Here is a 57,131-nt window from a genome sequence, read left to right as displayed (position 1 = left end):
CCGGGCCCGTAACCGGGTCCTGGTCGAGCGCCGGAACCTGACGAACCGCGCCGGTCTGGCGCTGGCGGGCGGTGCTGCATGAACCGCCTCACCTTCTGGAGCCTGATGCTCGCGTGCGCTGCTGTGGAGGTCCTCGGCCTGGTCTTCGACCGTCGCGACGTCCACTACGCCGGCGCCCTAGCGGCTTTCGGGGTCATCGCGGTCGCCCGGCTGCTCTACGTGGCCCGCAAGGATCGGGGCGAGTCGTGAACACCGCAGGAAAGCCGCTGAGCCGCGTACAGCGGGTGGTGTTGGGTCTCGCGTTCGTGCCGATGCTCGCCACCGGCGGCGCCGGCGCGTTCGGCACCTTCACCAACATTCGGGCCGCTTACGGTTCCGGCACGGCGGTGGGTGCGGTCGCGGCCGGTGAGGGCGCGACGGCGGTTCTGGCGATCGTGCTGCTCGGGCTGACGCTGCTGGGGCAGTCCGCCCCGGGGGTGATCCGGGCGGGGCTGTGGGCTCTTCCCGCCGCCGCGTCGGCGATGTCGGCGATGGCCGCCAAGACCCCGGGTGAGATGGTCATCTACGCCCTGACCCCGCTCGGCATGACCGCGTCCGCCGAGGGCGCTGCGTTCCTCGCTCGGCGGATCGTGGTCTACCGCGAGGGCCGCGATGCCGAGGCCGAGCGCCGCTCGGCCGAGGTCGTTCAGTCCCTCGCCTATCACCGGGCGCGGGCCGCCAATCACCCCAGCAAGAAGGTGCAGTGGTGGTCTGAGCGGGTCTCTTGGCGGCTCGCACGGAAGGTGGGCGCCGGTGACCTCGCGCTGGGCGAGCGGCTGCTCGACGTCCAGCGCGCCCAGCTCACCGACGGCGCGAACGCCGCCCTCGCCGCCATGTTCACCATCACCCCGACCTCGACCGCGCCGGAGCTTCCCGCCGGACCGGTCGAGCAGCCGGACGGCATGACGGTAGAGCTGGAGGTGGACCGGTCCACCCTACCGATCCACCCCGCAAATGCGGAGGAATCGACCCAGACCAGCATGGAACGGTCTACCTCTGAGCAGCCCGTTCCGGCCCTGGACTCCGCCCCGGCCGCGCCGTGGTCGTATGACTTGTTCGAGCCGGAAGAGTCCATCCCGCCGCCTGCTGTGGTGGCGCCGGTGGAGTCGACCGGTTCAGCCGTGGTCCGTGCGGTCGCCGCCGAGCAGTCGACCCCGCGCCGGGTGACCCGCCGAGTGCCCGAGGCGGCCAAGACCGCGATGCCGCGTCGCTCGAAGGACGAGTTGCTGGCCGAGGCGCGGCAGTTCACCGAGTCGTGGCCGGTTGAGCATCTGACGGCGGACCGGATCCGCAAGGCGCTTCGTACGTCTCCAGAGAAGGGGCGGTGGCTGCGCGACACCCTGAAGGCTGAGAGGACGGCGGCGTGAGCGCGATCCCGGTCTACCGGTGGCGTCTCGCCCCGGAGGGGTTGGCGACGTACCGGCAGCTCCGGGCACAAGGTCTGCGCCCGGGCGGTCAGGATGTCGCCGCTCAGCTCGAACGGCCCCGCCGCCGGCGCGGCCCGCTCGTTGCCTACCTCTACCGGGTCGACCTGGCCTTGCCGGTCCGCCCGATGACCGCCGCCAAGCGGGCCGCCCTGGAACGCGCGAACGCCGCGCGACGGGTGTGCCCGGAGTGCGGGCGCGACGCCGGGTATCGCATCCCGCCGTCGCTCGGCATGTGCACGCCCTGCGCCTACCCCGACACCGCCACCGCCGCCTGAGCGGCACCGAGGAGAACGCCATGTTCGCCACGCTGTTTGTGCTGCTCTACCTCGGTCACCTGCTGGCCGACTACCCGTTCCAGACCGACCACCAGGCCGCCCACAAGGCCGACCACGGCCCGGCCGGATGGCGCGCCAACCTCACCCACGCCGCCACCCACGTCGCCGCCTGCGGGCTCGCCCTCGCGGCCGGCGCCGCGCTGCTCGACGGCGTGACCGTGAGCGTCCCGGCCGCTGTGGTGGCACTGGCCTGGATCGGTGGCACGCACGCGTTCATCGACCGCCGCTGGCCCGTCCGCTGGTGGATGGAGCACAGCGGTCAGGGCGCGTGGGCCGCCAACGGTGGTGCCGCGCACGTCGACCAGACCGCCCACATCCTCGCCCTCGCCCTCGCGGCCCTCGCGCTGGCCGCCTGACCCGCCAGAAAGGACACGGCCATGACGAACCTGCCCGAGCCGGTCCGGGTGGTACAGCTCCCGGACGGCACCTACACCTACGCCGACCACCTCCCCGCCGTCTCGCAGTCGGCGGCGCCGCAGGTGATCCACCAGCACATCCACCAGGCCCCGCCCGACCGCACCGTCCAGCGCATCGCGCTCGGCTCCGGGGTCGGCGCCGGCGCGGTCGCGGCCGGGGTCTACTTCGGCCCACTGCTCGTCGGTGCACTGACCGCGATCGCCGCGAACCTGGCCCTGCTCGCTTTCCTCGCCGTCGCCCTCGCCTGGGGCGTCCACACCGTCGTGAAGTCCATCGGCGGGCCGGACGGCAAGGCGGCGGCCAAGACCCTCAGCCGCGCCCGCCGAAAGGGCAAGTGACATGTTCCGGGCCGGAGACAAGGTGCTGATCGTCGCGTGCGAGGACGACCCCCGCGCGGTCGGCAAGACCGGCCGGGTCCTGGACGAGGTCCCGCCCGGCCCGCTCACCAACGGCCGCTGGACGGTCGACCGGATCAGCATCTGGATCGCCCCGGTCCTGGTCCACAGCCACGAGATCCGCAAGGTCGACTGACGCCTGCCTGTCCACCCCCGAGGCCATCGCACCCGGGGGTGGGCGGGGAGCCGGGACAGTCCCGCGCCCACCCACACCCACCAGGAGAACCCGATGTTCGGCACCAACCGCACCCCCAACCCGTTCGGCACCGCCCGCACGTCCATGGAGTGGTCGCACTGCCCGGGCTGCCGCAAGCCGGTCCCGCGTCCCAACCCGCGCACGTGCCCCCGCTGCAAGTTCACCCTGCGCCGATGACCCAACCCACCCGACGCATCGTCTGGAGGCATCCGATGGCCCGCAAGAACACCGAGCCGGACCCGAACTACCCCAAGCTCACCGCCGGCGAGCACGCCCGCATCGCGTTCAACGTCGCCCGCATGTGCAAGCGCTCCCTCGCCGGCGAGAACGCCGACCGATCCGACCTGGAGCGCAAGGTCGACCGCATCATCGACCGCGCCCGCGACCGCGCAGAGAAGAACGCCAAGAACGGCCGCAAGTAGCTGTGCCCCGGGGCGGCCGCCAAGCCGCCAAGCATCACCGGCCGCCCCGGGCCCTTGTTCCCTCCCCGCAGAGAGGAAGCACTTCAGTGAAGCACTCCGACGACGACAACGAACTGTTCGCCCGCCTGGAAGCCGAGATGGACGCCGACCGGTCCGGTGACGACGGCGCCGAGGTGGTCGACCTGGACAAGGCCCGCGCCGCCCGCGACACCACCGCGACCACCGTGCCGGTCGAGCCGATCGAGCCGGAGGGCGAGCGCGTCATGGTCGACCAGCCGGTGCCGGTTACGGCCGGGCCGGGCTACCTCGGTCGACTGGCCGGGGCCAAGCGGCGCGACGTGATCCCCATCTGGCTGCGGTCTACCTCCGAGCTGCGTACCGCCGCCGGGTGGGTGGCGCGTCACTACACCCACACCGTCGGCTACCACGCGCTTCGTGCCCCGATCTACGCCGCGCGTCTTGCGCTGCAGTCGCCTGTCGGTGCGGCTCGGTTCGTCGGGGGTGTGATGCGGTGGGTGGCCGACCGGGAGGGTGAACCGGTCCGCGCCGCCGCGGTGCGCCGTGAGGACGCGGAGGAGTACCTGAGGCTGTCCTCGCAGCGCGACAGTCGGGTGAAGCTGCGGATGATGGTCGCCGCGCTCGCCATGTTCGTCGGACTGCTCGCCGCGCTCGCCATCTACATCCTCGCCCCCGGATGGATCCAGGCCCTCTCGGTCGGCACCGTCCTGCTCGCCCTCGGCGCCGCCGGCCGCAAGGCCGACAACCCCGTCATCCATCGCGCGGTCGAACTGCCGAAGGCGACCAAGCTCACCAGCGACATCGTGCTGCGCGCTCTCGGCGCCCTCGGTATCCCCGCGATCAACCAGGCTCAGGGCAAGGGCCGGGACGGGTTCGAGTTCACCGCCCCGATCACCCGCGACGGCCCCGGCTGGCGCGCCGAGGGCAACCTCCCCTTCGGCGTCACGGTCACCGACATCATCGAGCGCCGCGAGCGCCTCGCCTCCGGCCTCAGGCGTCCGCTCGGCTGTGTGTGGCCCGAGGCGGTGCCGAACGAGCACACCGGCCGGCTGGTGCTGTGGGTGGGCGACCAGGACATGAACCAGGCGAAGAAGCCCGCGTGGCCGCTGGCCAAGTCCGGGTCGGTGGACCTGTTCAAGCCCGTCGCCTACGGCACCGACCAGCGCGGACGCTGGGTCGACGTCACCCTGATGTACATCGCCGGAGTGATCGGCGCGATCCCCCGCATGGGCAAGACGTTCCTCCTGCGCCTGCTGCTGCTCATCGCCGCGCTCGACCCGCGGACCGAGCTGCACACCTACGACATGAAGGGCACCGGCGACCTGGACCCGGTCGGCAACGCCGTCTCCCACCGGCACGCCGCCGGCGACGACGACGAATCCATCGCCTACGCGCTGGCCGACTTCCGTGCGCTGCGCGAGGAACTGCGGCGCCGCACGAAGGTGATCCGCTCGCTGCCCCGGGACATCTGCCCCGAGTCCAAGGTGACCTCCCAACTCGCGGACATGAAGTCGCTCGGGCTGCACCCGATCGTGGTCGGGGTGGACGAGTGCCAGGTTCTCTTCGAGCACCCCGAGCACGGCAAGGAGTTCGAGGAGATCGCGACCGACCTGGTCAAGCGCGGCCCCGCCACCGGGATCGTCCTGCTGCTCGCCACCCAGCGCCCGGACGCCAAGTCCCTGCCGACGGGCATTTCGGCGAATGCCGGTGCCCGCTGGTGCCTGAAGGTCATGGGCCAGACCGAGAACGACATGGTGCTGGGCACCTCCGCCTACAAGCGCGGCGTGCGGGCCACGATGTTCGCGTGGGGCGACAAGGGCATCCACTACTTCGTCGGTGAGGGGGCGGACGCCCGGATCGTCTCCTCCGTCTACGTCGACGCCCCCGGCGCCGAGGCCATCGGCGCCCGCGCCCGCGCCGCCCGCGAAAAGGCCGGACTGCTCACCGGCTATGCCATGGGCGAGACCCCTGAGGTCGTGACCGGCCCAGCCTACGACCTGCTCGGCGACATCCTTGCTGTCGTCCCCGCCGCCGAGGAGCGCGTCTGGAACGAGCGGATCGCCGCCCGGCTCGCCGAGCTGCGACCCGACGTCTACGGCGGCTGGAAGGGCGAGAACGTCACCAGCGCGCTCAAGCCTCACGGCATCAAGACCCGCGACGTGGCCGGCACCACCGACGAGGGAAACCGCACAACCCGCCGCGGCATCGTCCGCTCCGACCTCACCAAGGTGACTGCGGAGCGTGACAAGAAGCCTGGTGCTGCATAGCCCGAACCGGTGCTACCGGTAGCACCCACACCTGCTACCGGTAGCACCCCCGCTAGCACACAAAAGACACTCTCACCAGGGATCTAGCGCATAGCACCCCACCTGCGAAAACCCCTGGAAACCGCCCGGGAGGGCCCTTCATGACCCCCGCCCTGCTCGCTATCGCCTGCCTGCTCGTCGTCACCTTCGGTTACGCCGCGAAGTGCGCGGCCTCGCCGTTCGGGGACTGCCGCAAGTGCCGCGGACTCGGCTACGCGCTCAAGACCGACCGCAAGGGACAGCTCAAGCGCGGCAAGGACTGCCGCCGCTGCCACACCACCGGCAAGCGCATACGCATCGGCCGCTGGCTCTACAACCGCGCCACCGCCACCTACCGCGCCGGCACCCGCTGAAGCGTCGTCGGACCGGCGGCCGCCCCCTACCGGGGACTCGCCTACAGCAAGGGCTCGCCAGCACAACCACCGGTCCATACCCCGAACTTGCGAGCACCCGGGGCCCGCGCAGCCTACCCAGCCACCCCGACCAGCCGCCAAGGAGTAACCAGCATGGCCGTGACCATATCCCTGGTCTTCCTCTTCGGACTCGTCCTGTTCTTCCTGCTCCGCTCCCGCACCCTCGGCTACGGCTCCGCGTTCATCGCCGCCGGGTTCGGCTTCTTCCTCGCCTCCACCGGCGCCGCCGGACCCGTCAACAACCTGACCGCCGCCGTCCTCGCCGCCATCCCCCACCTGTGAGCATGGACGCCGTCCCGTACCTGGACTGGGGCGAGGCCCGGCACTTCGACCGCTTCCAGGACCGGCCCTGCTGCTTGTGCGGCAAGCCGACCCCCATGCGGTCCCACGCCGACGAGGCCGTCCACAAGGTGTGTGCGGAGGAGTGGAACGCGACTCACCCGAACGAGTCCCGCCTCTACACCCCGCCCGACAAGAACCGCCCGGAGCGCCCGCAGCACGACGTCGGCACCTGGCGCTTCCACAACGACGGCCCCACCACGCCCGTCCTGCTCCGCCCGGCCCCCGCTGCGGCCCCGCAGACCCGCGACGCGAACAGCGGTGGCGACTTCACCCTGTTCGCCGCCTGAAACGCCGAGAGCGGCCCCCGTCTCGACAAAGCCGGGGCCGCCCTCGTCTGCCAGCACTTCTCACAGAACTGGAGACACCCAGCATGACCCATCCGACCTTGATCCGGCGAGACGGCGACCGCCCGTCGGTGTTGGATTTGTACTCCTGCGCCGGCGGCGCCGGTGCGGGCTACGGCTGGGCAGGGTTCGACGTCGTCGGCGTCGACATCCGCCCCCGCCCCAACTACCCCTTCACCTTCGTCCAGGCCGACGCGCTGGAGTACCTGGCCGCGCTGATCGAGTCCGGCGAGATCGAGCGGTACACGCTCATCCACTCCTCTCCGCCGTGCCAAGCCGAGTGCACGCTCACGGTCGGCACGAACCGGTCTCGCGGCTGGGGGCGCGAGCACTTGGACCTCGTCCCGCCGACCAGGGCCCTGTTGGAGGCATCCGGCCTCCCGTACGTTATCGAGCAGCCCAACGGCCGCGCCGAGATCCGCAAGGACCTGACCCTATGCGGCGAGATGTTCAGGCTCGGTGTCCTGCGGCACCGGAACTTCGAACTGGGCCGCTGGACCGTCACTCGGCCCGCCCACAAGCCGCACCGGGGGCGGGTGCGCGGGTGGCGGCACGGCGAGTTCTTCGACGGCCCGTACGTCGCCGCCTACGGCAACGGCGGTGGCAAGCCCACCGTGGCCGAGCTGCAGGCGGCGATGGGCATCACGTGGACGGACGTCCGCGAGGAACTGACCGAGGCCATCCCCCCGGCCTACTCCCAGTGGATCGGTACCCAGTTCCTCACCCAGGTCCGGGCGGAGGTGGCCGCATGACTCCCGTCCTCGACACCCTCGACGCCGCGCTCACGCTCGCCGCCAGCGGCCTGCCGGTGCTGCCGCTGAGCGCTGACAAGCGCCCGTTCGGTAACTGCCCCGACTGCCGGGACAACCGGTGCGGCGGGCGGCCGAACATGAAGACCCCCGGCCCGTGCCAGTGCCCGCGGCCGTGCCACGCCTGGGCCGCCGCCACCACCGACCCCGCCGTGCTGTCCTCCGGCCCCTGGGCCGCCACCTGGCGCCGCGCTGGGGGCGTCGCCTACCACCCCGGCGGCGCCGGGGTCACCGTCGTCGACCTGGACGACCCCGAGGCCGTCGCGTGGGCCCGCGCCACGCTGCCGCCGACCCGTACAGTGCCGACCACGCGGGGCGAGCACTGGATTTACTCCGGCACCGTGCGCTCGGTGAACGGCGTACGCGAGGGTGTCGACGTCAAGTCCCTGATGTCCTACGCCCGCTGGCTCGGCCCCGGCACTGGCACCATGACCGCCGTCCCGCCCGCCGTGACCGCGCTCGCCGCGAAGGCACCCGCCACGGTCCGGCCGGCGTCGCCGCGCACGGTCGTCGTGCCCGCGCCCGCCGGGGGCGGGGAGTGCCGGCACCGCTCGCCCGCCTACCTGGAGCGCGGCATCGCCATGGCCGAGCAGCGCATCACCGACGCCGCCACCGCGATCCACAACACGGTGTACCGAACGTTTCTCGCGGTGCTCTCGGCCCATGGCCGGTGCGGGTGCCTGACCGAGGCGCACATCGAGCGGCTCTTCATGGCCGCGCAGGCCAAGGGGGAGTCGCCGCGGCACTGCACGGACGCGTGGGCCAACGCCCGTGCCGCTTTGGGGGTGTGACCGTGGCCGAGGACGAGAAGAACCCGGCCCGCGAGATCATCACCAACTACGCGCAGGAGCACTTCCGCTACTTCCGCACGGTCGACGGCACCGTCTACGCCCAGCGCAACGGCCACCCCGTCGCCCGCCCCATCCGTTCCCAGGGCACCACGGGAAGCCACCGCCAGGAACTCATGGTCGGCCTGTTCCGCGACGGGCTCGGCGTCTTCAACGGAACCGCCTTGAAGGAGGCACTCGACTTGATCGAAGCACTCGCGCTCACCGAGGACGTCCAGCCCGTCCACATCCGCGTCGCCCCCGGATTCGACGGCGCCACCTGGCTCGACCTTGGCCGCGACGACGGCAAGTCCGTCCGCATCCACCCCACCGGCTGGGACATCCTCACCCCCGACCCGCGCGAGGTCTGCTGGCGCCGCACCCAGCTCACCGGGGAACTGCCCCTGCCGGTCAAGGACACCGACGGCAAGGGCATCGATCTGCTCATGCGGCTGTGCAACTTCAGCGACGCCCGCGCCGAGAGCCTCGCCCTCGCGTGGCTGGTGGGCTGCCTCGGCCCCGACGTTCCGGTCCCCGCCCCGTTCCTCACCGGCCCCCAGGGCGCGGGCAAGTCCACCGCCGGCAAGATGCTGGTGCGGATCATCGAGGGCATGAGCGGCGACCTGCGCCGCGCCCCGAAGGACGAAGAGAACCTCATCACCGCCGTCGCCGCCGGATGGGTCACCGGCCTGGACAACCTCTCCCACCTCGGCCCGGACCTCTCGGACCTGATGTGCTGCATCGTCACTGGCGCCGAGAACATCAAGCGAGCCCTGTTCACCGACGGCGACGTCGTCCGCGCTCGCTACCGCCGGCCGATGCTGCTGACCGGCATCGACGTCGGCGTCATCCGCCCCGACCTCGCCGAACGCCTCCTCCCTCTCCGCCTGGAGCGGCCGAGGGTGCGGCGGACCGAGGCGGAGCTGTGGGCCGAGTTCGCCCAGGCGCTGCCCGTCATCCTCGGGTCCATCCTCGACCTGGCCGTCGAGGTCCGCGCCGCTCAGGCCGACATCCCGACCGACCTGCGGATGGCGGACTTCGCCCACCTGTGCGCCCAGCTCGACACCGCCCGGAACTTCGGCGCGCTCGACGCCTACCGGACCAGCCTGGACGACCTCAACGACGATGTCATCGAGGGCGATCTCCTCGCCCAGACCGTCCTCAAGCGCGCCGCCGACATCGTGCCCGGCACTGCGGTTCGGATGACGTCTGCCGAGTGGCTGCACGGCCTGACTCAGCTCTACAACGGCGAGGGAGAGTTCCGGCCCCTGCCCAAGGGCTGGCCCACCACCGGCAAGGTCCTCTCCGACCGCCTCAAGCGTCTCCAGCCCGTCCTCGCCGCGCGCGGCGTCCTCGTCGACTGGGGCCGCAAGAACAGCGCCCGCTACATCGAGATCGCCCGCCCCAAGCCCGCGCAGGACGAGCAGCAGGAGTTCTGACCCGCGCCGCGCGGGCCCAGCCGCACAGGCAAGAGGAGCACCCCCGGCCCAGCGCGCCCGGGTGCTCCTCTTGCTCTTCGGCGGCTTGCCGCCGCCCAAGGGGCGTGCCGCTCTGCGGCTCCCCATTCACGCCTGAAGGCGCGCGCAACAACAGACCCCGGCCCCACTTTTTCCTAAGTAGGAAGACGCTGCGTCACCTGCGTCACCGGGGCCCCGAAAACCGCTCCTCACCTGCATCAACGAGGGTGACGCAGAGGCCAAATCTCTGCGTCACCCTTCGTCACCCGCGTCACCCCATGACGGACGGCTCCGTCACCAGTGACGCAGGCCGCTGCCCGCTGCGTCACCGAAAAACCACAGGTCAGAAACCCTGAGTGACGCTGATGACGCAGTGACGCAGAAATCCCCACCTCGGACACACGCGGGCGTCCGAGAAGCCCTGCTCCCAGCCGCGCGATGCCTGGAGTCGGCAGCGCGCCGCCTACAGCGACCCACAGCAAGCCCACCTCCATGCCCTTAGGAGGGACACCTATGGCCGCGCCCAAGACGCGCGCGATGCTCACCGTTCCCGAGCTGTGCGACGAGCTCGGCATCACCCGCTCCACCTTCTATGACTGGCGCCAGAAGCAGCGGGCCCCCCGCTGCATCAAGCTGCCGAACGGCGCCCTCCGCGTGCGTCGGCTCGACCTTGAGATCTGGCTGGACGAGCACGAGGACGCTGCTTGATGGACACGACTTACGACGTGAAGTTCTGGAAGACCTCCGTGTACGTGGGCAAGACGAAGACCACGTACACGGTCCGCTGGATCCTGGAGGGAGAGGAGTGGCGGAAGCCGTTCAACAACGTCGCCCTCGCGGACTCCTTCCGCTCCGGACTGGTGTCCGCCGCCCGCAAGGGGGAGGCGTTCAGCCTCTCCACCGGCTTGCCGGTCTCGTACCAGTCCCGAGCGGCCGGCGTGAAGTGGTACGACTTCGCGATCCAGTTCGTCGACCAGCTCTGGGAGCGGACGTCCGCGAACAATCGCAGGAACGTGGCGAAGGCGCTCACGCCCGTCACGATCGCGCTGCTCCGCTCTCAGCCGACCGCGTTCAAGGGAGTCGACGTCCGTCGGGCCCTCCGCGAGTACGCCTTCAACACCCTCCGGCGAGACGAGGCCCCGCCGGAGGTCGCCGTGGTCCTGCGCTGGGTGCAGCGCAACTCGCTCGCCATGTCTGCATGGGAAGACGAGGACACCGTGGAGACGGCACTGCGCGCAGCCGGGACGAAGCTGGACGGCACGCCCGTGGCCGCCAGCTCGGCCCGGCGGACCAAGCGCGTCCTGAACGTCCTCTTCGAGTACGCGGTCAAGAAGAAGGTGCTCAAGGCGAACCCGCTCCCGAAGGGCAAGGCCACCAACACCACAGCTGCCAAGACGTCCTCCGCCGTCGACAAGCGGGCGCTGCTCAACAGCGAGCAGGCCGCCGACCTGCTCGGGTGGGTCTACGCGCGGCCGCGGGGCGGCCGGCGGCTGCACACCTTCTTCGCCACGATGTACTACGCCGGGGCCCGGCCCGAGGAGGTCGTGGCCATCGACGTCGGGGACGTGCGTCTGCCCGCCCCGGACGCGGAGGACCAGTGGGGCGAGCTGCTGCTTCACACCGCCCACCCCGAGGTGGGCAAGCGGTGGACGGATACGGGAGAGGTGCGCGAGAAGCGCGGGCTGAAGGCGCGGGCCGCGGACGACACGCGCACGGTTCCGTGCCGTCCGGCCTTGACCCGGATCCTCCGGGCCCACATCGAGAAGGAGGGGCTGAAGCCTGGTGATCTCCTGATGCAGGGGGAGAAGGGCGGAGACCTCGCCGGGTCCGTGATCAGGCGGGCGTGGCGGCGAGCGCGGAAGGAAGTGCTTACGCCCTACGAGTTCGGCACGCCCCTGGGCCGCCGCGTGTACGACCTCCGGCACACCTGCCTGACCAACTGGCTCAACGCTGGCGTGCCCGCCGCCACCGTGGCCGAGTGGGCAGGGAACAGCGTTCCGGTGCTGCTCACGACGTACGCCCGGTGCATCGACGGGCAGCTCGATGACCTGAAGAAGCGCATCGAGCAGGCGGGTGAGCTAAGGGATCCGGCCAGGGCGGGGGCCGCCTGAGATCTTCACCGCGTATTCTCCGCAGCCACCCGCAGAAACCCAGTGACAGCCGGACACCGCCGGACACCCCCCGTGCCCGCCGGGGGCGTGTCCTGCGGGTCAGGACGATCACAGAAATGCCACTTGACCAGCAAAAAGACCCTCCCGAAGGAGGGTCCTGGCTTTGCGCCCCCGGCAGGACTCGAACCTGCGGCCAAGTGCTTAGAAGGCACCTGCTCTATCCGCTGAGCTACGGGGGCCCGTGATGGTGGGGTCAAGGATAGGGGTCCGATCACCCTGGCCCGGTTGCTTCACCTGCGTGGCACGATGTGGAGGTTCGGTGAAGCGGTCCGATAATCGCAGGCAGGTGCGATTCGTGCAGCGCTTTTCGCGCCACTCGGGCCGGGTGTTGTGCAGTCGTTATGCCCGGGGGTGCGGGCGAGGTCCCCGGCTACATCCGTTCGGTCGGCGCGCAGGGCCGCAATACGCTTCAAAAAGGCTCCAAAATTGGGCATTCTTCGCATGTGGTGACCTTGGACGAACGGCCTCAGCTGATCGACGCACTCTCCGCCCTGCGCGACCGTGTCGCCGCCGTGCGTCTCCCCCTCCCGCTTCCCGGCGCGCCGCGGGCCCGGCAGACCCGGGCCGAGTTGCTCGCACAGCTCGACGACTATCTGGTGCCCCGTCTGAAAGACCCCGACGCACCGCTGCTCGCGGTCGTCGGCGGCTCCACCGGGGCCGGGAAGTCGACGCTCGTCAACTCGCTGGTGGGGCGCCGGGTCAGCGAGGCCGGGGTGCTCAGGCCGACCACGCGGACGCCCGTGCTCGTGTGCCACCCGGAAGACCACCACTGGTTCGCCGGGATGCGGGTGCTGCCGCAGCTCACCCGGGTCTGGCTGCCGGCTCAGGACGACGACCACCCGCCCGAGGAGCCGCCCGAGGACAACGCCCTGCGCCTGGAGACCGCCGCCACCCTGCCGCGCGGGCTGGCGCTGCTCGACGCGCCCGACATCGACTCGCTCGTCGTGGAGAACCGGCTCCTGGCCGCCGAACTGATCTGCGCCGCCGACATCTGGGTCATGGTCACCACCGCGTCCCGGTACGCCGACGCCGTGCCCTGGCATCTGCTCCGTACCGCCAAGGAGTACGACGCCACCCTGGTCACCGTCCTCGACCGGGTCCCGCACCAGGTCATCGGCGAGGTGTCCCGGCAGTACGAGGCGCTGCTCGACAAGGCCGGCTTCGGCGACCTGCCCCGGTTCACCATCCCCGAACTGCCCGAGTCCACCGGCGGCGGCAGCGGACTGCTGCCCGACAACGCCGTGGCCCCGCTGCGCGGCTGGCTCGCCCACTGCGCCCAGGACCCGGCCGCCCGCCAGCAGGCCGTCGGCCGGACCGCCGCCGGCGTCATCGACTCCCTCGACACCCGGATGCCGGAGCTGGCCGGGGCGGTCGCGGCCCAGTACGCGGCGGCCGTACGGCTCGGCGGCGCCGTCGAGGCCGCGTACGAGGAGCAGGGGCGGCGGGTCCGCGAGCAGGTCCGCCGGGGCGCCGTGCTCGCCGGGGACGCCCGGACCCGCTGGCGCGGCTACCCCCGCGACAGCTCCGCCGACGAGCTCGTCGACGCCCTCGTCGAGTCCCTCGCCGCGCTCGTGCAGTGCGCCGTCGCCGCCGCCGACGAGCGGGTCCGGGACGCCTGGCGCCGCGAACCGGCCGCCGGCGCCCTCGCACCCGGGGCTCCGGCCGCCGGCGCCCTCGTACACAGCTCGCCCGTACATGCCTCGCCCGTACACGGCGCCCTCGTGCACGGATCCCTCGCGCCCGGTGAACGGCCCGGGGAACGCAAGGACTTCGGCAAGGACAAGGACGCGGGCAGGGACTCCGGCGAGCGGATCGCCATCACCGTACGGCGCTGGCGGCGCGTCCTGGAGGAGATGGTCGAGGAGGAGGTACGGGAGATGGAACGCCCGGCCGCCTCGCGGGGCCCGGGGCGGGGCCCGGTCAGGGCCGGGAAGCGCGCGGCCGCCGCCGCGGCCCCCGACACCGAGACCCTCACCGCCCTCCTCGCCGCCGTCCTGCTCGGCGGGCGCCGCACCCGCGCCGCCGGTGACCGGCTCGCCGAACTCCTCGGCGCCCAGGGCGCACTGCGCCTGCGCGACAAGGGCGGCGAGCTGCTCGCCACGTACCTCGACCGCGCCCTGCACGCCGAACGCGACCGGCTTCTCGCGCCCCTCGACGCCCTCGACGTGACCCCCGAGCCGCAGGCCGAACTGATCGCCGCGCTCTCCGTACTGCAGAAGGAGAAGTGACGCCGTGGACGACGAGAAGTGCCAGGAGCCGGCCGCCCGCTGGGACGACGGGCTCATCGCCCGGCGCGCCTCCGAACGGCCCGCCGCGGCCGCCGGCGACGCCCCCGGGCCCGACGACGGCTCCCCGGACGACTCCCTTCCTGTCCTCGGCGGCGTCTACGGCGGCGCCCTGCGCACCCGCCTCGACGCCCTCCACGAACTCGTCGGCCTGTCCCGCACCCGCGTCGAGAGCGAGGTCCTGGCCGAGGCCGGCCGGGTCCTCGACGAGGCCGCGGCCCGGCAGCGGCTGTCCGCCCGGCACACCGTCGTCGCCATCGCCGGCGCCACCGGCAGCGGCAAGTCGACCCTCTTCAACGCCCTCGCCGGCGTCCCCGTCTCCGAGACCGGGCTGCGCCGCCCCACCACCGCCGCGCCGCTCGCCCTCTCCTGGTCCGAGGGGGCCGCGGGGCTGCTCGACCGGCTCGGCATCCCCGGCCGGCTGCGCCGCAGACCGCTCGCGGGCGGCGCGGGCGACAGCGACCTCCAGGGGCTCGTCCTCATCGACCTGCCCGACCACGACTCCGCCGTCACCGCCCACCGCGACCAGGTGGACCGGCTGCTCGGCCTGGTGGACGCGGTGATCTGGGTGGTGGACCCGGAGAAGTACGCGGACGCGGCGCTCCACGAGCGCTACCTGCGGCCGCTCGCCGGACACGCCGAGGTCACCTTCGTCGTCCTCAACCAGATCGACCGGCTCGGCACCGAGGCCGCCGACCTCGTCCTCGACGACCTGCGCCGCCTCCTCGACGAGGACGGCGTGGCGCTCGGCGAGCACGGCGAACCGGGCGCGACCGTGCTCGCGCTCTCCGCCCTCACCGGGGACGGCGTCCCGGAACTCCGCGAGATGCTCGGCCGGTTCGTGCAGGAACGCACCGCGCCCGAGCGCCGGCTCGCCGCCGACGTCGACGCCGCCGCGGCCAGGCTGCGGCCGGTGTACGTTGCCGACGGCCGGCCCGGGCTCGGCGAGCGGGCCCGGGAGGACTTCGCCGACCGGCTCGCGCTCGCGGTCGGCGCGCACGCGGCCGGCGAGGCCGCCGAACGCGTCTGGCGGCGGGGTGCCATCAAGGCCTGCGGGACGCCCTGGCTGCGGCTCTACCGCTGGTACGAGCGGATCCGCGCGCACGGCACCGGCACCGACCCGCGCCTCGAAGCCCCGGCCGAGGACGAGCTGACCGCACGTCAACGGGTCGAGCAGGCCGTCCGGATCGTGTCCGACGAGGCATCGCGGGGCCTGCCCGGGCCCTGGGCGCAGGCCGTGCGCGAGGCGGCGGCACGCGGCGCGGACGGGCTGCCGGAAGCGCTCGACGAGCTGACGGCGACCATGGGCGACCCGGCGGCCCGGCCGCCCCGGCCCGCGTGGTGGCCGGCCGCCGTCCTCGCGCAGGTGGTGATGACCCTGCTGCAGTTCCTCGGCGCGCTGTGGCTGGTCGGGCAGATCGTGGGCGTCCTGCAGCCGGGGCTGCTCGCGCCCGTCCTCGTCATGGTCGCGGGCATCGTCGGCGGTCCGCTGGTGGAGTGGGCCTGCGCGGCGGCGGTACGGGGGCCGGCGCTGCGGTACGGGCAGGAGGCCGAGCGCAAGCTGCGCGAGGCGGTCGCGGCCTGCGGACGGGCCCGGGTCCTCGACCCGATCGCGGCGGAGCTGATGCGGTACCGGGAGGTGCGCGAGCAGTTCGTGACGGCCTCCGGCGCCACCCGGGTGGCGAGCCGGATCGCGGGCGCCGGGCGCCTCGGGCCGAGGCGGGCGGGCGCCGGCCGCAGGTGAACCCCGGGCCGCCCAGGGGCTTGTCCCTCGACCCCGTCACCCGGAAGGGTGGCGGGGTTTTCCACAACTCCCCGCCTGTCCACAGCTTCCAGCGGGTCTTCCGGTCCGGCGCCAGCATGGAATCCAGGCAACGGAAGCCCGGTGGGAAACCGGTGGGAAAGAGGTGCGGGACATGAACGAGACGACGGTGACCCTGGTCGGCAACGTGGCGACGAACGTGGAGTACCGCGAGACGGTCACGGGCGGGGTGGCCCGGTTCCGCTTCGCGGTGTCCGCCCGGCGCTGGGACCGCGAGCGCGCGGTGTGGACGGACGGGCCGACCAGCTTCTACACGGTCTGTGCCTGGCGCTCGCTGGGGGTGAACCTGGCGGCCTCGGTGTCGGTGGGCGAACCACTGGTGGTGCACGGGAGGCTGAGGGTCCGTGAGGAGGAGCTGGAAGGCAAGCGCAAGACCTTCGTGGACGTCGACGCGACGGCCGTCGGGCACGACCTGACGCGCGGGACGGCGGCCTTCCGGCGGACGGTGCGGCAGGGGGCCGTGGCGGAAACACCCGTACCGGAAGGGCAAGTTCCGAAACCTTCCGAAGCTGAACCCGACCCCTGGCAGACCCCCGCCGTAACCGTCCCCTGACCGACCGTTGTGGGGATTTGTCGATACCTTGACCTGCTGTTTCGCCTCAACTGGTGGTGCCTGATAACGATTTCGAGTCGGAATGGTTATCAGACCGTACGACGGGATACAGCGCGCTTCCCCGTCCTTAGGATTCCGGTTACTCATGAGGCACTTGCTTCCTGTGGGTCAGTGAGTTGCAGACAGGCGCTCCCCCCACGCGTCTCGATCGAAGGCGCGGAGCAGCCTGTCCGGAGGGGAAATCCATGTTTTCTGTACGGAGGCGCGGCGTTGCCCGCCTTGCCGCCGCGACCGTGGTCTCGGGCCTCGTCGCGGCCGGCGCGATAGCTGTCGCGGGACCGGCGGCGGCGGACGAGGGCGGCCAGGGCACCGGCGGTGCCACGGCGACGCTCGGCGGCCTGAAGATCTACGACAGGGTGACCATCGAGGCGACCGGCAAGACGTACGCCGCCGGCCTCTTCAGCATGGACGTGAAGTCCGGTGGGTCCATCCAGACCTACTGCATCGACTTCCACACCAACGCCATCAACGGCGAGGACTACGACGAGGTCGGCTGGGACCAGTCGTCGCTCCACAACAACCCGGACGCCGGCAAGATCCGCTGGATCCTGCAGAACTCCTACCCGCAGGTGAACGACCTCGGTGACCTGGCCAAGAAGGCCGGCGCCGGGAAGCTCACCCCGCGCACCGCCGCCGCCGCCACCCAGGCCGCGATCTGGCACTTCTCCGACAAGGTCGAGGCCACCCCCGTCAACCCTGACGCGGCGAAGCTGACCGACTACCTGGAGGAGAAGGCGGTCGAGCTGTCCGAGCCGTCGGCCTCGCTCAGCCTGTCGCCGTCCTCGGTGGCCGGCAAGGCCGGCCAGCGCCTCGGCCCGATCACGGTCGACACCAACGCCGACAGCGCCACGGTCTCCCTCGCGCCCGGCGCCCCCGCCGGCGTGAAGATCGTCGACAAGGACGGCAAGGCCGTCAGCGGCGTCAACAAGGGCGACAGCAAGTTCTGGCTCGACGTCCCGGCCGGCACCGCCGACGGCGCCGCCGAGGTGAACGTGCAGGCGAACACCACCGTCCCGATCGGGCGTGCCTTCGTCAGCAAGCGGGTCAAGAGCCAGACGCTGATCCTGGCCGGCACCAGCACCTCGACCGTCACCGCCAAGGCGACCGCGACCTGGGCGAAGCAGGGCGCCGTCCCCGCCGTCACGGCCGTGAAGAACTGCGCCAAGGGCGGCGTCGACATCACCGCCTCCAACGAGGGTGACGAGGACTGGACCTTCGACCTGAAGGGCGAGAAGCACACGATCGCCCCGGGCAAGTCCGAGACGTTCACCGTCCCGGTCGCCGAGGACGAGGCGTACAAGTTCACGATCACCGGCCCGAACGGGTTCGAGAAGGTCATCGAGGGCGTCCTCGACTGCAAGACGGCCACCCCCGGCCCGAAGCCGTCCGACACCCCGTCGCCGTCCCAGACCCCGGCCACCGGCGGCACCACCTCCGGCGGCACGACCGGCACCAACGGTGGCGGCGACCTCGCCGAGACCGGTAGCTCCAGCGCCACCCCGATGATCGCCGGCATCGCCGTCGCGCTCGTCGTGGTCGGCGGCGGCGCGGTCTTCGTCCTCCGCAGGAAGAAGACGGCCGGCCAGTAGGCACCAGCGGCTGACGACGGCCCCGCCGCGCACCGCGCGGCGGGGCCGTTCCGCTGCCGCCGCCCACCCACGGTGACCATCCGGTCGCTCAGGGAAGGCGCAGGTCAGGCCGCCCCGGCAGTACTGGTTTCCGCCGACGGGGCTCGGTCAGGCAAGATGGAGTACATCTGCCCACTCACTCCTTGCCGGACGGTTTCTCTTGGCTGAGTACATCTACACCATGCGCAAGACGCGCAAGGCGCACGGCGACAAGGTCATCCTCGATGACGTGACGCTGAGCTTCCTGCCCGGTGCGAAGATCGGTGTGGTCGGCCCGAACGGTGCCGGTAAGTCCACCGTGCTGAAGATCATGGCCGGTCTGGAGCAGCCGTCGAACGGTGACGCGTTCCTCTCTCCGGGCTACTCGGTCGGCATCCTCATGCAGGAGCCGAAGCTCGACGAGTCCAAGACCGTCCTGCAGAACGTCGAGGACGGCGTCGCCGAGATCAAGGGCAAGCTCGACCGGTTCAACGCCATCGCCGAGGAGATGGCCACGAACTACACGGACGAGCTCATGGAGGAGATGGGCAAGCTCCAGGACGACCTGGACCACGCCAACGCGTGGGACCTCGACGCCCAGCTGGAGCAGGCCATGGACGCCCTGGGCTGCCCGCCCGGCGACTGGCAGGTCGTGAACCTCTCCGGTGGCGAGAAGCGCCGCGTCGCGCTCTGCAAGCTGCTGCTCGAGGCCCCCGACCTGCTGCTGCTCGACGAGCCCACCAACCACCTCGACGCCGAGTCGGTGAACTGGCTGGAGCAGCACCTCGCCCAGTACAAGGGCACCGTCGTGGCCATCACCCACGACCGGTACTTCCTCGACAACGTCGCCGAGTGGATCCTCGAGCTCGACCGCGGCCGCGCCATCCCGTACGAGGGCAACTACTCCACCTACCTGGAGAACAAGGCGTCCCGCCTCAAGGTCGAGGGCCAGAAGGACGCCAAGCGCCAAAAGCGCCTCAAGGAAGAGCTGGAGTGGGTCCGCTCCAACGCCAAGGGCCGCCAGGCCAAGTCCAAGGCGCGTCTCGCTCGCTACGAGGAGATGGCCGCCGAGGCCGACAAGATGCGGAAGCTGGACTTCGAGGAGATCCAGATCCCGCCGGGCCCGCGTCTGGGCAGCATCGTCGTCGAGGTCGAGAAGCTCAACAAGGCCTTCGGCGAGAAGGTCCTGGTCGACGACCTGTCCTTCACCCTGCCCCGTAACGGCATCGTCGGCGTGATCGGCCCGAACGGCGCCGGCAAGACCACGCTCTTCAAGATGCTGCAGGGCCTTGAGACCCCGGACTCCGGCGAGATCAAGGTCGGCGAGACCGTCAAGATCTCGTACGTCGACCAGGGCCGCGCCAACATCGACCCGAAGAAGACGCTGTGGGAGGTCGTCTCCGACGGCCTCGACTACATCAACGTCGGCCAGGTCGAGATGCCGTCCCGCGCCTACGTCTCCGCGTTCGGCTTCAAGGGCCCGGACCAGCAGAAGCCGGCCGGCGTGCTCTCCGGTGGTGAGCGCAACCGCCTCAACCTGGCGCTCACCCTCAAGCAGGGCGGCAACCTGCTGCTCCTCGACGAGCCCACCAACGACCTCGACGTCGAGACCCTGTCCTCGCTCGAGAACGCGCTGCTCGACTTCCCGGGCTGCGCCGTGGTCGTCTCCCACGACCGCTGGTTCCTCGACCGGGTCGCCACGCACATCCTGGCGTACGAGGGCGACTCGAAGTGGTTCTGGTTCGAGGGCAACTTCGAGTCGTACGAGAAGAACAAGATCGAGCGCCTCGGCCCGGACGCGGCCCGTCCGCACCGTGCCACCTACAAGAAGCTGACCCGAGGCTGATCACTTCATGGCTCGGCACATCTACTCCTGCCCCCTGCGCTGGTCGGACATGGACGCCTTCGGGCACGTCAACAACGTGGTCTTCCTCCGCTACCTGGAGGAGGCCCGGATCGACTTCATGTTCCGGCTCGCGCCGGGGGACGGGAGCCCGTCGTTCTCCGGCGGGTCCGTCGTGGCCCGGCACGAGATCGACTACCTGCGGCCGCTGGTCCACCGGCACGAGCCGGTCACCATCGAGTCCTGGGTGACCAAGATCGGCGCGGCCTCGCTGACGATCGCGTACGAGATCAAGGACCCCGACGTCACGTACGTCCGGGCGTCCACGGTCGTCGTGCCGTTCAACCTGGAGACGCAGCGCCCGCGCCGTATCTCCGACGAGGAGAAGCATTTCCTCAAGGAGTACATGGACGACGGGATGACCTCCGCCGCATGACCGCCATCGCGCCGCTGCACTTCGCCGACCCCAGGGAGGCGGCGGGCCTCGCCGCCTTCCTGCGCCGGCTGCTGCACTACGACCGCGCCGCCGCCGTCCGCCTCCAGGCCGGGGGCGGCGCGCTCGCCGTGTTCGGGCGGCCGCCGTCGTTCGAGGTCATCGCGATCCGCACGGCGCAGCTGGTCGACGCGGTCGACCTGGACGTCACCGTCTCGGCCGGCGAACTCCTCGAAGGCATCGAGGAGTCGGCCGGCAAGGCGTTTGTCCCCGGCCCCGTCACCGGCCCGCCCTGGGCCGGCGTCCTGCCGCCGCGCGCCGGCTGGGAGCCGGTGGCCGGGCTGCCGCCGGTCGCCGAGATACGGGGCGCGGTCGCCGCGGCCGTGACCGAGTTCCGGACCCGCGACGAGGCCCTGCCCGAGGAGCGGCGCACCCGCGCCGAGCGCGACCGCCTCGGCCGCGAGATCTGGTCCCGCACCTTCGCCGGTACGGGCCTGCCGCTGCGCGCCGCGCACGCGGCCCAGTCCCTCGGCTTCCTGCCCGGCCTCCCCGGCGAGGAGCTGCCGGTGGCACTGTTCGCCGCCGGGCCCTGGCTCCGGCTCCGCACCCCGTACGGCTCGGTCGCGCTGCGGACCGTTCCGATGGCGCTGAGCGTGACGCCGGGCGCCGCCCGGTGATCACTCCCGTGGTCGAGGGCCCGCTCACCGGCCCCGAGCTCAACGAGCTCTTCCACGCCTCCTGGCCCGGCCACCGGGACACCGACTTCGGCCCCGTGTTCGCCCGCCGGCTGCTGCACGTCACCGCACGCCGCGACGGGCGTCTCGTCGGCTATGTGAACGTGGCCGGTGACGGCGGCGCGCACGCCTTCGTGCTCGACACCACCGTTCACCCGGACGAGCGCCGCCGGGGGCTCGGCGTCGCCCTCGTACGCAAGGCGGCCGAGGCCGCCCGCGAGCGCGGCGCGCACTGGCTGCACGTGGACCACGAGCCGCACCTCACCGGCTTCTACGAGGAGTGCGGCTTCCGGCCCACCGCCGCCGGCCTCATGCCGCTGACCGGCTGAGCCCGGCGCCCGGACGCCCCTCCCGCGCGATCGTCGCCGCCGTCAGCGCCGCGCACAGCGTCAGGAGCACTGACGGGACGACCGGGGAGCCCGTCGACACGTTGTCCTTCGCCAGGACCGGGTCCATCCGGTGTTCCGGGTCATAGGCGATGCGGACCGGGGCGCCGGGCTCCGCGATCCGCTCCCGTGCCGTGAAGTCGGACGGGTACCCGCCCTGGCAGTCCAGGGTGTGGTGGTACAGCCAGTAGCTGGGCGGCGCGTCCTCGCCGAACGTCTCGTGGAACACCGCCTTCGGCTTGCCGACCACCACGCACTCGACGGTCGCGCCGCGCACCCGCGAGTCCCGCGCCTCCACCCACACCGACCCCAGGCCCGCCACGAGGAGCAGCACCGCGACGATGCTCCCGCCCTCCCGGAAGAGGGCGTTGTGCAGGGCGAGGGCGACCCCGGCCAGCAGCACACCCACCACGAGGGCCACCGCCACGGGAACGCTCGTGGACCGGAGCATGCTCCAGGACGCCCACAGGTACAGCAGGACACCGGCACCGGCGGGCACGAGCACCGCACCGGCGTACGACACGACCTTCGGCATGAACCACACCCCCGGTACGGGGACGGGCGCCCGCCCCGCACCGGTTCCGCCGGCGGTAGGGCTTGGGCGCTCCGGCCTCAGCGCTCCGTGTCGTCCGGCCAGACCCCGATGTGGTCCTGCTCCAGCTCCAGGGCCACCCGGTGCTTCATGCCGAGCGCCTCCGTGTACTCGGCGGGCAGCTGGAGCCGGCCGGCCCGGTCGAGCATCGCGTACTCCCGTGCCACCAGGGACTCCTGGCCCTCCGCGTCGATCTCCGTGCGCCGCAGCACCTCGGAGGAGGTGCGGCCGTCGCGGATGGCGACCGTGCGGCGCACCTCGGAGGCGACCGCCTGGTCGTGGGTGACGATGACGATCGTCGTGCCCAGCTCCTCGTTGGCCCGCCGGAAGGCCGCGAAGATCTGCTCACCGGTGGCCGAGTCCAGCTCACCGGTCGGCTCGTCGGCGAGCAGCACCGACGGGTCGTTGGCGAGGGCGACGGCGATCGCGACCCGCTGCTGCTGGCCGCCGGACAGCTGGTGCGGCCGGCGGTCGCGGATCTCCGCGATGCCCAGCATCGAGAGCAGCTCCTCCGCCCGCCGCGCCTTGTCCCTGGACCGGCCGCCGCCCTTCAACTGCATGGGCAGTGCCACGTTCTGCGCCGCCGTCAGATACGGCAGCAGGTTGCGCGCGGTCTGCTGCCAGACGAAGCCGACGACCTCGCGGCGGTAGCGGAGCCGCGCCTTGCCGTCCATCGCGAGCAGGTCGCAGCCCGCGACCTTCGCCGCGCCGGCGGTCGGCACGTCGAGCCCGGCCAGGATGTTCATCAGGGTCGACTTGCCCGAGCCGGACGCGCCGACCAGGGCCATCAGCTCGCCCTCCCGGACCAGCAGGTCCAGGCCCTGGAGGGCCTGCACCTCCACCCCGTCGGTGGTGAAGATCCGTACGAGACGGTCACAGGCGATCAGCGCGTCATGACCGTACTCGGGCCGGTCGCGATGCGCCGTCGCCCGCCGCTCCAGCTCCTCCAGCGTGGTCCCGGAAGCCCCCGAAGCCCCGGAATTCCCGGCAGCGGAGGCGCCGGAGGTCCCCGTGGTCGTCGTCATCGTGCGTCTCCTGCCCTGAGTTCCTGGATCGAGCCCTTGCGCGCCGCCCACCACGCCTGCACCAGCGCCGCCCCGCCCGCCAGCAGCACCACACCGGCCGCCGGGAGCCCGAGCGACCACACGTCCGCCCGCAGCGCCGCGCCCAGACCCATGGCCTCCTCGGGCGCCCCGGCGAGCGCGAGCCGGACCAGGTCGATGCCGGGCGCGAGCAGCAGGATCGTCGCCCAGCCGACGAGCGCGCCGCCGACCGCCGCCAGCAGCGCCTGCGGCAGGGCCTCCAGGGCGAGCAGCCGCCGGCCCTGGCCGCGGGTCAGGCCCATGGTGCGCAGCCGGGCCAGCAGCGTGGCACGCTCGGGCGCGACCTGGAGCAGCGAGAGCAGCAGGGCGAGGACCGCGTAGCCGGCACCGGCGGCGATGGCGGCGAGGTAGAGCCGCTCGGCGCCGGTCTGCATCGGCGAGTCGACGTACCCGGCGCGCTTCTCCGCGGCCAGGGTCACCTGGTCGTTCTCGCCCTTCGCCGCCACCGCGGCGCGCAGCGCCGGGCCGTCCAGCCTCCCGTCCCCGTCGCCGGTGACGAGCAGCGCGGTGGGCGCCCGGTTGACCAGGTCGTCGGCGTTGACGAGGAGGAAGTCCTTGTCGGGCAGGGCCGGGGTGACGGTGCGCACGGCGACCACCCGGACGTGGAACCGCCCGGCCGCCGCGGTGATCTCCATCGGCTTGTCGCCGAGCCGGTCGGCCACCGCCGGCGAGGCGATCGCCGGGATGACCCGGGCGTTGTTGCCGACGTTGGCGGGCCCGCCGGTGCCGGTGGACTTCAGCAGGTCGGCGGGGAACGCTCCGAAGCCGGTACGGGCCGCGAGCCGGGCGTACGAGGCGGGCTCGACGCCGACCAGCGGGGCGCCCATGCCGGGGTCGGTGGAGCCGCGCCGGGACGGCAGCTCCAGGCCGTACTCGATCTGCACGGGCGCCACCTCCCGCACCCCGGGGAAGTCCCGCACGGTCTCGGCCAGCCCGGCGGGCAGCGGGGTCCAGCCGACGTCGTTGCTCACCCGGGCGTCCGCGCCGGTCGCCAGATGGGCCGCCTTGTCGCGGGCGGCGGCGACACCGGTGAGCACCGCGCCGCCGACCGCGGCCGTGGTCAGTGCCACGAGCAGCGCGAGCAGCGGCAGCGCGCCGGCCGCCGAGGACCGGCCGGCCCGGGCCAGCGACAGATAGCCGACCACGCCGCGCAGCCGGCGCGCGGGCCGGGCCAGCCAGCGCAGCGGCAGCGGATACAGCCGTACGAGCACGAAGGCGGCGATCAGCGCGACCAGCACCGGTGCGGCGCTGACCAGGTAGTCGACCGAGCCGGAGTCGCCGGTGCCGCGGCGGCGCAGCGCCGTGACCGCGCCGGCCGCGAGGACGAGGAAGGTGAGCTCGGCGACCGTGCGGCGCCGCGACGGCCGGGCCGTGATGACGTCCTCCCGCCCACCGTGCAGCTGGGGGCGCCGGTGCAGGAAGACCGCGCGCAGCGGCAGTACGAGCGAGGCGAGCAGTGCGACCGCGGCGGCCGCCGCGCAGGCCGGCCAGAGCCGGGCGCCGGGGGCGTCGGTGAGCACAGCCGCGAGCAGCAGTCCGAGCGCGGCCGCCGGAACCGTGATCACGATCGTCTCGCCGAGCAGCCGCCCGCCGATGCCGGTCAGCGAGGCGCCGCGGGAGCGCAGCAGCGCCAGCTCGGCGCGCCGCCGGGTGGTGAACAGACCGCCCGTCATCGCGAGGACGACCACCGCTACCGCGCCGACGCCGAAGGCGGCGACCGCGACCACCGACGCGATGACGTCCCGCAGCCCGGCGTAGCCGGCGACGAGCTCGTCCAGGTCGGTGTCGAACGCGCCGTTCTCGCCCACGGCCTGCCGCAGCTTCACCAGGTCGGGGCCGGCGGCCGCCGAGTCGAGCGCGGTGGCGAGCCGGTCGGTGTCCTGGGCGGTGAGGTGGCCGGTGGCGGGGGCGTAGCGCCAGTACTGCTCCGGCTCGCCGAGGGTCCTGAGCAGCCCGGGCCCGCTCTCCGGCGCCACGATCAGCGTCGCCACCCAGTACCACTTGGGCTCGGTGACGCCCTTGGCCGTGAAGAGCGGCGTGTGCAGGAGCGGGTCGACCGACCAGAACGGGCGCCCGACGTCCTTCGGCTCGACGATGCCGGTGACCGTGACCGCCTTCGGCACGCCGTCGGTGCCCGGCACGTGCACGACCGAACCGACCTTCAGCTGCAGCGCCTTGGCGGTCTTCGCCGTGACCGCCGCCTCCATCGAGCCGCCCGCGCCGGCCCGCGGGGCGCGGCCCGCCGTGTACACGGCGTGCGCGGCCAGCTCGGCCCGCGCGTCCAGGACCAGCTCGGGCGGCAGCCCGTCCGGCTGCGGCAGCCACGGGTCGAACGCCGGGATCCGCTTGGTGGTGCGCACCCCGTACGCCGAGTCGGCGAGCTCCACGCGCAGCGGCGCGGGCAGCAGCGGCCTCAGTTCGTCCCGGGTCCTGCGCAGCCACTTCGGCTCGAGCTGCTCCGCTCGCAGACTGGACGCGGTCATCGTGATCGCGCTGCGGTGCGCCGGCGCGGCCGTGATGGCGTGCCGCAGCCCGTCCGTCTCGTACCCGTCGACCGCTCGCGGCAGCGCCGCCGCCAGGAACGCCGTCACCAGAACGAGCAGCCCGAAGGCGAGAGCCGCCCCCGGCGCGGTCCGCAACCGGGTCCGGACCCAGGGCGCCACGGCACGGGCGGGCTTGCGGGGCATGGCGGTCGCCTTTCCGCGGGCAGGGGTTCGTACGGGGGCGGGGGACGCCATCAGTGGCCCCCCTGCGTCCGCAGCGTCGTCGCCGGGTCGTTGCGGCGGAGGGCGATCGTCGCGACGACCGCGAGCGGTAGTGCGGCGACGCCCGCGAGGAGGAGGGCCACGTGGGCGACGGGGAGTTCGACCAGGACGCGGGGGACGGGGCGTTCGGCCTGGCCGGTGAGGACGACGAGGGGGACGACGGCCCGGGTGAGGACGGTGCCGAGGGCGACGCCGACGAGGAGGCCGATGCCGACGAGCAGGCCCTGTTCGGCGGCGATGAGGCGGGCCAGCTGGCGGCGTGGCGCGCCCAGCGCGCGCAGGACGCCGAATTCCTCCGCCCGCTCCCGCAGCGAACCGGCCGAGCCGACCGCGAAGCCCACCGCGGCGAGCGCCGCGGCGGCCGCCGCGACCGCCATGAGCGCCGAGTTGGGGCCCGCGCCGAGCGGGTCGCCGAGGAGTTCGGCCGCGGCCTCGTCCCGTACGAGCACCTGCGCGGGGTCCGCGTCCGGGCGGGCCCGCAGCGTCCTGGCGACGTCGGCGGCGCGGCCGGGCGCGGTGGCCAGCCACCATTCGGTGGGCGGCAGGGTGGCGCCGGGCGTGGCCGCGAGCGCGCGGTTGGCGGTGAAGAGGTCGACGAGGAGCGCGCCGCCGTCCTGCGGCGTGGTCGGGGGAGCGGAGGCGGAGACGGCCCGGGCGCCGGGGCCGGTGGTCGGCAGCTCCCGGACGACCTCGGCGATCAGCACGCGCAGGGTGGAGCCGTTGACGGCGACCTCGACGACGTCGCCCTTCTTCGCCTTGGCGGCGGTGAGGAACGCGTCGGTGGCGAGCGCCGGGATCTGCTTCGGCGGCGCCGGGCGGGGCGCGGTGAGCGTCAGGTCGTAGTCGTCCGTGCCGGGCCAGGGGCCCGAGACCTTCCGGCTGCCCGCGTCGAAGGTGACGTCGAGCGACCCGTCGGCGCCGGCCACCCCGCGGAGCGGCACCTCGGGGTTGTCGCCGTTCGCGAGCCGCGCCGCGTACTGCGCGGACCACGTCGGCAGCGCCCCGCGCACGTCGATCGGCTGCTCGGCGCCGCCGTCGCGGACGGAGAACAGCCGTCCGACGGTGAGCACCCGCTGCCCGCCCGTGCCCTCGCCGAGCGTGCCGCCGATCTCCAGGCCGGCCACGCTGAAGCCGCCGGCGCCGCGGAGTTCCGGCAGCGCGACGGCGAGCCGGTGGGTGCGGCCGTCGGCGGGGAGGGTGCCCAGAGCGCGGCGGTACGGGATGCCGTAGCCGTCCTCCAGGACGACGGTGGCCTGCGTGGGGAACGTCTCGCGCGGCGCCTTGTCGCGCAGTTCGACCGCGAGCGCGCGGGTGCCGGCCGGGATGGCGACGCCGGGGTGCGGCCCGGCCTTCGGCGCGACGGCGGCGAGCCGGGCGGCGGGGGAGCCGCCGGCGAGGTCGGGGCGGATCCGCAGGCCGTCGGCGGCGTGCCGGGTGTCGACGGCGAGGACGGTCGCGTTGTGTCCGGCGATGTCGGTGCCGGCCCGGTGCACGGGCGCCGCCGCCCGGACCCCGGGCAGCGCGGCAAGGCGTTCGGTCTCGGCCAGGTCGCCGGGGCCCGCGCTCAGCACCCGTACGTCCGCGCCGGCCTTGAAGTCGGCCTGGTCGCGCTGCGAGCGGTCCCAGGAGTCGGACTGTCCGATTGCCAGCATGCCCATGGCGACGGCGAGGACGAGCAGCAGCACCGGGCCCGCGCCGCGCAGCGGGCGGCGGCTGAACTGCCAGCCCGCGAGCGCCGCCGGCAGACCGCGGCCGCCGGCGGCGCGCCGCTCGGCCAGCTTGGCGGCGGGCGGCAGCAGGCGCAGGGTCAGGACGGTGCCGGCGAGCAGCGCGAGGGCGGGCGCGGCGACGAGCAGCGGGTCGACGCCGAGGCCGCCGGAGCGGTCGCCGGTGAGCGCACCGGCGCCGCCCGCGCCGGTCTGCCGGTCGAGCTGCCAGTAGGCGATGCCCGCGATGACGAGCAGACCGATGTCGGCGCCGGCCCGGACGGGCGCGGGCAGCGCGGCGGCCCGGCCCCTGCGCAGTGAGACGACGGCGCCGTCCCCGGCGGCGAGCGCCGGGGCGACGACGGCGGCAGCGCAGCACAGCGCGACGGCGGCGGCGACGAGCCAGACGGCCGGCGGGGGAGTGGCGTCGAGCCGGCCGAGCGCGTCGAGCGCGGTGCGGTCGGCGAAGAGCCGGGTCAGCGGGTTGGCGAGCAGCGGCGCGGCGACGGCGGCGGGCAGCGCGAGCAGCAGCGCCTCGACGGAGGCGAGCCCCGCGATGCGGCGGCGGGAGGCGCCGCGGGCGCGCAGCAGTTCGGTCTCGCCGGAGCGCTCGCTGCTGAGCAGCCGGGCGACGAGCAGCAGCGCGTAGGCGGCGAGCAGCACCAGCTGCACGGCCACGATGGAGAGGGTCGACCGGGAGACGAGCAGCGCGCGGTCGGTCTGCTCCAGGACGGTCGGCAGCGCGGTGTAGGCGGTGACGGTGGTGCCGAAGCCGGCCGTGTCGGCGAGGACCGTCTCCGGCCCCTTGGTGGCGGAGTCGCGCAGGGCGTCGGTGCGGTCGGTGGTGACGGCGCTGTAGTCGGCGGTGCCCAGCCAGGAGGTGGCGCCGGCGGTGACCCGGCCGGACGTCAGGGTGGCGGGGTCGGCGAGCAGCGGCCCGTACGTGGTGAAGGCGAGCGTCTTGACGCCGCGGCCGCCCGCCGCGTCGAGCTGCCAGTACAGGTCGGCGGTGTCGACGGGCCGGTAGACGCCGGTGATCCGGGTCTTCAGCGGCTTGTCGGCGAGCCGGTCGGTGAGGTCGAGGACGGTGCCGGGGGCGATCTTGAGCCGGCGGGCGACCTCCTCCGGGACGGCGCTCTCGACGGCCTCGCCCGGAGCGGCCGCGGGCCGCGGCCAGGCGCCGCGGACCAGGGTGATCCGGGAGCGGTCGAGCGCGGCGAAGTGGGTGAGGTCCGGGTCGCCGGCGCGGGCGGCCGGCGGCTGGAGCGAGCGCGGCAGCGCGTACGGGCCGGAGGTCGCGAGCTTCCGTACGTGCACCGGCAGCCCGGCGAAGGTCCGCTCGGTGCCCTCGCGGGCGGCCGCGTCGGCGCTCGCCCGCTTGTCCTCGGGGATCTGCCCGCTGATGACGAGCGCGGCGGCGGGCGCGGCCCGGCCCTGCAGGGTCCCCTGGAGCGCGGCGTCGCCGATGGAGCCGGAGAAGGCGGCGAGGGTCGCGAGGACGGAGGTGGTCAGGAGGACGGCGAGCAGGGCGGCGGTCAGGAGCAGCCGGTGCGCCCTGACCCGTAGGAGTACGAAGCCCGTCACCCGTTTCCCCCCTGAAAACACCGTGATCGTTCACTATCGAACGTTCATCGGATGCTTTCAGAGGGCACTTGATCTGGAAACCGCTTTCACCGGCACCTTGATCCGATCGTGACCGTTAATCGGCACACGGTCACCGGAATGTGTTCGTCCGGGCGCGAGGGGAAACGAAGGAGCTACTCCGCGGTGTTGATCATCGCCGAGGCGGCGAAGGTCAGATAGCGCCACAGCTCCTGCTCGTGCTCCGGCGCGAGCCCCAGCTCGTCCACCGCGTCCCGCATGTGCCGCAGCCAGGCGTCGTGTGCCGCCCGGTCCACCGTGAACGGCGCGTGCCGCATCCGCAGCCGCGGGTGGCCGCGGTGGTCGCTGTAGGTGCGGGGGCCGCCCCAGTACTGCATGAGGAAGAGCACGAGCCGCTCCTCGGCCGGGCCCAGGTCCTCCTCCGGGTACATCGGCCGCAGCAGCGGGTCCTCCGCGACCCCCTGGTAGAAGCGGCGGACCAGGCGCCGGAAGGTCTCCTCGCCACCCACCTGCTCGTAGAAGGTCTGCTCCTGAAGCGTGCCGCGCGGAATCTCGTTCACCGTTCCATCGTCTCAGATGCCCGGACGGAGGACCGGAGGCTTAGGACTGGTGGCCGGATCCGGGCGGTGCGCAGCACAGTGGAGGCATGCGCGACATGTTCGCCGAGGAGGGCGCGCGGGCGCGGCGGGCGCTGGTGCGCGAGATCGAGGCGTACGGCGCCCTGCGCGACCCCGCCTGGCGGGCCGCCTTCGCCGAGGTCCCGCGCCACCTCTTCGTCCCCTCCTACTACGTGCCGGGCCCGGCCGGCTACGAGCGCCTCTGGTGCGGCGACCCCGACCCGGCACGGCGGGACCGCTGGCTGCGCGGGGCCTACCAGGACACAGCTCTCGCCACCCGCGTCCGGGACGGGGAACTGCTCTCCTCCGCCAGCCAGCCGTCCCTCATGGCCCGGATGCTCGAAGCCCTCGACATCGACGACGGCCACGACGTCCTGGAGATCGGCGCCGGCAGCGGCTACGGCGCCGCGCTGCTCTGCCACCGCCTCGGCGACCGCCACGTCACCACCGTCGACCTGGACGAGGAGATCGCCGAGTCCGCCCGCGTCCACCTCGCCGCCGCCGGCCACCGTCCCGCCGTGATCGCCGGCGACGGCGCCCGCGGCTGCCCCGAGCACGCCCCGTACGACCGGATCGTCGCCACCTGCGAGCTGCCTGCCGTCCCCCGGCCGTGGCTCGCCCAGAGCCGGCCCGGCGGCCGGATCCTCGCACCGCTCTCCACCGGCCTGATCCTGCTCGCCGTCCAGGACCCGGACCACGCCGAGGGCCGGTTCCTCGACACCTCCGCCTACTTCGTCCCGCTGCGCGGCGGCGCCGCCCGCGCCCCGCACCGGCGCATGGGCGGGGTGCCGCGCCGGGCGTACGAGGACGAGCGCTTCCAGTTCCTGGCCGGGCTCGTCGGGAACAGCCTGGACACGCGCGAAGCGCTCTCGCTCTGGCAGCGCGAACGGCGGCCGGAGCGGGAGCGCTTCGGGGTGACGGTGCGGGAGGACCGGCAGTGGGCCTGGCTGGACGACCCCGAGGGGCCGTACGCCTGGCCGCTGCCGGGCCTCTGAACTCCTGCGACGGCTCAGCCGCGCCGGACGGTGATCGTCGTCCAGGCGCCCACGTGCACCCGGTCGCCGTCGCCCAGCTGCACCGGCACATAGGGCTGGATCGGGTCGGGCGAGCCGTTGATCGTGGTGCCGTTGGTGGAGTTCTGGTCCACCACCGCCCACGAGCCGTCCGGCTGCGCCACGAGCACCGCGTGCTGGTGCGAGACGCCCGGGTCCTCCGGCGGCACCGACAGGTCGATGTCGGGCGACTCGCCGGTGGAGTGCCGGCGGCGGCCGATGCTGACCTGGTTGCCCTGGAGCGGCACGTGCTGCTCGGGGGAGTACGCGGGCAGGTTGAGCCCCGTCGCCTCCGGGCCGCTGCGGTGCATCATCGCCATGAAGTACTCGCGGTCAGGGCCGATCACCGCGGTCCAGTTCGCCGGCTGCGGACGCGGCTGCGGGGGCTGCGGCTGCTGCTGGAACGGAGCGGGCGGCGCACCCTGCGGACCGGGACCCTGCGGACCGGGACCCTGGGGGCCGGGGCCGCCGTGGCCGGGCAGCGGGGGCAGGTTCGGCGGTACGGGGCCGGGCGCGGGCGCCGGCGGCTCCGGCCGGGACGGGGGCGAGAGCAGCCAGTCGTCGTCCGCGCGCGGCTGCGGCGGCGCGGGCGGCGGAGGCATGCCCGGGCCGCCCGCCGGCGGGGCCGGCTGGAACGCCTGCGGGGCCATCGGAGCCGGCGGGGCCGGCGGGCCGGACATCGGCGGGCGCTGCGGCGGGGCCTGGTGGTGCGTCGGATCGGCGCCCAGCGGCTCGGCCGGCCGGTTCACCTGCGAGGGCCGCGAGCCCTGGTACTCGTACGGATCCGGGTGCGGATGCTGCGGCTGCGGAGGCCGCGGTGGCGACTGGAAGCCGGGCGGCAGGTTGAGCCCGCCGGGCGCCGGGGCCGGCGGCGGGGGCATGCCCGGGCCCGACGCCGGGGCGATCGGGGTGTACGAGGTCGCCGTGTTCGTGAGGAAGTTCCAGCGGCACTCCTCGCAGAACGGTGCCATCGGCTCGCGCGGGGTGCGGCACTGCGGGCACAGTTCGGCCTGGGCGGTCGCGTTCGGGTCGTAACCACCCGGGCCACCGGGAGCGCCGGGACCACCGGGACCACCAGGGCCCATGGGGCCACCCGGCATCGGCGGCGGCGGAGGCGGACCGGCGGGACCCGGGCCGGCCGGGCCGCCGGGGCCCGGGTAGCCGTACGCGGGCGGCGGCGGGGGAGGCGGCGGTACGGCACCCGCCGGCGCACCCGCCCCGGCCATGCGGTGGCCGCAGACCTCGCACCAGTCGTCGGAGACCGACTGGTGTCCGTTCGGGCAGGTCGGCATGTCGGTGCTTCCCCCTCTCGTCGTCCCTAACGGCCCTGTGTCCGTTTACTGCGAAGTGTCCGTTTACTTCTTCACGCGAACGGTCTTGGTGGAACGCGTCTCGAGAGTCATCTCGTCCGCTTCCGCGACCTTCGCCTTCAACCGCACAGTACCCGTCGCGGCGTCGACCACGTCCACCACCTTCGAAAGCAGTTTCGCGGTATCGGCGTTCCCGGAGGCCGCCGCGAGCTGCACCGCGCGCCCCAGCTTGGCCGTCGCGCCGTCACGATCGCCCGATTTGCGGGCATCCAGGCCCTGCTGGATGACATCGGCCAGCTCGGCCTGCCCCGTGTAGTGCGCGACCTGCGGGTTGATGGCCGTGGACATCACCATGTCGTCCGTCCACACCGCCCGTACCAGCCCTTGAGACAGCGTCACCGGAGTGCCGCCCGCCGGGTCCGGCACGATCAGCGAGACGCGGGCGGCCAGCATCTCCTGGCCGACCGCGGCCTGCGGGACGCGCACGGAGACGTGGTAGTCGCGGGACTCGTCGCCCCAGGAGCCGGTCGGATAGTCCCCGGCGCGCGGACCCGCCTCGGTGCGCCGCCCGGTCAGGTCCTCGACGGTCGGCGCGACCTGCTTGACGAAGCCGATCTCCACGCCGACCGGGGTCCACAGGCGCAGCGCGACGTCCGCGACCTCCTTGTCCATGGCGCGTTCCATCATCGTCGTGAAGTCCGCCGTGAGCCCGGCCGGGTCGGCGACGATGTCGGCGGTGCCGAGCAGCGCCCGGGCGATGCCCTTGACCTCCTCGACCTCCCAGTCGGTGCCCACGCCGCGCGCGTCGCAGGTGAAGCGGCCCGCGCAGGCGTCCAGGGCGGCGCGCAGGTCGGCGGGCGACTCGTGCTCGTTGCGTCCGTCGGTGAGCAGGATGCCGTGCCGGATCGGGGCGCCGGCCGCGTCGGCGGAGGACAGCAGCCGGTCGGCGAGCCGCAGCCAGGTGCCGATGGCGGTGCCGCCGCCCGCGCTCAGGCCGCGCAGCGCGTCCCTGGCCTCGGCGCGGGTGCGCGCGTCGGCGACCGCGAGCCGCCCGCCGCCCGGGTACACCTCCTTCGCCACGTGCGTGCCGGCGACCAGGGCGAAGGCCGTGCCGTCGCGCAGGGTGTCGATGGCGGCGGCGGCCGCGTCGCGCGCGCCGCGCATCTTCGTCGCCGGGTAGTCCATCGAACCCGAGCAGTCGAGCATCAGCACGACCGCGGCGGAGCGGCCGCCGGCGGCGGCCTGCGGCAGTCCGGCGGCGGTGCCGCCGCCGGTCGCGGTGACGGTGACGATCGCGTTGACGTCCCGCCCGCCCTCCGGCAGGAACTCGTTCTGGTACACGTCCACCGAGAACTGCGGCCCGGTCGGCTTGGAGAAGTTGGCCATGGGTGATTCGGCTCCTCGGCTCACGAGAAGAGAAGTGAGGAAGAAAGTAGGAGTGGGGATCGGGATGGCGGGACGGACGGCCGGTCAGGCCGATCCTGCCCCGGAGGCCGGAAGGCTGAACGGCAGCAGCGCGACCGTGATGTTGTCGTGGCCGCCGCCGTCGAGGGCGTGGCCGACGAGGACCTGGGCCGCGTGCAGCGGGCGGGCGGAGGCGTCGGCCGGCATGATCCGGGCCATCTCCTCGGCCGCTTCCGCGTAGTTCCACAGGCCGTCGGTGCAGACCACCACCACGCCCGGCCGGTCCGGTTTGAACGCGGCGGTGTGCGGCTCCAGTTCGTACGCGTCGGCGCCGAGCCAGCCCGTGATCGCGTGGGCGCGCTCGTCCGCGTACGCCTGCGCCTCGTTCATCAGGCCCGCCGCCACCATCTGCGCGGCCCACGAGTCGTCCTCGGTGAGCCGGGCGGGCGGCGCGGTCCGGTCGTCGGGCACCCAGTACGCCCGGCTGTCGCCGACCCAGCCGACCACGAGCAGCTCGCCCGCGACGACGGAACCGACGATGGTGCAGGCCGGCGCGTTGCTGTGGTGGTCGCGCTCGCCGGAGCCCGGCCCCTGCTCCGCCAGGGAGTTGACCGCCTCGGCGGCGGCCACGATCGCCTCGTGCATCGCCTGCTGCGGGTGCGTGCCCCGCGGCAGCGCCGCCACGAGCGCCGCGTTCGCCGCGCAGGCCGCGGCGCTGGACGCCTCGTCGGGCCGGGTCGCCGACGACACGCCGTCGCAGACCACGCCGACCGCGGCGGGCGTGCCGTCCGGCAGCGCGGCCGACGCGACGGCGAAGCTGTCCTCGTTACGGTGGTGCCGCAGCCCCCGGTCGCTCACGGCGGCGACCGCGGGCAGCTCCTCCTCCATGTGGTCCCGCTCGCGCGGCTGCGCGTGCCCGCAGTGCTCGCAGTACCCGTCCCCGTCCACCTGCCCGGTGCGACAGGCGACGCACAGCTTCCGCGCCGCACCGGGCGTGGGCCCGGCGGCGGGCTCGGTGGCGGGCTCGGGCGTGGGGTCGGGCGTGGGGTCGGCCCGGAGCGCGGCGCGCGGGTCGGGCGCGGCGAGGGTGAAGTCGCCGTCGGCGGAGCCGGGTTCGGCGGCGTCCGGAGCCGAGGCCGATGCCGCGCCGGGGACGCCGGCCGAGCCTGCGGCCGGGCTCTGCGCGGCTCCCGGCCCCGAGACCGGTGCCGTACCGGCGGCCGCGCCCGGCCCCGCCTGCGGCACCTCGTCGATCCGCACCGGAATCGTCGGCAGGTCGCGGCCGCCCGAGTCCGTGCCCGGCAGGTCGCCGGGGTGCTGGGTGGCCGTGGTCAGGGAGTTGGGGTCGCGGGGCGGGGGCTCCGGCCAGTCCACGGGGAGGGCGATCGGGACCGTCGGGCGGTCCGGCTCGGGGGCGGTGGCGGCCGACAGGTCGTAACCGCACGCGCCGCAGAAACGGTCCCCCGACTCGAGCGGCTCGGCGCACTCGGGGCAGGTCCCCAGAGGGTGCGGGGCCTTGGGCTTCAGGGACATACTCACACCCACGTCCTGGGGCGGTAGCGGTTGGCCCGCTCCACCAGTTCGATCCTCTCCTCGCCCCGCTGGGCGAGCCGGGCGAGCACCCGGTACGAGCGTTCGAGGCCGAAGCGCAGTCCGCGCTCGTCCAGTTCGCTGCCGAGCAGCACCATGCCGGCCGTTCCCGTACCGGCCGTTCCCACAACGGTCGTTCCCGTACCAGCCGTTCCCGTACCAGCCGTTCCCGTACCAGCCGTTCCCGTACCAGTCGTTCCCGCGCCGGGGCTGCCGGAGAGCACCCAGTCGAGCGCCGTGCCGAGCACCTCCGTGGCCAGCCGCTCGCGGCGCACCGCGTCCAGGCCGAAGCCCTGCAGCGCCGAGACCTGCGCGGCGGCCGCCGTCAGGTCGCCGCCGAGCGCCTCGTTCGCCGGGCGGCGGCGCAGCCGGGCGCGGACGGCCGCGACCCGGGCCGCCGTGTAGTGGATGGACGACTCGGGCACGGACTCCAGGGTGTGCACCGCGCCCGCCCGGTCGCCCGCCGCCATCTGCACCCGCGCCAGGCCGAACGCGGCGCTCACATAGCTCGGGTCGGTCGCCCACACGAGGCGGTAGTACTCGGCCGCGTTGTCCAGCTGGCCCAGCACCTCCGCGCACACGCCGAGCGCCAGCTTGGGCGCGGGTTCGCCGGGGAAGGCGTCGTAGACCGCGTCGAAGGCGAGCGCCGCGCTCTCCCGGTCGCCGCCGACCAGCGAGCTGACGCCGCGGTACCAGACCACCCGCCAGTCGTCCCCGTACCCCTGCTCCAGGTTCTCCAGGGCCCGCCCGGCGGCCCCCAGGTCGCCCATCTCGAGCCGGGCCCGCAGCTCGCGCAGGCTCAGTTCGAGCGAGGGGACCGGCGCCGCGTGCAGCGCGGTGATCAGCTCGGCGGGAGCGGCGGCCAGCAGACCGGCGAGGAAACCGGCGTTGGGGTCGCCCGGGTCGACCCGCGGCACCGGCAGTGCGAGCGTCGTCGCGGGCACGTCCAGCGGGCGCAGGAACGCCCCGCCCCGCCCGGCGACGGCGGAGGGAAGCGCTTTGCGGCGCCCACGTCTGGTCTCGCGCGCCCCGAGCACCGACACGTCGTCCGTCTGCTCGTCGAACAGCTCGGTGTCCGTGACCCGCACCTCGGCGCCGAACAGCGTGGAGAGCGCCGGCCGCGGCCGCCCCGACTGCAGCGCCACGACCTCCCGCAGCACACCCGTCAGCTGCTCGGCCATCTCCTGCGCGGAGGAGAAGCGGCGCGCCGGGTCCGGGTCGGTGGCCCGCACCAGGAAGCGGTAGAACGACTCGTACGTGCGCAGGACCTCGATGCCGTCGGGCTCCGGCAGCGAGTCGACGTAGACGTTGGTGTAGCCCTGGAAGTCGAAGGTCAGCACGGCGAGCGTGCGCGCCACCGTGTAGAGGTCGCTGGCCACCGACGGGCCGACCTCGGCGACCTCCGGCGCCTGGTAGCCGACCGTGCCGTAGATCGCCGACTCGTCGTCGTCCATCCGCCGGACCGCGCCCATGTCGATGAGCTTCAGCTGGTCCTCGGTCTGGATCGCGTTGTCGACCTTGAAGTCGCAGTAGAGCAGGTTGCGGCTGTGCAGATGGCCGAGCGCCTCCAGGGCCTCGATGCCGTACGCGCACGCCTGCTCGACCGGCAGCGGATCGCGCCGGCCGTCGGGCGTGCGGCGGTCGTTGGCGATCTCCTTGAGCGACTTGCCGCCCACGTACTCCATGACGATGTAGCCGTCCAGGGAGCCGGTGCGCGGGTCCAGGTGCTCGACGAAGTTGTAGATGCGGACGATGTTGGAGTGCTCGATCTCCGCGAGGAAGCGGCGCTCCGATATCGCGGCCGCCATGGCGTCCTGGTCACCGGTGTCGAGCAGGCCCTTGAGGACGACCCAGCGGTCCGAGACCGCCCGGTCGACGGCGAGGTAGACCCAGCCGAGGCCGCCGTGCGCGAGACAGCCCACCACCTCGTACTGCCCGTGCACCACGTCCCCGGCCCGCAGCTTCGGCACGAAGGAGTACGGGTGGCCGCACTTGGTGCAGAAACCCTCCGTACGGCCCGGCCGGTCACCGCGCGAACGGCCCACCGGGGCGCCGCAGTCGGAACGCGAGCAGAATCGCTTCCTCTCGGGCACCTCGGGGTTCGCCATCACCGCCGCCCGCGGATCCGGACGCGGCACCTCGGGCACCGTCACCAGACCCGCGCCCAGCCGGCCGCGCCCCGACTGCGAACCGCTCGAACCCGAGCTGCGCACCGAGACCGAGCGCGCCGAGCCGTGCCCCGACAGCGAGCGCGACAGCCGCCCGGACACCGAACGCCGGGACGCCGAGGACCGCGAGGACGTCCGGGACGAGGCGCGCGAACTGCTGCGCACCGAGTTGCTGCTCGACCCCTTCGACGACTCCCGGCCCGGCACGGCCATACCGGTCGGGTTGGCCGCGAGCAGCCCGCCCGGCGCGACGACCGGGGCGAGCCCGCACGTGTCGCAGTACAGCTCGCCGCCGCCCATGTCCTCGTACGAGCCCTCGCACGTCGGACGCTGACAACTGCTCACTCCGGACTCCCCGCTCATGATCGATCCCCCCGTGTGTCCCGCGGCCCGGACAGCGTCTCGGCCGCCGCCTGCTGGTAACGCAGCACCGCCTGCTCGGCCGCCCGCAGATCGCAGGGCGCGCTCCACAGCATCCGCCGGGCCGTGTCGTACCGCTCGATGAGGAAAGGGTCCTCCGCGCCGCCGAGCCGCGCCACCTTCGCCTTGTACGCGTCGAGCCGGCCGCGCAGCTCGGCGCGCACCGCGAGCGGCGCGGTCACCGCGGTCAGCGACTCGCGGGCGCGCATCAGCTCGTCCTCCGCCTCCCGCTCCAGGGCGTCAAGCAGCGGCGACAGCCGGTGCCACCGGGCGTGCCGGCGGTGCTCGGCGGCCGTCGCGAGCCGCTCCTGCAGCGCGGTCGGCGGTCCGCTGACCGCCGGCACCTCGGAGGCGGCGATCTTCGCGAGCACCTCGCCGCGGGCCGCGCGGGCCTCGGCGAGGGTGCGGTCCGCGCGGGACAGGACGTCGCGCAGCCGCAGCAGCCGGTCCTCCGAGTCCTGGCGGACCCGCAGCACCGCCTCGATCTCCCGCCGGATGTCCTCCAGGGCGCGGGCCGCCGTGTCGTACCGCGCGGTGTCGGGTCGGCCGCCGCCGGGCGCCGAACTGCCCTCGGCCGGCCGCCAGAACGCCAGCGGGTCCGACACGACCTGTTCCCGCAGCGCCGAGAGCTCGGCCGTGATCTCCTCCAGCTCGTCGCCGGCCGGGTGCTCACCGGGCCGCACCCCCACCGAGTGGGCGAGCGACCGGGTGCGGCCCAGCTCGGCGGCGAGCAGGTCGATCCGGGCGGGCAGCGCCGACCACACCGCGTCCGCGGTGACGACGACGTCCAGCGACTGCGCGTACAGCTCGTTCATCCGCCGGACCAGGGCGTCCAGGCTGAACGACTCGGTCAGCGCCGCCTGCTCCCGCGCCCCGCCCGGCACGTGCACGCTCGCGCCGCGCAGCCGGTCGGTCAGCTCCACCAGCTCCTCGCGGCCCGGCCAGCGGCGCCGGGCCCGCACCTCACGGGCGCCGTACAGGGCGGCGGTGTACGCGTCGAAGTACGCCCACAGCAGGGTGATCGTCCGCTCGGTGGCAGCCCAGCGGACCCGGGTCGTCCCGGTCAGCTCGGCACCTTCGAGCAGCCTGCGGCCCGCGTGGTCCTGCAGCGCGAGGAGCGAGTCCTCGACCGCCTTGTGCTCCGCGCCGAGCCGCGCCAGCGCACGGTCCACCTCGTCCCGGTCCATTACCGGCCCGGGGGGTCCCGCGACGCCCATCGATCACCTCTCGTTCTACTTGTACTTGGGGGCCGGCGGCCCGGATATCCCGGGCAGGTCCGCCTTCAGCCAGGTGTCGTACGCCTTCTGCCAGGGGCCCTGCCGGTACTGCACGAGCACCTGGTTCACCCGGCGGACCAGGTCGTCGTTGCCGAGCTTGGCGGCCACTCCGTAGTACTCGGTGGTGAAGGGCCGGCCCTTGAGCTCGACGGCCGGGTCCTGCGCGGCCTGTCCGGCCGCGAGCGCGTTGTCCGTGACGACGGCGTCGACCTCGCCCATCTGCAGCCGGGCCAGGCAGTCCAGCTGGTTGGGCACGGTCAGCAGGTCCGGGTCGTCCTTGGTGTCGTCGCCGACGTCCTTGAAGACCGCGCCGAACGACTTCTCCTGCAGGGCCTCGTAGGCCGTCGAGCCCTCGGCGGTGCAGATCCGCTTGCCGCTGAGGGAGGAGTCGTAGCCGGTGATCGGGGACGACCTGGGGGCGAGGACCTGCTGGCCGGCCTGGAAGTAGGCGGTGGAGAAGGCGACCTGCTGGATCCGCTTGCAGTTGATGGTCATCGTGCGCACCACGAGGTCGACCTTGTCGCCCTCCAGGGCGGCGATGCGCTGGTTGGTCGGGATGGTGCGGAAGATGACGGCGTTCTCGTCGCCGAGGATGTCCTTCGCGATCGCCTTCGCCAGGTCGATGTCGAAGCCCTGCAGCTCGCCGGGCGTCTCCTTCACCGACCCGTCGGGCTGCCGGGTCACCGTCGGCGGCGTGCGGAAGCCCCAGTTGTAGCTGGACTGGTCGACGCCGACGACGAGTTTGCCGCGCCGCTTGATCTTCTCGACGGTGGGCCCGTCGGCGCCCGACGGCGTCAGCGACGCCTCCGGGTCCTTGCAGGTCTCCGCGCTCTCGGCGCTCTCGCCGTTCTTCGCGGTGACCTGCAGCCCGTTGCCCACCCCGTTGCCCACGCCGGGCGCGCCGACCGGGGTCCCGGGCCGGTCCGCGGTGTGCGGCAGCGCGAGCAGCGCGAGGGAGGCGGTGAGCGCGCAGGCCACGCCCATGGCGGCGACGCCACCCCAGCCGCGCAGCCGTCCGAGGCGGCGGCGCGCGGGTGCGGCGGAGGCGTACGCCGCCTGGACGACCAGCTCGTCCGGACCGGTCGCCGAGTCCTCGCCCGCGGCCCGCCCGGCCACCCGGCGGGGCCGGGGCATGGGCGCGGCCGTGCCGTCCGGTACCCGGCCCGCTCCGGTCGTCCGCTCGACACCGTCCGGCATGTCGCCCCCTCTCACCGGTACTCCGACAGTCTGCGGTTGACGCCGAGGACGGCGCAGGCCGCGGCGAGCACGCCGAGCACGGCCGCGCCCAGCGGCAGCCCGGTCAGTGCGTTCCGGCCGCCGTCGGCGGCGCGGGTGAACTCGTCCTGCTCGTGGGACAGGGCGCGGCCGAGGGCCGCGTCGACCTGGTCGAAGGACTGACCGGTGGACTCGGTCGTGCCGATGATCCGGTTCATGGCGCCGGTGAAGTCACCGGCGTCGTCCAGCTCGCGGGCCTGCCGGTGCCGCCCCCGCCACTCCTCGGCGCGGGCGGTGGCCTCGGTGAGCGGGCCGCGCCCGGCGTCGTCGTCGGCGAGCCGGCCGGCCGTCTTGAGGGCGGTCGAGAGGGTGGCGATGCTGCTGCTGTAGTCGGCCTCGTACTTGTCGTGCTTGCCGTCGTCGGTGAGGACGGCGCCACGGGCGACCACGGTCAGGTTCTCGTTGGCGCGGGCCTTCAGGGAGCTGATCCGGGCCTCGTTGAGCACCTGGAGGGACTCCTGGCCGTGCGCGCGGGCGTCGTCGAGGCCCGCGCGGGCCAGGCCGTGGCCGGTGACGAGCCACAGCAGGGCGACGACGCAGGCGGCGGTCGCCGCGAGCATGCCCTGGTTGAACACCCGGTTCGTCATGCGGAAGTTGCGCAGCTGGGCCCAGACCAGGGCGGCCAGGGCGAGCAGTCCGAGCGCGAGCGAGAGGAACGGCCAGGCGCGCGCCTCGTCGTCGTCCTCGTGCAGCCGCGCGGTCTCCGCCGCGTACAGCCGCTCGGCGGCGGGCAGCAGGTCCCGGCTCATCGTCTGGTTGGCGTACCGCAGATAGGCGCCGCCGAGCGGCAGGCCCTGCCGGTTGGCGGCGCGGGCGCGCTCGATCAGGCCCGTGTAGCGCGGCAGGTGCTCGTTGAGCGTGGCGATCTCGCTCGCGGAGTCGCCGGCGGAGTCGGTGGCGGCGGCGGCCTTGACGAGCAGCCGGGAGGCGGTGGTGACGTCGTCCGCGTATCTCTGGCGGATCTGCGCGGACTCCTGCGGGCCGGCCAGGAAGCCGCTCGCGGCGGTGGCGTCGGCGTCGGCGAGCGAGCGGTAGATGTCGGCGGCGTCGGCGCTCAGCGGCTGGCTGCGGCCCACCACGTCGTCCGCGTAGGAGGACCGGTCGGCGACCTCGAAGGCCGTCACCGCCCCGAAAGCCACGACCAGCAGGGCGAGTACGGCACCGAGGATCCGCAGTCGGCCCGGCTCCGTCGTGGCCGCCCGGCGCAGCACCTCGCGGCCCTGCGCCCAGACCCCGGGCGCCGCCGGCGGCGCCACCGCGGGCGCCTGCCCCTGCCCCGGCTGCCGTCCCGGCTGCGCGGGCACGCCGGGACCCGGCCGCGCGGGCGCGCTTCCGGCGCCCTGCGCCGCCGAGGCGGCGGGCGCGTTCGGCGGGTGTGTCACGTGACCTCCCCCTCGGTCTCAGACGTCGATCCCGTCCTGCCGGTGGAGTGGCGGACGTACTACCCGGCCAGCAGTATGGCCGCAGTATCCCGGCCACACACCGGGATTGTCTCGATCTTGTCGCTGCTGGTGCCTATGGTGCCCCACACCTCGGACGCCTCCGCGAGCGATCCCCCTTTCGAACATCTGTCACTTTGAATACGTCTCCCGGCGGGGATCGGTTCCTTCTCGAACGTCGCCCGATGGAGTGAACGTGCGTACGACAGAAGGGGAGGTCGCCGCTGCCCGGCGGGCTGCGGCGACCTCCCCGGCCGAAGCCTCACGTCAGGCCCCGTAGTACCCCCGCAGCCGCCCCGCCGCCTCCGCGTCCGCGCCCGCCGCGTCGAGCGCGAGCAGGCCGGCGCCGAGCACCGGCGGCGCGGCCACCACACCGATGACCGCCTTCGGGGCCCTCGCGGCGAGCAGTTCGGCGATCCGCGCGTCCAGGCGCGGGTGCCGGGCCGCGAGCACGCTGCCGCCCAGTAGCACCGGCGCCTCCTCGTCGAGCAGGCCGAGCCGCGCGAGGGCGACCGAGGCGAGTGCCACGACCTCCTCCGCCAGCCGGTCCACGAGGGACTGGGCGATCGGGTCGCCCCCGGCGCTCGTACGGAAGAGGACCGGCGTCAGCTCGTGCTTGCGCTCGACCGGGATGCGCCCCAGGTGCAGCGCCTCGATCAGCGCGTACATCGTCGGCAGCCCGAAGTGCTCCGGCAGCGCCCGCGCGAGCGCCGTCGGCTCGCCGCGCCCGTCCTCGGCGCGGGCCGCGAACCACAGCGCCTCCTCCGCCAGCCCGCCGCCACCGCCCCAGTCGCCGGAGATCTTGCCGATGGCGGGGAAGCGGGCGGTGCGCCCGTCCGGGGTCATCCCGACGCAGTTGATGCCCGCGCCGCACACCACGGCCACCCCGCGCGGCTCGTCGACACCGGCGCGCAGTATGGCGAAGGTGTCGTTGCGGACCCGGATCGAGCGGCTCCACTGCCGCGCGTACAGGGCGCGCTCCAGCTCCTGCTCCTCCACCGCCAGATCGGCGTTGGCGAGACAGGCCGCCACGTGCGAGAACGCGGGCGGGAAGCCGCCGCCCCCGGCCGCCTCCCACGCCCGCCCCACGATCTCCGCGACCGTGTCGACCGCCGCCTCCACCCCCACCACCGGGGGCTGGAAGCCGCCGCCGCGCGCCTCGCCCAGGACCGTGCCGTCCGGGGCGAGGACCGCGACGTCGGTCTTGCTGTTCCCCGCGTCGACGGCGAGGAGCAGCCCGTTGAGGTTCACGCCCACGCCAGGTGCTCCCGGTTGTGCGCGATCAGCCGGTCGGTGAGACCGTCCGCCTGCTCGAACTGCCCCACCAGCGGATGGGCGAGCAGCGCCCGGAACACCCGGTCCCGGCCGCCGCGCAGCGCCGCGTCCAGGGCCAGGTCCTCGTAGGCGGTGACGTGCGCGATCAGGCCCGCGTACATCGGATCCAGCTCCGGCACCGGCAGCGGCACCGCGCCCTTCGGCCCGACCGCGGCCTGCACCTCGATCACGGCGTCGTCCGGCAGGAACGGCAGCGTTCCGTTGTTGTACGTGTTCACCACCTGGTACGGCGAGCCGCCCCCGGCACCGGTCCTGCCCCCGGCACCGGTCCCGGCCGCCCCGCTCAGCAGAGCAGCCGCGAGATCCACCGCCGCCTCCGAGTAGAAGGCCCCGCCCCGCTTCGCCAGCAGCGCCGGCTTCTCGTCGAGCGCCGGGTCCCCGTACATCTCCAGGAGCCGCCGCTCCATCGCCGCGACCTCCGCGGCCCGCGACGGCTTGGTGCGCAGCTCGTCGACGACGGCGTCGTGCGCGTAGAAGTAGCGCAGGTAGTACGAGGGGACGACGCCGAGCCGGTCGAGGACCGCGCGCGGCAGCCGCAGGTCGTCGGCGACTGCGGCGCCGTGCTCGGCGAGCAGCCGCGGCAGCACGTCCTCGCCCTCGGGGCCCCCGAGCCGTACGCCGGTCTCCCAGGTCAGGTGGTTGAGCCCGACGTGGTCGAGGTGCACCTCCGCCGGGGCCACGTCGAGCAGCGCCGCGAACTTGCGCTGGAAGCCGATGGCCACGTTGCACAGGCCGACGGCCTTGTGGCCGGCCCGGAGCAGCGCCCGCGTGACGATGCCGACCGGGTTGGTGAAGTCGATGATCCAGGCGTCCGGGTTGGTGCGGCGGACCCGCTCGGCGATGTCGAGCACCACCGGCACCGTGCGCAGCGCCTTCGCGAGGCCGCCCGCGCCGGTCGTCTCCTGTCCGACGCAGCCGCACTCCAGCGGCCAGGTCTCGTCCTGCTCGCGGGCGGCCTGCCCGCCGACCCGCAGCTGGAGCAGGACGGCGTCGGCGCCGTCGACGCCCGCGTCCAGGTCCGAGGTGGTGACGATCCTTCCCTCGTGGCCGAGCCTGGCGAAGATCCGCCGGGCCAGGCCGCCGACCAGGTCGAGCCGCTCGGCGGCCGGGTCGACGAGGACGAGTTCGGTGACGGGCAGGGTGTCGCGCAACCGCGCGAATCCGTCGATCAGTTCGGGGGTGTAGGTGGAGCCGCCCCCCACGACAGCCAGTTTCATCAGTCAGCCCTTCACTCCGGTCAGCGTGACACCCTCGACGAACGCCTTCTGCGCGAAGAAGAACACGAGGATCACGGGGGCCATGACCAGGACGGTCGCGGCCATGGTCAGATTCCAGTCGGTGTGGTGCGCGCCCTTGAAGGACTCCAGGCCGTAGCTCAGCGTCCACGCGGCCGGGTTCTCGGAGGCGTAGATCTGCGGCCCGAAGTAGTCGTTCCACGCGGCGAAGAACTGGAAGAGCGCGATCGCCGCGATTCCCGGCTTCGCCATCGGCAGCACGACCCGGAGCAGGGTGCGCAGTTCGCCGCAGCCGTCGACCCGGGCCGCGTCGAGGTACTCGTCCGGGATGGTCAGCAGGAACTGGCGCAGCAGGAAAACGGAGAACGCGTCGCCGAAGGCCATCGGGATGATCAGCGGCCACAGCGTGCCGGACAGGTCCAGCTGCTTGGCCCAGAACAGGTACATCGGGATGACCACGACCTGCGGCGGAAGCATCATCGTCGCGATCACGAGCATCAGCGCGAGCCGGCTGCCGCGGAAGCGGAACTTGGCGAGCGCGTACGCCACCGGGACGGACGACACCACGGTGAGGACGGTGCCGAGGCCCGCGTAGAGCAGGGTGTTGCGCCACCAGGTGAGGAAGCCCGGCGTGTCGAGGACGCGGACGTAGTTGTCCCACTGCCAGGTGTCCGGGGTCAGGTCGCGGGTGAGCGCCTGCTGGTCGCTCATCAGCGAGGTGAGGAGGACGAAGACGAAGGGGAGGACGAAGAAGAGCGCGGCGGCGATGCCGAGCGCGTGCACCGCGATCCAGTGGAGCAGCGCCTTGCGGCGGGCGGTGCGCGCGGCGGGGGAGGCCCCGGCCTTCCGCATTTCCGCCTCCGGGGCGACTTCGGCGGCGTCGAGGAGTCGGCTCATGGCTGTTCAGTCACCTGCCTGGATGAGACCGCCGCGGCGGCGCATGAGCAGCAGGGTGAAGGCCATGGCCAGGGCGAAGAGGATGAGGGCGGTGGCGCAGGCCGCGCCGTAGTCGAAGCGCTGGAAGCCGAGGTTGTAGACGAGCTGCGGCAGGGTGAGCGTGGACTTGTCCGGGTAGCCGGGCTCGAAGGACTGCCCGGAGCCGCCGATGACGCCCGAGGCGACCTTCCCGGCGACGAGCGGCTGTGTGTAGTACTGCATCGCCTGGATGACCCCGGTGACCACGGCGAACATCACGATGGGCGAGATGTTCGGCAGCGTCACATACCGGAACCGCTGGAACGCCGAGGCGCCGTCCAGCTCGGCCGCCTCGTACTGCTCCTTCGGTACGTCGAGCAGCGCGGCCATGAAGATGACCATGAGGTCGCCGACGCCCCACACCGCGAGCATCGTCAGCGCGGGCTTGGACCAGGCGGCGTCGTTGAACCACGCCGGGCCCGGGATGCCGACCGCTTCGAGCAGCGAGTTCACCGGTCCGGTGCCGGGGTTGAGCAGGAAGACGAAGGCGAGCGTCGCCGCGACCGGCGGGGCCAGGTACGGCAGGTAGAAGAGGGTCCGGAAGAGTCCCGCGCCCGTCTTGATCCTCGTGACGAGCAGGCCGACGCCGAGTCCGAAGACGACCCGGCAGACGGTCATGATCACGACGAGCCACAGGGTGTTGCGCAGCGCCGGCCAGAACAGCGGGTAGTCCCGGAAGACGTACGTCCAGTTGGCCAGGCCGTTGAAGGACGGGGCGGCGAAGCCGTCGTAGTCCGTGAAGGAGAAGTAGACGGTCGAGACCAGCGGGTACGCGAAGAAGACGCCGAACCCGACCAGCCACGGCGACAGGAACGCCGCCGTACGAAGCGCCGCGCGCCGGCGCTTCGAGCGGAGAGTGATCGTGCCTGCCATCGTGCTACTTCGCCTTGGCGATGTCGGTGTCGATCTGCGCGGCGGTCTTCCTCAGGCCGTCCTGGAGGTCGGTCGCCTCGCCCTTCTCGTACTGCAGGGCGAAGTCCTGGATGGTGTTGAGGTAGGTCGCGCCGTTGACCGCGCCGGCCGCGGTGTTGGACTTCGGGTGCGCGGCGATGTCGAGGAAGGTCTTGAAGCGCGGGTCGAACTTCAGGTTCGGCGACTTCAGCGCGTCGAAGGTCGACGGCACGTTGCGGATGCCGTTGGCGAAGGCGACGACGGCGTCGGTGTCCGTGGTCATGAACCTGACCAGTTCCCAGGCCGCGTTCTGCTTCCTGCTGTGCGGCGCGATGCCCATGATCGTGCCGGACAGGTAGCCCTTGCCGTAGTCGGCCTCCTGGCCGTCCGGCACGGGCATCGGCGCGACGCCGATGTCGAACGGCACCTTGGCGTCGGTCGCCATGCCGAGCCGCCACTCGCCGTCGAGCTGCATGGCGACCTGACCGGTCTGGAAGGGGTGCTTGGCGCCCCACTCGTCGCCGAAGGACGTCCGGAACCGTTCCAGCTTCTCGTAGCCGCCGAGCTCGTCGACCATCTTCTTCTGCGTGGTCATCATCGCGGCGATGCCGGGGTCCGTGCCGACCGTCGACTTCCCGTTCGCGTCGAAGTAGGCGGGGCCCCAACTGCCCAGGTAGTGCTCGGTGGTGGTCTCGTAGCCGTGGTAGTTCGGCATGAAGCCGAGCTGCTCGAAGCCGTCGCCCTTGGGCTTGGTGAGCCTCTTCGCGTCGGCGAGCAGCTCGGACCAGGTCTTCGGGGGCTTCTCGGGGTCGAGACCGGCGGCCTTGAAGGCGGTCTTGTTGTAGTAGAGCCCGTACGCGTCCGTCAGCAGCGGCATCGCGCAGCGCCTGCCCTCGAACTGGGTGTAGTCGAGGAGCGTCTTCGGGATCGTCTTCCCGAGGTCCAGTCCGGACTTCTCGATGAACGGCTTCAGGTCGGCGAAGGCGCCCGAGGAGCAGAACTTGCCGACGTTGGACGTGGTGAACGACGACACCACGTCCGGGCCCTTCGAACCGCCCGTGCGCAGTGCCTGGTTGAGCTTGTCGTCGTTGATGTCGCCGACGACGTCGACCTTGATGTTCGGGTGCGCCGCCTCGAAGCGCTTGATGTTGTCGTTGATCGCCTTCACCTCGGACGGCGCCGACCAGCCGTGCCAGAAGGTGATCGTCACCTGGGCGTTGGGGTCGTCGGTGGCGGCGTTGTCCGCGGAGCCCGTACAGGCGGAGGCGAACAGGGCTATGGAGGAGGTGGCGGCGAGCGCGGCGGCGAGCCGGCGGGGACGGGGGCGTGCGGGCATGGCGAGTTCTCCCTGGACGGGCGGGGGGGGCGAGGGGCGTCTGGCTTATCGAGAGGTGTCGAAGACCTCGTCGCGGGTGGCGGCGAGGGCGGATTCGAGGGCCCCGCGCAGCACGGGGTGCCGCTCGACGGCGGCGAGGACGAGCCGCGGCCGAGCCGCCGCGAGTTCGGCGAGCTGGGCCTGGACGCGGGCGCGCAGCGGCTCTCCGCCGGGGCTGACCGCCGCGCCGGACAGCACGATCAGCTCCGGGTCGAGTACGGCGACGAGCGCGGCGAGTCCGGTGGCGAGGCGCTCGGCGTAGACGTCGAGGAGGCGGGCGTGACGCTCGTCGCCGGCGTGGTGCGCGGCGGCGTGCGCGAGCAGCCCGGCCGCGGTCTCCACGTACGGCTGCTCGCGCGTCTCGATCCCGCACGCCCTGGCGATCCGCGGGATGGCCTGCACGCCCGCCAGCTCCTGGAAGCCGCCGGAGTTCGCCTTCGCCACGTGCCGCACGAGCGGCGTCCCGGGCACCGGCAGGAAGCCGACCTCACCGGCGCCGCCGGTGAACCCGCGGTGCAGCCGGCCGCCGAGGACCAGGGCCGCGCCGAGTCCGGTCTCGTTCCACAGCAGCACGAAGTTCTCGTGGTCGCGCGCCGCGCCGAGCCGCTGCTCCGCGATGGCGACCAGGTTGACGTCGTTCTCGTACTCGAAGGGCATCGGCAGCGCGACCGCCAGCTCGTCGAGCAGCGTGGGCGAGTGCCAGCCCGGCAGGTGCGAGGCGTAGCGCAGCCGCCCGGTCGCCGGATCGAACGCGCCGGGCGTCCCGATCACCAGCCGGTGTACGTCCCCGAGCCCGAGCCCGGCCTCCTTGACGGCCCCGTCGAGCGCCTCCACCACCTGCCGCACGACGCCACCCTCGGCCGCCGCCCGCCCGGGCGTCGCGACCCGGAACTCCCCGACGACCTCACCGGTGACATCGGCGACGGCGGCATGGATCCGCTCCGGCGTCACATCCATCCCGGCGGCGTACGCGGCCCCTGGATTCACCCCGTAGAGCTGGGCGTTGGGCCCCGGCCGCCCTTCGGTGGTCCCGGTGACGACGACGAGCCCGGCGGCTTCGAGCCGCGCGAGGAGCTGGGAGGCGGTGGGCTTGGACAGCCCGGTCAGCTTCCCGATCCGGGTGCGGGAGAGCGGCCCGTGCGCGAGCAGCAGCTCAAGCGCGGCCCGGTCGTTCATGGCCCGCAGGACACGGGGGGTGCCGGGGGTGCCCGGGGTTCCGGGGGGAGTACCGGCCATGACGCTGCACCTGCCTGCCTGCGCGGACTGCACTGTTAGGAAAGTTTCCTATTGGGTTGGGAGGAAGGTAAGGCGGACGTCAGCGGGTCGTCAATACCCCGTTCAGGAGCGCGCACCACTCCGGTCGACCCGGCACGGAGAAGGGGCGCCCCGCCGTCATCGGCGGGGCGCCCCTTCGTCGTACGAGTGCGGCGGCTACTTCCCCAGGTCCGGCTTCGGCAGGGGCGTCGCCGCCGCCGACTGCGGCGAGGACGGGGAGGCGAAGACGGACGGGGCCGACATCGCGGCCGTGGGGTCGGCCTTCGGCGGGGTGGGTTCGGTCGCCTGGGGCGGGAGGCCGCCGACGATGCGGATGCCCGCCTCGTCGAGGGCGCGCTTGATGCGCCAGCGCAGTTCGCGTTCGACGCCGAGCTTCTTGCCGGGCATGGTCTTCGCGGAGACGCGGACCGTCATGGAGTCGAGGAGGACCTCCGTCAGGCCGAGGACCTCGATCGGGCCCCACAGGCGCTCGTTCCAGGGCTCGTCCTTGGACATGAGGTCGGCGGCCTCGGCGATCACCGCACGCACCTCGTCCAGGTCCTCGTTCGGGCGGACGGTGATGTCGACGCCGGCCGTGGCCCAGCCCTGGCTCAGGTTGCCGATGCGCTTGATCTCGCCGTTGCGGACGTACCAGATCTCGCCGTCGACGCCGCGCAGCTTCGTGACCCGGAGCCCGACCTCGACGACCTCGCCGGAGGCGACGCCCGCGTCGATGGAGTCGCCGACGCCGTACTGGTCCTCCAGGATCATGAAGACGCCAGAGAGGAAGTCCGTGACCAGGTTGCGGGCGCCGAAACCGATGGCGACACCGGCGACACCGGCCGAGGCGAGGAGCGGCGCCAGGTCGATCTTGAAGGCGCCGAGGACCATCAGGCCGGCCGTGCCGAGGATGAGGAAGGAGGCGACGGACCGCAGGACGGAACCGATCGCCTCCGAGCGCTGGCGGCGGCGCTCCGCGTTCACGAGGAGACCGCCGAGGGCCGTGCCCTCGACCGCCTGGGCCGACCGGTTCATGCGGTCTATCAGCTTGGTGAGCGCCTTGCGGACCAGCATCCGCAGGGTGAACGCCACGACCAGGATGAGGACGATCTTCAGGCCGGTGTTCAGCCAGGTGGACCAGTTCTGCTCGACCCAGCCCGCGGCGTCCGTCGCCCGCTCGGCCGCCTCGTCGAGGGTCACCGGTACTTGCGTCGGATCGTCGGCGGCCAGCAGGGCGGCGGACCAGGACACGGCGGGCACGGGGGGACCTCCAGGCAGGCGTTCGCAATCCATCCACACTAGCGGGGGACGCGCGGTGCCCCCGGCGCCGTGGCGCACATGTGCAATGGGGAAGACGGGCCACGGCCGGGGAAGACTCCCGAAAGCGCGCCGATGTGGTCGAGAACACCTCAGGGGCATTACTCCCACGTGGTGGCGCACCGGCCCGGCATGAGGAGAGACTGGTTGCAGTTTCGTCCCGGCGCGAGCCACGCGCCGCCGGCGTCATAGGAGGCATCCGTGCCGCATGTCCTGGTCCTCAACGCGTCGTACGAGCCACTCGGCGTCGTACCGCTCCGCCGCGCGCTCGTCCTCGTCCTCGAGAACAAGGCCCTCTGCCTGGAGGAGTCCGGCGCCTTCCTGCACAGCGAGAGCCGTGTCGTCGCCGCGCCCAGTGTGGTGCGGCTGAAACGGTTCGTGCGGGTCCCCTACCGGGGGCCCGTTCCCTTGACCCGCAGAGCCCTGTTCGCCCGCGACGGCGGGCGCTGCGTGTACTGCGGTGGCGTCGCAACCAGCGTCGACCACGTCGTTCCACGCAGCCGCGGGGGGACGCACGCCTGGGACAACGTGGTGGCGGCCTGCCGCCGCTGCAACCACGTCAAGGCCGACCGGCACCTGCGCGAGCTGGGCTGGCGGCTCCATCACCAACCCGCCCCGCCGACCGGACTGGCCTGGCGGATCATCGGCACCGGCCATCGCGACCCGCGCTGGCTGCCCTACCTCCAGCCGTACGGCGCGGACGACGTCCTGGCCCGGATCGACTCGGTCGCCACAGTTCCTCAGGGGAAAGCTCCCCAGGGGGCCGTGACGACGGGTTGAGCCGGGCCGTCGACGTTCACGAGGGGTCGGGCTCCGTGCCCGGCTCCTCCGCCGTCTGCCCAGGCGTCGGCCCGGCCGTCTGCCCCGGCGTCGGCCGCGCCGTCACCGGCGGAGCCTCCTCCACCGCGTACGCCTCCACGGACCACAGCGAGTAGCCGTACTCCGAGCCGCGCGCGTCCCCCTGCACCCGCAGGAAGCGCGTGCCCGGCGCGTCCATCCGGACCGACTCCACCCCGCCCCGGCCGTCGCGGACCGTCGCCGCCGTGCGCCAGACGCGTCCGTCCGACGAGACCTGGACGCGGTAGCGGGCGGCGAAGGCGTCCTGCCAGCGCAGCACCACACGCCCGACCCGGGCCGGCTCCGCCAGCTCCATCTGCCACCAGGCGCCGTCCTCCAGGGGCGAGGACCAGCGGGTCGCCGGGTCGCCGTCCAGGGCGTACGCGGCGGGGAAGTCGGGCGTCTCGTCGCCGGACGACGAGGCCGTGGCCGTACGGGCCAGGTCCGGGCCGCCCGTGCGCGGGAAGGCCCGCACGGTCAGGACCCGCTCCTCGCCCTCGAACGACACGGGCACGGCGTACGAACCGGCCGGCACGTCCGCCGCGACCGACACCTCCAGCGGCACGGTCGCCCTCGACCCGCGCGGCACCGCGACCTGCGTGGCGACCTCCTTCGGCAGCCGCACCGTGATGCCCTTCGGCGGCCGGGCCGCGAGCGCCCCGCGCACCTCGCCGGCGCTGCGCCCCACCAGCGTCACGTCCACCCGCTGCGCCGGGCCGCCGATCTCGGCGTCCGTCTCGGTGCGGGCCAGTTCCAGGCCGGCGCGCGGCTCGTCGGCGAACCACGGCACAAGCGAGCGCACCCGCCCGGGCGCGCCGTCCCACACCACGCGCAGCGCGTCCGCCCGCAGGCCCTTCAGATCGGCCTGGGTCCAGCCCGAGGCGGTGAGCGGGCCGATCCGGCGCCAGCCCTCGCCCGGCACGTACGCCTCCAGGAAGCCCACCGGCCCGCCGCCCGCCGTGGCACCCGGCTCGGTCATCACCGTCAGGGCCGTCAGCGGCCGCGAGCGGTCGAGCCGGACGGTGTACGAGCCGTCCGGCGCGGCCACCTCCGGCTTCACATCGGGGCGGCGCTCCCGGTCCGCGCCGGTCCAGGCCGCCGACTCGGCCGCCGCGCGGGCGAGGAAGCCGTCCAGGACACCCTTGCCGACCGTCACCTGACTGCCCGGCTGCCCCGGGCGCAGCTCGGCGCGCCGCCGCTCCAGCTCCAGCTGGGCCCGCCACGCCCCGGCGCCGTCGCCGCGCGCCTGGGCGAGCAGCATGTCGACGGCCGCCTCGCCCGCCGCGCCGTACCGGGCGAGCCGGTCGAGCCACGGCCGGGCCTCGGTGGCGAGCGCGCCGTCCGCCGTTCCCTTGAGGCGCGCGGGCGCCTGGCGCATCACGGTGAACGCGGCCCGCAGCTCGCGTGCCGCCTTCTCCCGTACGGCCCGGTCGGGGCTCGTGCGAGCCGCCCAGAAGGCAGCCGTCAGCGGCTTCAGATAGTCCGACTCGCTGTTCGGGGCCAGGATCGAGCTCGCGCCGTTCCCGGCGAGGGCCCGCAGCGCCTCACGCGCGGCCGGGTCGGGGCCGGCCAGCTCGTCGACGGCGGCGCGCCAGGACGCGTCGGGCCGGTAGCCCTTGGGGTTCCAGGCGAAGTCGGCGGTGGTGAACAGGGCCACGCGGGAGGCCGCGGCCTGCTCCATGGCAGTGGCGAGGAAGGCGGCGGAGCCGACGGCCGCGGCCGGCTCGCGGCCGGTCGTGGGGCCGAGGAAGAGCCGGTCCTGGGCGTAGTCGTTGACCGGGTAGTTGTCCATGGTGACCAGCGGGTGGCGCAGCGCGCCCCTCGCCCCGGCCAGTTCGCCGCCGGTGATGGTGCGCGGCACCACGCCGACGCCCGTCCACGCCACCTCCACGCGCGGGTCGAGCGCGCCGGCGAGCGCCGTGCGGTAGTCGGTGGCACCGTCCTGGTAGTACTCGGTCGGCACCAGCGACAGCGGCGCCGCGACGCCCGGGTACGTCACCCTCAGGTGCGCGGCGACCGCGTTCGCGACGTGCGCGTGCGCGCGGGCGGCGGCGCCGGGGCCGCTGCCGAAGGCGTCGGCGTCGTCGTCGCAGGCCCATTCGCTGTAGCTGACGTCCTGGAACTGCAGCTGGAAGGCGCGCACCCCGAGCGCCCACATCGCGTCGATCTTGTCGTTCAGCGCGGCCACGTCCGCGTCCGAGGACAGGCACATGGCCTGCGCGGGCGCCACGGCCCAGGCGAGCGTGACGTGGTTGGCCTCGGCCCGCGCGGCCAGCTCCCGGAAGGCGGCCCGCTCGGCGGCCGGGTAGGGCTCGCGCCACAGCGCCCGGCGGTACGGGTCGTCACCGGGGGCGTAGAGGTAGCGGTTCTGCTTGGTGCGGCCCATGAAGTCGATCTGGGCGAGCCGTTCGGCGGGCGACCAGGGGCGCCCGTAGAAGCCCTCGGTGAGGCCGCGGACGGCGGTGGAGGGCCAGTCGCGCACGACGACGGCCGGGAGGGCCCCACGCGTGCCCGCGAGCTGACGGAGCGTCTGCACGGCGTGGAAGAGGCCGTCGCCGCCGACGCCGTCGAGCGCGACCGTGTCCCGGCCCTGGAGGCGGCCGGTCGCGAGCCGGTAGCCGCCGGCGGGCAGATCGGCCCGCTCGGGTGCCTTCAGGGCCCGCAGCGCCGCCTGCGTCTCGGGAGCGCCGCCCATCCGGATCACCGGGCCGCGCCCGGGCAGCGCCTCGTGCACGGTCCGCACCCCGGCCGCCCGCAGCAGCTCGCGCAGCGCGCCGACCGCGTACGGATCGGCGCCCGGGGCCGCGAGGAGGGTGACCTCGGTGCCGAGCGTGACGCCGGGGCCGCCGGCGGCGGTCAGCGACTGGGGCCGCGGCCAGACGGCGGGCGTCGCGTCGGCGCCGGGCCGGTCGGCGGTGGGCTGGTCGGGGGCGGTGGCGGGGGAGGGGGCGCCCGGGGCCGCGTACGCGCCGCCCGGTACGACACCGCCGAGGAGCCCGCCGATCACCGCGACCGCCACGGCCGTCGCCGTCCGCTTCCCGCGTCCGGCACGTCCGGTCCCGCCTCCGAGGTGCACGCGCGACTCCTCTCACCCTTGAACGGTTGTGCCCCCTTGGGTCACAAGTGGATTACGGGATACGAGCCCACCACCCGATCCGACGGAGTGTCAATGTGCGTGGTCGAACTGTCCGCATTGCCCGGTGGCCTTTCGGCGAGCTGGCACCGTTTCGCCGAATTCCGCCGGTAAAACGGGGAGCGGTGGGTAGGGCTCCTCCTGCTGACCCCAGCGCGTCCCACCGCGCCTGTCGAGACGAACCCGGAGACCCCGTGACCGCCACCGACCACGAGACCGACCACATCCGCGGCACCCGCGGCAAACGGATAGGGATCCCGCGGCAGGGCACCCCGCTCACCAGCGAACCGCCCCTCGCCGACACCGCGCCCCTCACCAGCGAACCGCCGCTCATCGAGGCGGCCCCCCTCACCAGCGAACCCACCGCCCGCGCCACCGCGGGCGGTTCGGAGTCCCCCGGAGTGTGACGTGACCCTGGCCCGTCTCGCCGCCCTGCACGGCGTCGCCACCGAGTACGCCCCCTCCGCGGGCGTCACGGTCACCGTGCCCGAGGCCACCGTGGTGGCCGTCCTGCGCGCCCTTGACGTCGACGCCTCCTCCCCGGAGGCGGTCGCCGCGGCCCTCGGCGCGGCGGAACGGGCCGGCCGGGAGCGGCTGCTGCCGCCCACCCTGGTCCGGTGGCAGGGCGAGGAGCCCCAGGGCCCGCCCGGCGGCCTGCCGCCCGGCACCCGGATCACCGTCACCACCGAGGACGGGGAGACCCTCACCGCGCCAGGGAATCCCGACGGGCCCGACCTGCCCCTGGACCTTCCCCTCGGTGTGCACCGCCTCACCGCCGAGGCCCCCGACGGCCGCCGCTCCACCTGCACCCTCGTCGTGGCCCCGGCCCGCGCCCCCCAGCCGCCCGCCCGCGCGCACGGCCTGCTCGTCCAGCTCTACTCCCTGCTCTCCGGCCGCTCCTGGGGCATGGGCGACCTCGGCGACCTGCGGGAGCTCGCCGACTGGGCCGGCCGTACCCACGGCGCCGGATTCGTGCAGGTCAACCCGTTGCACGCGGCTGTGCCCGGCGCGCCCACCGATCCCTCCCCGTACCGCCCGTCCTCGCGCCGCTTCCCCGACCCGGTGCACCTGCGGATCGAGGACCTGCCCGAGTACGCGTACGTCGACCCGGCCCGCCAGGGCGAGCTCGACCGGATCCTCGGCGACGCCGCCGAGCAGCGCGAACGGGTCCTCGGCAAGGGCGCCCTGATCGACCGGGACGCCGTCTGGGACGCCAAGCGGCGCGCCCTGGAGCTGATCCACACCGTGGAACTCGGCCCCGGCCGCCGGGCCGCCTACCGCGACTTCCTCGCCGAGCGCGGCCGCGCCCTGGAGGACCACGCCACCTACCAGGCCCTCGCCGAGCGGCACGGGCACCAGTGGCGCCGCTGGCCCGAGGAGCTGCGCGATCCCCGTACCGCCGAGGCCGCCGTACGGGCCGACGCCGAGCTCGCCCAGCGGGTCGACTTCCACTGCCGGCTCGCCTGGCTGACGGACGGCCAGCTCGCCGACGCGGCGCGCACCGCCCGCGAGGCCGGGATGCCGGTCGGGATCGTCCACGACCTGGCCGTCGGCGTGCACCCGGACGGCTCCGACGCCTGGGCGCAGCAGCACGTCTTCGCCGCCGGCATGTCCGTCGGCGCCCCGCCCGACGCCTTCAACGCCCGCGGCCAGGACTGGGGCCTGCCGCCCTGGCGCCCCGACGCGCTCGCCGCCGAGGGCTACGCCCCGTACCGCGGACTGCTCCGCGAACTCCTGCGGCACGCGGGCGCGCTGCGCATCGACCACGTCATGGGCCTGTTCCGGCTCTGGTGGGTGCCGGAGGGCCTGGCGCCGACCGAGGGCACGTACGTGCGGTACGACTCCGAGGCCATGCTCGCGCTCCTCGTCCTGGAGGCCCACCGGGCCGGGGCGGCGGTCGTCGGCGAGGACCTGGGCACCGTCGAGCCGGGCGTGCGGGAGGCGCTCGCCCGGCGCGGGGTGCTCGGCACGTCGGTGCTGTGGTTCGAGCGCGACTGGACGGGCGGCGGGCGGCCGCTGGCCCCGGACGAGTGGCGGGCCGGCTGCGTGGCCACCGTCACCACCCACGACCTGCCGTCCACCGCGGCCCGGCTGACCGGCGACCACGTGACGCTCCGCCACCGGCTGGGGCTGCTCACGGGCGATCTGGAGCGGGAACGCGGCCGGGACGGCGCCGAGACCGCCGAGTGGCTCGGCGTGCTGCAGCGGCTCGGGTTCCTCCCCGAGGGGCCGGGCGACGAGGCCGCCGAGGTTCGCGCCTTCCACCGCTTCCTGGCCGCCACCCCGGCCCGGATGGTCGGCGTGTGGCTGCCGGACGCGGTGGGCGACCGCCGGCCGCAGAACCTGCCGGGCACCTGGGACCAGTACCCCAACTGGCGGCTGCCGGTCGCCGACCCCGACGGACAGCCCGTCACCCTGGAGCAACTGGCCGCCTCGCCCCGGGCCCACGACCTGCTGCGGACGGTCGCGGAACGGGTCGCGGAGGAGGGCGGAGGGGGCGTGCGCGCCCGTACGGCACCCCCGGGCGCGCGCTCCGTTTAGGTGTTCGCTACTTTTGCACCGTGGACAAGAAGAACGCCCTGCGCGCCGGCGCCGTCGCGGCCGGTACGACGCTGATGATGCTGCTCATGTCGTCCCCCGCGCTCGCGCTGACCCGCGACGACGGTGACGACCCGGCCCCGGGGCTGAGTGTCGCCCAGACCCTCGGCCTGTACGTGGGCCTGCCGATCCTGCTGTTCCTGGTCATCGCCGGCCTGGTGATGGACATGCTTCTCCCCTGTCATTCCTGCGGGTTCGGCGTGCCCGCCCCCTCCTGACC

The 57,131-nt window shown here is 73.6% G+C and carries 51 protein-coding genes and 1 tRNA gene (1 of these 52 running past the window's edge); 31 read left to right on the top strand and 21 right to left on the bottom strand.

Annotation, left to right across the window (positions count from 1 at the left end; genetic code table 11):
* From ACWEV0_RS10860 to ACWEV0_RS10775, 18 genes are all read left to right on the top strand, one after another.
* Positions 1–82, top strand: the end of a protein-coding gene (locus tag ACWEV0_RS10860) for a DUF6284 family protein (protein ID WP_453148369.1). Its footprint begins 185 nt before the window's first position; only the last 82 of its 267 coding nucleotides appear in the window; its start codon lies beyond the left edge, outside the window; its stop codon occupies positions 80–82.
* Complete coding sequence (locus tag ACWEV0_RS10855; protein WP_453148367.1) at positions 79–249, top strand: hypothetical protein; 171 nt, start codon at positions 79–81, stop codon at positions 247–249. Before ACWEV0_RS10860 ends, ACWEV0_RS10855 begins: the two co-directional genes overlap by 4 nt.
* Complete coding sequence (locus tag ACWEV0_RS10850; RefSeq protein WP_453148365.1) at positions 246–1,406, top strand: conjugal transfer protein; 1,161 nt, start codon at positions 246–248, stop codon at positions 1,404–1,406. Before ACWEV0_RS10855 ends, ACWEV0_RS10850 begins: the two co-directional genes overlap by 4 nt.
* On the top strand, positions 1,403–1,741 hold the full coding sequence (locus ACWEV0_RS10845) for an RRQRL motif-containing zinc-binding protein (RefSeq protein ID WP_453148364.1): 339 nt from the start codon (positions 1,403–1,405) through the stop codon (positions 1,739–1,741). The genes ACWEV0_RS10850 and ACWEV0_RS10845 overlap by 4 nt, the downstream gene beginning before the upstream one ends.
* A 20-nt stretch (positions 1,742–1,761) precedes the next feature.
* Complete coding sequence (locus ACWEV0_RS10840; RefSeq protein WP_453148362.1) at positions 1,762–2,157, top strand: DUF3307 domain-containing protein; 396 nt, start codon at positions 1,762–1,764, stop codon at positions 2,155–2,157.
* A 21-nt stretch (positions 2,158–2,178) separates the two neighbouring features.
* Positions 2,179–2,556, top strand: a complete 378-nt coding sequence (locus ACWEV0_RS10835; RefSeq protein ID WP_453148360.1) for a DUF6251 family protein — start codon at positions 2,179–2,181, stop codon at positions 2,554–2,556.
* A gap of 1 nt (position 2,557) precedes the next feature.
* Positions 2,558–2,749 (top strand): hypothetical protein, encoded by a 192-nt coding sequence (locus tag ACWEV0_RS10830; RefSeq protein WP_453148358.1) that lies wholly within the window; start codon positions 2,558–2,560, stop codon positions 2,747–2,749.
* Positions 2,750–2,842: 93 nt separating this feature from the next.
* Positions 2,843–2,986, top strand: a complete 144-nt coding sequence (locus tag ACWEV0_RS10825) for a hypothetical protein (protein WP_453148356.1) — start codon at positions 2,843–2,845, stop codon at positions 2,984–2,986.
* Entirely contained in the window at positions 2,983–3,231 is a 249-nt protein-coding gene (locus ACWEV0_RS10820; protein WP_453148354.1) for a DUF6257 family protein, read from the top strand. The genes ACWEV0_RS10825 and ACWEV0_RS10820 overlap by 4 nt, the downstream gene beginning before the upstream one ends.
* 86 nt (positions 3,232–3,317) lie before the next feature.
* The gene (locus tag ACWEV0_RS10815) at positions 3,318–5,516 is read left to right on the top strand and encodes a cell division protein FtsK (RefSeq protein ID WP_453148353.1); all 2,199 of its coding nucleotides are present in this window, start codon (positions 3,318–3,320) and stop codon (positions 5,514–5,516) included.
* Between the two features lie 140 nt (positions 5,517–5,656).
* Positions 5,657–5,908 (top strand): hypothetical protein, encoded by a 252-nt coding sequence (locus tag ACWEV0_RS10810; protein ID WP_453148352.1) that lies wholly within the window; start codon positions 5,657–5,659, stop codon positions 5,906–5,908.
* 153 nt (positions 5,909–6,061) lie between these two features.
* Positions 6,062–6,250, top strand: coding sequence for a hypothetical protein (locus ACWEV0_RS10805; protein WP_453148351.1), 189 nt, complete (start codon positions 6,062–6,064; stop codon positions 6,248–6,250).
* Entirely contained in the window at positions 6,247–6,597 is a 351-nt protein-coding gene (locus ACWEV0_RS10800; protein WP_453148349.1) for a hypothetical protein, read from the top strand. Before ACWEV0_RS10805 ends, ACWEV0_RS10800 begins: the two co-directional genes overlap by 4 nt.
* Before the next feature lie 83 nt (positions 6,598–6,680).
* A complete protein-coding gene (locus tag ACWEV0_RS10795; RefSeq protein WP_453148348.1) occupies positions 6,681–7,406 on the top strand; it encodes a DNA methylase in 726 nt (241 codons plus the stop codon).
* Positions 7,403–8,254, top strand: a complete 852-nt coding sequence (locus tag ACWEV0_RS10790; protein ID WP_453148347.1) for a bifunctional DNA primase/polymerase — start codon at positions 7,403–7,405, stop codon at positions 8,252–8,254. Before ACWEV0_RS10795 ends, ACWEV0_RS10790 begins: the two co-directional genes overlap by 4 nt.
* Positions 8,255–8,256: 2 nt before the next feature.
* Complete coding sequence (locus tag ACWEV0_RS10785) at positions 8,257–9,729, top strand: ATP-binding protein (protein WP_453148346.1); 1,473 nt, start codon at positions 8,257–8,259, stop codon at positions 9,727–9,729.
* 531 nt (positions 9,730–10,260) lie between these two features.
* Positions 10,261–10,455, top strand: coding sequence for a helix-turn-helix transcriptional regulator (locus tag ACWEV0_RS10780; RefSeq protein WP_453148345.1), 195 nt, complete (start codon positions 10,261–10,263; stop codon positions 10,453–10,455).
* Positions 10,455–11,858, top strand: a complete 1,404-nt coding sequence (locus ACWEV0_RS10775; protein WP_453148344.1) for a tyrosine-type recombinase/integrase — start codon at positions 10,455–10,457, stop codon at positions 11,856–11,858. The genes ACWEV0_RS10780 and ACWEV0_RS10775 overlap by 1 nt, the downstream gene beginning before the upstream one ends.
* 166 nt (positions 11,859–12,024) lie before the next feature.
* Here ACWEV0_RS10775 and ACWEV0_RS10770 read toward each other — a convergent pair.
* Positions 12,025–12,097 (bottom strand) — tRNA-Arg (locus ACWEV0_RS10770).
* A gap of 273 nt (positions 12,098–12,370) precedes the next feature.
* On the opposite strand from ACWEV0_RS10770, the gene ACWEV0_RS10765 reads away from it, so the two are divergent.
* From ACWEV0_RS10765 to ACWEV0_RS10730, 8 genes are all read left to right on the top strand, one after another.
* Complete coding sequence (locus ACWEV0_RS10765; protein WP_453148343.1) at positions 12,371–14,146, top strand: dynamin family protein; 1,776 nt, start codon at positions 12,371–12,373, stop codon at positions 14,144–14,146.
* A gap of 4 nt (positions 14,147–14,150) precedes the next feature.
* Positions 14,151–15,947, top strand: a complete 1,797-nt coding sequence (locus ACWEV0_RS10760) for a GTPase (protein WP_453148342.1) — start codon at positions 14,151–14,153, stop codon at positions 15,945–15,947.
* A gap of 172 nt (positions 15,948–16,119) precedes the next feature.
* The gene (locus tag ACWEV0_RS10755) at positions 16,120–16,578 is read left to right on the top strand and encodes a single-stranded DNA-binding protein (RefSeq protein ID WP_453148340.1); all 459 of its coding nucleotides are present in this window, start codon (positions 16,120–16,122) and stop codon (positions 16,576–16,578) included.
* 245 nt (positions 16,579–16,823) lie between these two features.
* On the top strand, positions 16,824–18,227 hold the full coding sequence (locus tag ACWEV0_RS10750; RefSeq protein ID WP_453148338.1) for a Cys-Gln thioester bond-forming surface protein: 1,404 nt from the start codon (positions 16,824–16,826) through the stop codon (positions 18,225–18,227).
* A 199-nt stretch (positions 18,228–18,426) separates the two neighbouring features.
* Complete coding sequence (gene ettA, locus ACWEV0_RS10745) at positions 18,427–20,091, top strand: energy-dependent translational throttle protein EttA (RefSeq protein WP_403792813.1); 1,665 nt, start codon at positions 18,427–18,429, stop codon at positions 20,089–20,091.
* A gap of 7 nt (positions 20,092–20,098) precedes the next feature.
* Positions 20,099–20,524 carry an acyl-CoA thioesterase gene (locus ACWEV0_RS10740; protein WP_453148336.1) on the top strand — a complete coding sequence of 142 codons (426 nt, stop codon included), beginning with the start codon at positions 20,099–20,101 and terminating at the stop codon, positions 20,522–20,524.
* On the top strand, positions 20,521–21,198 hold the full coding sequence (locus ACWEV0_RS10735) for a hypothetical protein (protein ID WP_453148334.1): 678 nt from the start codon (positions 20,521–20,523) through the stop codon (positions 21,196–21,198). The genes ACWEV0_RS10740 and ACWEV0_RS10735 overlap by 4 nt, the downstream gene beginning before the upstream one ends.
* A complete protein-coding gene (locus ACWEV0_RS10730; RefSeq protein WP_453148332.1) occupies positions 21,195–21,584 on the top strand; it encodes a GNAT family N-acetyltransferase in 390 nt (129 codons plus the stop codon). Before ACWEV0_RS10735 ends, ACWEV0_RS10730 begins: the two co-directional genes overlap by 4 nt.
* Here the strand turns inward: ACWEV0_RS10730 and ACWEV0_RS10725 are convergent.
* The 5 genes from ACWEV0_RS10725 to ACWEV0_RS10705 all read right to left on the bottom strand — a co-directional run bounded on the left by ACWEV0_RS10725 (position 21,565) and on the right by ACWEV0_RS10705 (position 29,969).
* Positions 21,565–22,176 (bottom strand): hypothetical protein, encoded by a 612-nt coding sequence (locus tag ACWEV0_RS10725; protein WP_453148330.1) that lies wholly within the window; start codon positions 22,174–22,176, stop codon positions 21,565–21,567. The two genes, ACWEV0_RS10730 and ACWEV0_RS10725, sit on opposite strands and share 20 nt — an antisense overlap.
* A gap of 77 nt (positions 22,177–22,253) precedes the next feature.
* Positions 22,254–23,258, bottom strand: a complete 1,005-nt coding sequence (locus ACWEV0_RS10720) for an ABC transporter ATP-binding protein (RefSeq protein WP_453148328.1) — start codon at positions 23,256–23,258, stop codon at positions 22,254–22,256.
* Complete coding sequence (locus tag ACWEV0_RS10715; protein ID WP_453148327.1) at positions 23,255–26,023, bottom strand: FtsX-like permease family protein; 2,769 nt, start codon at positions 26,021–26,023, stop codon at positions 23,255–23,257. Before ACWEV0_RS10715 ends, ACWEV0_RS10720 begins: the two co-directional genes overlap by 4 nt.
* A gap of 50 nt (positions 26,024–26,073) precedes the next feature.
* A complete protein-coding gene (locus tag ACWEV0_RS10710) occupies positions 26,074–29,391 on the bottom strand; it encodes an FtsX-like permease family protein (RefSeq protein ID WP_453148325.1) in 3,318 nt (1,105 codons plus the stop codon).
* A gap of 173 nt (positions 29,392–29,564) precedes the next feature.
* Positions 29,565–29,969 (bottom strand): globin, encoded by a 405-nt coding sequence (locus ACWEV0_RS10705; protein ID WP_389206255.1) that lies wholly within the window; start codon positions 29,967–29,969, stop codon positions 29,565–29,567.
* A gap of 86 nt (positions 29,970–30,055) precedes the next feature.
* On the opposite strand from ACWEV0_RS10705, the gene ACWEV0_RS10700 reads away from it, so the two are divergent.
* Positions 30,056–31,021 (top strand): methyltransferase domain-containing protein, encoded by a 966-nt coding sequence (locus ACWEV0_RS10700; protein WP_453148323.1) that lies wholly within the window; start codon positions 30,056–30,058, stop codon positions 31,019–31,021.
* A 14-nt stretch (positions 31,022–31,035) separates the two neighbouring features.
* On the opposite strand, the gene ACWEV0_RS10695 is transcribed toward ACWEV0_RS10700, so the two are convergent.
* The 14 genes from ACWEV0_RS10695 to ACWEV0_RS10630 all read right to left on the bottom strand — a co-directional run bounded on the left by ACWEV0_RS10695 (position 31,036) and on the right by ACWEV0_RS10630 (position 50,319).
* Positions 31,036–32,370, bottom strand: a complete 1,335-nt coding sequence (locus ACWEV0_RS10695; protein ID WP_453148321.1) for an FHA domain-containing protein — start codon at positions 32,368–32,370, stop codon at positions 31,036–31,038.
* Positions 32,371–32,433: 63 nt separating this feature from the next.
* Positions 32,434–33,774 (bottom strand): vWA domain-containing protein, encoded by a 1,341-nt coding sequence (locus ACWEV0_RS10690; RefSeq protein WP_453148320.1) that lies wholly within the window; start codon positions 33,772–33,774, stop codon positions 32,434–32,436.
* Positions 33,775–33,858: 84 nt separating this feature from the next.
* Entirely contained in the window at positions 33,859–35,325 is a 1,467-nt protein-coding gene (locus ACWEV0_RS10685) for a PP2C family serine/threonine-protein phosphatase (RefSeq protein ID WP_453148432.1), read from the bottom strand.
* 2 nt (positions 35,326–35,327) lie between these two features.
* A complete protein-coding gene (locus ACWEV0_RS10680; protein ID WP_453148318.1) occupies positions 35,328–37,913 on the bottom strand; it encodes a tetratricopeptide repeat protein in 2,586 nt (861 codons plus the stop codon).
* Positions 37,910–39,187 (bottom strand): hypothetical protein, encoded by a 1,278-nt coding sequence (locus ACWEV0_RS10675; RefSeq protein ID WP_453148316.1) that lies wholly within the window; start codon positions 39,185–39,187, stop codon positions 37,910–37,912. Before ACWEV0_RS10675 ends, ACWEV0_RS10680 begins: the two co-directional genes overlap by 4 nt.
* Positions 39,188–39,202: 15 nt before the next feature.
* Complete coding sequence (locus tag ACWEV0_RS10670) at positions 39,203–40,231, bottom strand: glutamate ABC transporter substrate-binding protein (protein ID WP_453148430.1); 1,029 nt, start codon at positions 40,229–40,231, stop codon at positions 39,203–39,205.
* Between the two features lie 224 nt (positions 40,232–40,455).
* Positions 40,456–41,904: a hypothetical protein gene (locus ACWEV0_RS10665; protein WP_453148314.1), complete on the bottom strand. Its 1,449-nt coding sequence runs from the start codon at positions 41,902–41,904 to the stop codon at positions 40,456–40,458.
* Between the two features lie 324 nt (positions 41,905–42,228).
* Positions 42,229–43,218: an N-acetylglucosamine kinase gene (locus ACWEV0_RS10660; protein WP_453148312.1), complete on the bottom strand. Its 990-nt coding sequence runs from the start codon at positions 43,216–43,218 to the stop codon at positions 42,229–42,231.
* Positions 43,209–44,513, bottom strand: coding sequence for a 6-phospho-beta-glucosidase (locus ACWEV0_RS10655; RefSeq protein WP_453148310.1), 1,305 nt, complete (start codon positions 44,511–44,513; stop codon positions 43,209–43,211). Before ACWEV0_RS10655 ends, ACWEV0_RS10660 begins: the two co-directional genes overlap by 10 nt.
* A gap of 3 nt (positions 44,514–44,516) precedes the next feature.
* Positions 44,517–45,428 carry a carbohydrate ABC transporter permease gene (locus ACWEV0_RS10650; RefSeq protein WP_453148309.1) on the bottom strand — a complete coding sequence of 304 codons (912 nt, stop codon included), beginning with the start codon at positions 45,426–45,428 and terminating at the stop codon, positions 44,517–44,519.
* Positions 45,429–45,434: 6 nt separating this feature from the next.
* Positions 45,435–46,379 carry a carbohydrate ABC transporter permease gene (locus ACWEV0_RS10645; protein ID WP_453148307.1) on the bottom strand — a complete coding sequence of 315 codons (945 nt, stop codon included), beginning with the start codon at positions 46,377–46,379 and terminating at the stop codon, positions 45,435–45,437.
* Positions 46,380–46,383: 4 nt separating this feature from the next.
* Entirely contained in the window at positions 46,384–47,733 is a 1,350-nt protein-coding gene (locus ACWEV0_RS10640; protein WP_453148305.1) for an ABC transporter substrate-binding protein, read from the bottom strand.
* 45 nt (positions 47,734–47,778) lie between these two features.
* Positions 47,779–49,008 carry an ROK family transcriptional regulator gene (locus tag ACWEV0_RS10635; protein WP_453148304.1) on the bottom strand — a complete coding sequence of 410 codons (1,230 nt, stop codon included), beginning with the start codon at positions 49,006–49,008 and terminating at the stop codon, positions 47,779–47,781.
* 195 nt (positions 49,009–49,203) lie between these two features.
* Complete coding sequence (locus tag ACWEV0_RS10630; protein WP_453148303.1) at positions 49,204–50,319, bottom strand: mechanosensitive ion channel family protein; 1,116 nt, start codon at positions 50,317–50,319, stop codon at positions 49,204–49,206.
* A gap of 225 nt (positions 50,320–50,544) precedes the next feature.
* On the opposite strand from ACWEV0_RS10630, the gene ACWEV0_RS10625 reads away from it, so the two are divergent.
* Positions 50,545–51,123: an HNH endonuclease gene (locus tag ACWEV0_RS10625; RefSeq protein ID WP_453148301.1), complete on the top strand. Its 579-nt coding sequence runs from the start codon at positions 50,545–50,547 to the stop codon at positions 51,121–51,123.
* Positions 51,124–51,139: 16 nt separating this feature from the next.
* On the opposite strand, the gene ACWEV0_RS10620 is transcribed toward ACWEV0_RS10625, so the two are convergent.
* Positions 51,140–54,256 carry a beta-N-acetylglucosaminidase domain-containing protein gene (locus tag ACWEV0_RS10620; protein ID WP_453148300.1) on the bottom strand — a complete coding sequence of 1,039 codons (3,117 nt, stop codon included), beginning with the start codon at positions 54,254–54,256 and terminating at the stop codon, positions 51,140–51,142.
* A gap of 251 nt (positions 54,257–54,507) precedes the next feature.
* Between ACWEV0_RS10620 and ACWEV0_RS10615 the strand changes: the two genes are divergently transcribed.
* The 3 genes from ACWEV0_RS10615 to ACWEV0_RS10605 are packed head-to-tail and all read left to right on the top strand — an operon-like array spanning position 54,508 to position 57,129.
* Entirely contained in the window at positions 54,508–54,720 is a 213-nt protein-coding gene (locus ACWEV0_RS10615) for a hypothetical protein (protein WP_451606356.1), read from the top strand.
* A gap of 1 nt (position 54,721) precedes the next feature.
* Complete coding sequence (gene malQ, locus ACWEV0_RS10610) at positions 54,722–56,854, top strand: 4-alpha-glucanotransferase (protein ID WP_453148298.1); 2,133 nt, start codon at positions 54,722–54,724, stop codon at positions 56,852–56,854.
* A 20-nt stretch (positions 56,855–56,874) separates the two neighbouring features.
* Positions 56,875–57,129: a hypothetical protein gene (locus ACWEV0_RS10605; RefSeq protein WP_453148296.1), complete on the top strand. Its 255-nt coding sequence runs from the start codon at positions 56,875–56,877 to the stop codon at positions 57,127–57,129.
* Positions 57,130–57,131: the final 2 nt, after the last annotated feature.

Source organism: Streptomyces sp. NPDC003943, assembly GCF_053605265.1.
Note: the sequence above shows the minus strand (reverse complement) of the source record. Positions and strands in the feature narration are given on the sequence as shown.

What these genes read in the sequence shown, in the direction of transcription:
- ACWEV0_RS10855 (WP_453148367.1), top strand. Translation starts at nt 79, where the DNA reads ATGAACCGCCTCACCTTCTGGAGCCTGATGCTCGCGTGCGCTGCTGTG.
- ACWEV0_RS10840 (WP_453148362.1), top strand. Translation starts at nt 1,762, where the DNA reads ATGTTCGCCACGCTGTTTGTGCTGCTCTACCTCGGTCACCTGCTGGCC.
- ACWEV0_RS10835 (WP_453148360.1), top strand. Translation starts at nt 2,179, where the DNA reads ATGACGAACCTGCCCGAGCCGGTCCGGGTGGTACAGCTCCCGGACGGC.
- ACWEV0_RS10830 (WP_453148358.1), top strand. Translation starts at nt 2,558, where the DNA reads ATGTTCCGGGCCGGAGACAAGGTGCTGATCGTCGCGTGCGAGGACGAC.
- ACWEV0_RS10825 (WP_453148356.1), top strand. Translation starts at nt 2,843, where the DNA reads ATGTTCGGCACCAACCGCACCCCCAACCCGTTCGGCACCGCCCGCACG.
- ACWEV0_RS10820 (WP_453148354.1), top strand. Translation starts at nt 2,983, where the DNA reads ATGACCCAACCCACCCGACGCATCGTCTGGAGGCATCCGATGGCCCGC.
- ACWEV0_RS10810 (WP_453148352.1), top strand. Translation starts at nt 5,657, where the DNA reads ATGACCCCCGCCCTGCTCGCTATCGCCTGCCTGCTCGTCGTCACCTTC.
- ACWEV0_RS10805 (WP_453148351.1), top strand. Translation starts at nt 6,062, where the DNA reads ATGGCCGTGACCATATCCCTGGTCTTCCTCTTCGGACTCGTCCTGTTC.
- ACWEV0_RS10795 (WP_453148348.1), top strand. Translation starts at nt 6,681, where the DNA reads ATGACCCATCCGACCTTGATCCGGCGAGACGGCGACCGCCCGTCGGTG.
- ACWEV0_RS10790 (WP_453148347.1), top strand. Translation starts at nt 7,403, where the DNA reads ATGACTCCCGTCCTCGACACCCTCGACGCCGCGCTCACGCTCGCCGCC.
- ACWEV0_RS10780 (WP_453148345.1), top strand. Translation starts at nt 10,261, where the DNA reads ATGGCCGCGCCCAAGACGCGCGCGATGCTCACCGTTCCCGAGCTGTGC.
- ACWEV0_RS10775 (WP_453148344.1), top strand. Translation starts at nt 10,455, where the DNA reads ATGGACACGACTTACGACGTGAAGTTCTGGAAGACCTCCGTGTACGTG.
- ACWEV0_RS10755 (WP_453148340.1), top strand. Translation starts at nt 16,120, where the DNA reads ATGAACGAGACGACGGTGACCCTGGTCGGCAACGTGGCGACGAACGTG.
- ACWEV0_RS10750 (WP_453148338.1), top strand. Translation starts at nt 16,824, where the DNA reads ATGTTTTCTGTACGGAGGCGCGGCGTTGCCCGCCTTGCCGCCGCGACC.
- ACWEV0_RS10740 (WP_453148336.1), top strand. Translation starts at nt 20,099, where the DNA reads ATGGCTCGGCACATCTACTCCTGCCCCCTGCGCTGGTCGGACATGGAC.
- ACWEV0_RS10735 (WP_453148334.1), top strand. Translation starts at nt 20,521, where the DNA reads ATGACCGCCATCGCGCCGCTGCACTTCGCCGACCCCAGGGAGGCGGCG.
- ACWEV0_RS10725 (WP_453148330.1), bottom strand. Translation starts at nt 22,176, where the DNA reads ATGCCGAAGGTCGTGTCGTACGCCGGTGCGGTGCTCGTGCCCGCCGGT.
- ACWEV0_RS10720 (WP_453148328.1), bottom strand. Translation starts at nt 23,258, where the DNA reads ATGACGACGACCACGGGGACCTCCGGCGCCTCCGCTGCCGGGAATTCC.
- ACWEV0_RS10715 (WP_453148327.1), bottom strand. Translation starts at nt 26,023, where the DNA reads ATGCCCCGCAAGCCCGCCCGTGCCGTGGCGCCCTGGGTCCGGACCCGG.
- ACWEV0_RS10700 (WP_453148323.1), top strand. Translation starts at nt 30,056, where the DNA reads ATGCGCGACATGTTCGCCGAGGAGGGCGCGCGGGCGCGGCGGGCGCTG.
- ACWEV0_RS10695 (WP_453148321.1), bottom strand. Translation starts at nt 32,370, where the DNA reads ATGCCGACCTGCCCGAACGGACACCAGTCGGTCTCCGACGACTGGTGC.
- ACWEV0_RS10690 (WP_453148320.1), bottom strand. Translation starts at nt 33,774, where the DNA reads ATGGCCAACTTCTCCAAGCCGACCGGGCCGCAGTTCTCGGTGGACGTG.
- ACWEV0_RS10685 (WP_453148432.1), bottom strand. Translation starts at nt 35,325, where the DNA reads ATGTCCCTGAAGCCCAAGGCCCCGCACCCTCTGGGGACCTGCCCCGAG.
- ACWEV0_RS10680 (WP_453148318.1), bottom strand. Translation starts at nt 37,913, where the DNA reads ATGAGCGGGGAGTCCGGAGTGAGCAGTTGTCAGCGTCCGACGTGCGAG.
- ACWEV0_RS10675 (WP_453148316.1), bottom strand. Translation starts at nt 39,187, where the DNA reads ATGGGCGTCGCGGGACCCCCCGGGCCGGTAATGGACCGGGACGAGGTG.
- ACWEV0_RS10670 (WP_453148430.1), bottom strand. Translation starts at nt 40,231, where the DNA reads ATGGGCGTGGCCTGCGCGCTCACCGCCTCCCTCGCGCTGCTCGCGCTG.
- ACWEV0_RS10655 (WP_453148310.1), bottom strand. Translation starts at nt 44,513, where the DNA reads ATGAAACTGGCTGTCGTGGGGGGCGGCTCCACCTACACCCCCGAACTG.
- ACWEV0_RS10650 (WP_453148309.1), bottom strand. Translation starts at nt 45,428, where the DNA reads ATGAGCCGACTCCTCGACGCCGCCGAAGTCGCCCCGGAGGCGGAAATG.
- ACWEV0_RS10645 (WP_453148307.1), bottom strand. Translation starts at nt 46,379, where the DNA reads ATGGCAGGCACGATCACTCTCCGCTCGAAGCGCCGGCGCGCGGCGCTT.
- ACWEV0_RS10640 (WP_453148305.1), bottom strand. Translation starts at nt 47,733, where the DNA reads ATGCCCGCACGCCCCCGTCCCCGCCGGCTCGCCGCCGCGCTCGCCGCC.
- ACWEV0_RS10635 (WP_453148304.1), bottom strand. Translation starts at nt 49,008, where the DNA reads ATGGCCGGTACTCCCCCCGGAACCCCGGGCACCCCCGGCACCCCCCGT.
- ACWEV0_RS10630 (WP_453148303.1), bottom strand. Translation starts at nt 50,319, where the DNA reads ATGGATTGCGAACGCCTGCCTGGAGGTCCCCCCGTGCCCGCCGTGTCC.